This window comes from Bradyrhizobium sp. Ken01, assembly GCF_055807355.1.
The window spans coordinates 57,672-115,342 of record NZ_JBVVPC010000018.1 but is presented as its reverse complement, the minus strand read 5'-3'; the positions used below and the strand labels follow the sequence as shown (position 1 = coordinate 115,342).

Sequence of the window (57,671 nt, the reverse complement as noted above, 5' to 3'; positions counted from 1 at the left end):
TTGATCGGAGAAAATCACATACATCGCGCCCTTCGGACTTAACCAGACGTGCGCCCCTCCGACCGCGGCGGCCATGACCTTGTGATCTTCATCGAAACACGAACGCTCCAGATCGTCATTGGCCTTGCGGTTCCAATAGGGGGCGGCAAAGATAATGGTATCAAATTGTGCTCCAGGTTGTAGCGCAGCATAGGTGTCACTCTCGAGGGCTTCTGCTCGATCCCCATAGCCTAATCGCTCGATGTTTATCTTCGTCGAGAGAACCGCCTGCGGATTTATGTCGAGAGCGACTAGACGTCTTGCCCCGGCACGGAGTGCTGCAAGGCCCAGCACACCGGATCCGCACCCAAGATCGAGTACCGCCGCGCCGGGCTCGATGTGCCATTTCGAGATCAGTGCGTCCGGTGCGTGACTTAGGCGCGGTGACAAAACCCCGGGCAGGATGTGCAAAGACATGCCGCCGACTTCGACATCGTGCGGATCATTGTTCAAACGCAGTTCGGCCAACATTGCATCGACGTCTGTTGTTTGGCTGCGTACGGATGCGCCGAGTTGGGTGATCACTTCAACCTCCATGAGTGCTTAGCGCGCGGCGGCAGTAGTCCAGGGCAGCAACACGGTGGGGCCAGACGCGTGCGAAACCGGCAAGCCGTTCAACGTTAAGCTCGATGATCGGGCTGAGAAGGTTGATCCGCTCGGGCGCGGTGTTGTACCTCTCGGATATGGCCCAAGGAAGATATCGCTCATCTGGCCGCGCCCACTCGCTTGGTGTCGTAGCCCTCAATAGCAACGTCCATGCCAAGCGTTGGCCGGATTAATTTCGAGCGGGGTCTAGACATGCGGCCGCACGGCGGCTGAAATTGAAGTGCTGCAAACTCCTTGACGTGAATCATCGTGCCTCACGCGACAGAAGAGCGCAGTTTACGGGCTGTTCCAACCATACAATCGAGCGCACAAGTCGGCGGCCCCCGGGACGCTGATCACAAGCGCCCTACCGTGAGCTCGCCACACGGTCCGGCTGTCTGCTTAGCCTTCAGAAGGCCCCGAGCACTCGATCGGCATCATCTTCCGTAACATCGTCGTGCCGCTGATGTCTGGACGGCGACGATCAGGCGAGAGACGCGTTCTCATCCTGGTTGTCGCGCCATAAATGTACGCTTGAGAACAAAATGTCGGAATAGGACAAGGGCTGAGCCGTACGTGTGTTTGAAATGCGGAGCGCACCATATTGCGCGAGCGGCACGGCAATTCCCGGATAAGCAACAGGAGCTGCCGCGCCGCCGCCGGGGAGCGGCGCCATTCCTGAGCCCGCTTCGTTCCGAAAACTCGCAATTGGCTAGCCTCGGACGACGCTCCCGGTTGGTCATCGCCTTATTGCTCCTGTGGGAGGCGGCTCCAAGGCTGGGGCTCCGATCGGTTGCCGCGGATCGTCACGGCCGCCGGCTTGGTTGCCGATCGGGCTGCCCGAACTGGCATGCAATGGGCGACACATCTGATGCGAATCCGAGCAATCCCGCCCCGGGCACTGCAGGCGAGCAGGCGCTCGTCGAACGTCAACGAGGTTCCATGGTCGCGCTCTCCGCTCTGATGAGCATGTCCATCGGACCGGTCGGAATGGTCCCGCTAGGTGGCGTGCGAATTGAAGCATCGGTTAGATCGAGTAGATCGATGCTGCCCGCATTGTGCAACGTCGCGCAATGCGAATTCATTTTGTTTTGTCTCAATGCAGGGCGTCACGATGTGATGCGGCTTGTGCGTTCGGCAATCAATCGGTCGTCGAGGCCGGCAATTGGTGCGAGGATCGAACCGGATGCGGCGAACGTGCCGGTGCCGCTGTCCAGTCAATCGGCCAATCGCTGGAGGAGCAGACCGGCTCGGACCTCGGCTCGGCGGCAACTGAAATCGGTGGCCCGGAAATTGCCTAAGTAAGAGCAGTGCCTCTCCCGGCGTCGCCTGCGCGAGGGACTACCAGATGTCCCGAATGGAGTGGAATCGAGGAGGGTTGGCCATGCTGATGCTCATGGGCCGCTCGGACACCGCAACGAACGAAGCCGTGCATTTTGCCCATTCCATGCTGGAGGGCTCGGCGACGGCGTTTTACGAAGTCGACGAGGGCTACAACCTCCGGCGCTTTCTCCTGTCGCGCATTCCGGAGCCGTTTCATCTACAGTATCTCGACGGCATGAGTGCCTTCGACCCGCAGCATCCGAGTCATGCGGGTCACCTTGCGGTGGCGCGCCTGAGTAAGACGATGGCCGGCCAGCAAGCAGGCGAGACAGCACTCTACCGCTCGTTCATCCGCCGATGCGGCATCGTCGACATGCTCGATTTCTTCTTTCGGTGCGACGACCAGATTGTCGCCGGGATCAGCGTCGTATGGGACAGGGAGGCCAGGATCCCGGAGGGCGCCGTGACCATCGCCGAGAAGATGCACCAGTACCTCCAGTTCAACCTGGTCGGCCGCGCCGCCGCGTCCGAGGACGGGCAGCGCTACGCGCTGACCAGCCGCGAGATGGATGTGGTGCGGCTGTTGTGCTGCGGCCGCACCAATCGCGAGATCGGCGAGTGCCTTAAGATCGGCCAGGCGACCGTGAAGACGCACCTCATCCACATCTTTCAAAAGCTCGGCGTGGAGACGCGCTCCGCGGTGGTGGCGCTGATGGCGCGGCCGAATTAGCGGCCACGCCTGCCTTCATCAACCAGTCGCAAGGCCGTGGTCGATCGCGTGAGCGATCGTCCTGGCGTCCTCGGCCGTAATAATCAACGGCGGAGAGAGGATAATATTGCTGCCGGAGACGCGCACCATCACGCCGGCATCGTAGATGAAATCGGCGATCTTTCCGACGCGCTTCTTGTCGAGCGCCTTCTTGCTGCCGCGGTCGGCGACCAGCTCAAGCGCCGCCATCAAGCCCTTGCCACGCACGTCGCCAACGATCTCGCGCTTTTGCTTGAGAGCCGCGAGCGCCTCGTTGAGGATGGCGCCGGAGGCCTCGGCCCTGGTGTCGAGCTTAAGCCGCTTTGTTTCGGCAAGCGCGGCGATGGCGGCCGCGCAACCGACGGGATGGCCGGAATACGTGTAGCCATGGCCGATCGAGCCGAAGCTCGTCTCGTCGCTCTCGAACGCCTCGGCGATTTTATCGCCGATCATCGTGGCGCCCAGCGGGAAATAGCCCGATGTGACGGCCTTGGCGATTGTCATCATGCCCGGCTTGACGTTCCAGAGCCGCGCGCCGCACCATGCCCCGGTGCGGCCGAAGCCGGTGACGACCTCGTCCGAGATCAGGAGCATGCCGTAGCGGTCGCAGATCTCGCGCACGTCCCAAGAAACTCAAATGCGGCACGATGACGCCGCCGGCACCGAGCAGCGGCTCCATGATGAAGGCGGCGATGGTGCCGGCGCCCTGGAATTCGATCTCGTCGAAGAGCGCATTGGCGCGGAGCTGCGCGAGCTTCGCAGGGTCGGTCTCGTTGAAGGGATTGCGGTAAGTCCAGGGCGAGGGGATGTGATAGACGCCCGACAGCAGCGGCTCGTAGTTGCGGCGGAAATTGGCATTGCCGTTGACGGATGCGCCGCCGAAATGCGTGCCGTGATAACCCTTCTTCAGCGCCAGGAATTTGGTGCGGTCGCGCTGGCCCTTGATCTTCCAATATTGCCGTGCGAGCCGCAACGCGGTCTCGACGGAATCGGATCCACCCGAGGTGAAGAACGCGCGCACCATGCCCTCCGGCTTGAACCATTCGGTGAGCTCATAGGCGAGCTCGATCGCAGGTCCCGTCGAGACGCCGCGAAAGCCGGAATAATAGGGCAACTCCTTGAGCTGGTCGGCCATCGCCTTCTTAATCGGATCGCAGCTGTAACCGAGCGTCACATTCCAGAGCCCCCCGACCGCGTCCAGCACGGTCTTGCCTTCGATGTCGGTGACGTGGATGCCCTCGCCCTTCATGATGATCCGCGGCGGATGATCCTGCATGTCTTTGGGATGCGCCATCGGATGCCAGATCCGGCGGCATTGTTCTCGATGAGAAAGTTGATTTCGGGCATGGGTGGCTCCGCTGTCGAAAGGCAAGGCCGAGGATGTGGAGGGCCTGCCGGTAAGAGTTCTGGGGATGTCGAACATCGAACCAGACGGTCGAGAGCCCGCAGGCGATCGCACCCTTGATGTTGCGTTCCTGGTCGTCGACGAACACGCAGGCCTGCGGCGCGAGCTCGAGGGCACGCCGCGCGCGCGACGGACGAAGGTCTGCATATCCCACCAGTCCGCGCCGACGAGCTGCCGACCTCCCGGCTGCGAGTCCGCCAATACTCGCGCTCGGACAATTCTCGGCGAAGCCCGGGTGATTGATGTGGTCCTTGATCACGTGAAGCTCGATCGGCGGGCGGATCGCAGCAAGCATTTCCGTGACGAAGGCGCTGAGGCCTTCGGGATCGTACAGCGTCTCGCGGTCCTGATCCCATCACGGCGCCATAGGCGTGGGGTCTGGCTTCAGGATGCCGGCATGCGTGGCGTCGACGATTATCTCGAATGCCCGAGCAGCGGCCGCTTGCGCCGAAACTCCGCGCCTTAGAAGAGGTCGAGGCTGGTTGGAGAGAATGGCGACCTTTGCGGCCGGCTCCTCGCGCGATCCGGATGGCGCGCCCGGCTTCGGGGCGGATGATGAGCATCGGATCAGCGCTGGACGCGCCGAACGGAAGGACGAAAGCTACTGGCGCCCTCGCCTCCGCAAGCTTCGCGGCAACGGCGCGCGGCTTCCGTCGGCGATCGACGGCACCGGAGGTCGCGGACGCAAGCAGGCGATTATGCGCATGGAACGGACGATGGGCGAGTTCCGTCGGCACCGGCAGCCAGGCGGGAAAGTCCACCATGTCGATGGCGCCAGGCGCGACGATTTGCGGAATGCCGTTCCGGCCGGCATTCATCAGACGGTCCGAGCCGGAGTTTACCACCGAGCCCATCACCTGGTTGGCGACCTCCTGAAGGCTGAGGTCGAGCACCGCGGCAAATCCGCCTTGCGCTGCGATCGACTCCATCGCACGGCCGCCCATGCCGGTGGTGTGGAACACCACGACCTCGTAGCCGCGAGCCTCGAGCTGCGGCTTCAGCTCGACCATTTAGCTGAGGCAGCTCTTACCGAGCGAGGTCAGCGCTAAGATCGGGCCCTCGGGCCGCAGCCTGATGGCGCCGCGGGCCGCGCCGACGATCGCGCCGCAGGCCTGCGACAGCACCGCCGTGCAGGTGCCGTTGAGGCCGTAGAGGCCGCCGGCCCACAGGATCATCATCAGATCGGCGGCGATGCGCTCGGGGGGAATCAGATGAGAAAAGGCGATGGTCGACACGATCAGCTTTGGAAAGCCGAGCGGCAGGGCGAGCGCGACGTCGAGCGCGAGGTCGGTGCCCATGGTGCCGCCGATCGCGATCATGGCGTCGATCCGGCCCTGGTCGCAGTGTTGCCGCGTCAGCCGGGCGGCGCTGCGCGCCATCAACGTCATCGACGAATTCTCGTCGCCGCTCGCGATCACGGCGGCGATCGTCGTGTCGGCGGCGGCGGCCACCGCGTGCTTGTCGTGCGCTGCCTTGTAAGGGGGATCGCCGAGCACGCTGACGTCCATCAAGACGGTCTCGCCGCCGGCGTCCGCAATGCAGCGCTGCATGAACAGGAGCTCGTCCGACGTAGTGTCGCCGGTGCCGATCAGCAGGATGCGAGGGCGTGATCTGTTGGTCATGGAAGGCCGGTGTCGGCGAACGGACGCGCAACGGCCCATGTCCGAGCGCAGTGAATGTTGCCGCAACATTATGGATTTGCTGCGATGCATGATATCCACCTATCGGTGGATTGTGAGAAATGTCGCATCGAAGAAGGACCGTCGGCCTCATTCTGGTGTGAAAACAAATGTTTTGAATTCCTCGCAGATGCCAGCGCTTGCTTCAGCACCTCTCGAAATCATCGCCCACGCCGATATTTGAAACTCACAGAACGCGCGAGGACGCTTGAATTGCCGTGCTTGGAAGACTCTTTGCACATTCGCGCCTCAGACTCGCTGATCATTGAACTGCATAACTGCTTGCTTGCGAAGATCGAAGCGTGTCGTGTCGATAATTCGGCAACCTTGTCGCGAACACGACGGCAGGCTTTACAGAAAGCGGGAACACCGCCGAATTCCGACTGGCCTAAATCCTGCACAACCCTGATGGCCAACATGTCGCCGACCCACCGCTGAGCTACGAGCTGCTAGCGATGGAATGAGGATGTCCGGCACCGCGAATGCCTCAGGTCAGAACCTCATCCCTCCGTTGAAGCTTTCCTTCCATGTCTTTGTTCGTACACTTCGGGAGCGTTAATCGTGCAAATCCCAAAAGAAAATGAGGCGATCAAGCTAGTCTCCTCTGAGGACCGCGCAAGGGTCAGTGCCGTTCTTACGACGGCCTTCACAAGCTGCCCATTGTTGAGATGGCTTTATCCCGAGCCGGACCGCTACTTGCGGAATTTCGGCAAATTCCTCGAGTACTACTCTGGTGATCCCTATACGGATCGAAGCGGCGCGTGGTTCAACAACGGCGATAAAGGCGCGCTGCTCTGGCTAACCGACGAAGTGCACCGGGACGATGCGCGGTTGATCAAGTTTCTACTTGGTAGCGTTCCTGACTTCAGACGAGCCGAAACCGAAGACGTTTTCGATCAGTTCGGCAAATATCACCCCCAGAAAGCCTGTTGGTACTTTACGATGCTGGGTATCGATCCCATCCATCAGCGCTCCGGACTCGGGGAACGTCTTTATCGATACGGCCTCGGGATCTTGGACGAGGCGAAAGGACTCGCTTTCACTGAGGCCACCAGCTCCGAGTCGGCGAGATTGTATCAGCGCCTGGGGTGGGAAGTTCTCGGAGAGGTTCAGATCGGCAGTTCGCCATCGTTCTTCCCGATGGTGCGTTATCCGAAGTGACTGCGAACTAGGTGCGTACGGTTGGACCGGCGGTGGACCAGAATAGCTGACGCATGGTCCCCGGCGAGAATCAGAAGAGACATTCATGCGCGACTTAAACGCCGCAAAGCGACTTGATGATCTGTTCCAGTCAATGAAAAGGGCAAACGAATCATTCCTCGGCTATCCATTTGCTAAGGGCTTCAACTATGAACAGCTGTGGCGTTTCATGAAGTTGACGGGCAACAATCTTGGAGACCCTTTCGAGCCGGGAACTTACCGGGTCAATTCCCATGAGCTCGAATGCGAAGTCGTCAACTTCTTTGCTCGGCTTTTTCGGGCACCCTCGTGCGAGTTTTGGGGCTATATAACCAATGGAGGTACCGAGGGGAACATCTACGGACTGTATCTTGGCCGCGAGCTGTATCCAGGCGCTATCGTCTACTACTCGCGAGATACGCACTACAGTGTCAGCAAAGGCGTTCGACTGCTTGGGCTGGAGCATCGGGTCGTGGCCGCGCAGTCCAGTGGAGAAATCAGTTATGAAGATCTAGGAGAGCAGGCGGCACAATACCGATCTCGCCCTGCCATCGTCGTTGCGAACATCGGCACCACGATGAAGGAAGGCAAAGATGACATCTGTAAAATCCGCAGCGTCCTCCATCATGAGGGCATCACCCAGATCTATATCCACTCGGACGCGGCACTGTGCGGACCGTACGCGCCGTTCCTGGACTCGAAGCCGGCATTCGACTTTGAAGATGGAGCGGACTCGATCACACTCAGCGGACACAAGTTTCTGGGAGCGCCGATGCCGTGTGGGGTCGTAATCTCGCGGAAGCAACATGTCCAGCGTGTCATGGGACGGGTCGATTACATCGGCAGTTCGGATACAACCTTGAGCGGATCGCGCAATGCGTACACGCCGATTACTCTTTGGTATGCCATCCATACTCTGGGTGTCGAGGGAATTAGAGACACGTTCGGCCAATGTGAGCAGCTAGCGGGCTACGCAGCAGATAAGCTTCGTGCAATCGGGATCGCCGCGTGGCGTAATCCCCATGCGCTCACGGTCGTCTTTCCGCCAGTCGGAGAAGGCATCAAGAGCAAATGGCAAATTGCGACTGCAGATGTTAGCCACCTGGTCGTCACTCCTGGCACGACCAAGCGCCAAATCGACTCGCTAATTGAATCGATGTCGAGGGCCAGAACGTGAGATTCCAACTATCGAAATTCCGGCCTCAAAATGCCTTGGCACTCTCTGGCAATCGATGGGATGACGTACTCGGAATTGGCGGCCGGATGGCGCAGGCAAAGTCCTGCCACGCTGCCGTTGAGTGCGACGCATCAAAGCGCCAGCGACTGAGTCGAAAATGCCGCCGCATTCCGCTGCTTGCATTCGTCAACCACACTATCGGAGTTTCTCGCGCGCAGACAGCGTCTAGCCAGGCTGGCAGTGGGTAACGTGATGGCGAAGTCCTAAGCTAATCGTGACAATTCCTGAGCTGTTCGAGTGCTAGGCGATTGTGGCTCAGCAGTAACGCTCCATCCTCTTCATCGATCGAGCCACGGTACTCGAAGAGCGTCTAAACGCGCCATCTTACAGGAGAGGAATGCTGAATTGCGCAAGGTCGATCGAGCGGATCGCAAGCGCCCAAGTAACCAAAAGAATGAACGAGTGGACCGGCAGCTTCTGAACGACGCGGCCGGGGCCACGAAAGTGCCCATCGATCAGAGAATAGGCGCTACCATTCGTCGCGTTAGACGCGAGCAGGGGCTTACGCTTGCCAATGTTGCGTCGGCTGCCGATATCTCGTCTTCGATGCTCAGTCGTTTTGAGACCGGCAAATCGACCGCTAGCCTAGCGCAGCTCGAGCGCTTATGCGTGACATTCGGCGTCGACCTCGCGCTATTTCTAAATGCGATCGAGCAAGCGAAACGCGAGCCCGAGTTCATCAAGGCCTCTGCTCGAAAGGAGGTCATGCGCGCGGGTACTAAGTACGGGCACACCTTCCATTCACTTTCGCAAATCAAAGGATCTGGGAAGGACTTCGAATCTTTCCTCGTTAATGTGAATAGGAGCCAAAGATATCCGCGCTTTCGGCATCGCGGGACGGAGTTCATCTATATGCTGAATGGCACGGTTCAATATAGATACGAAGATGACCGCATACTCCTTCAACCCGGCGATGCATTAACAATTCCGGACAATGTCACTCATGGTCCGGAAAAGCTCTTCGATGATAACATTCAGTTCATCGCCATTATCATACATAAGTCGTAGAATAGGACGATCCGCGGCCTTTGTGAAAAACTAGCTTCTCTGGTCTTACCTCGGTCGGAAAGCCGAAATGACCTACGTTGAGAAGCCTCGAGTCAGCATGGTGTTTGTCGAGCATCGCCTCGACGAGCAGCTTCTTAAGCCTGGCATTCTCGTCGCCCAGCCCCTTCAGGCCGAGTTGCGGCTCAGCCTGCCCCTCACCGTGGGCGAGGACAACGACACTCCAAGAAGCCGAACCGGCTTTGGAGCGGCATCTCGTTTTCCAGCAATTCTGTCGCGTAGGTGTCCGTCTTCGTTTCGGTACGCTCAGCGCATCCTTTCGCACGACAGCCCATTTCTTGGCTGCGAGGATAGGTCGGCTGCAATCAAGCCGGCGCTGCCGAACTAAAGAAAATCACCGATGGTAACTCTCGGCCAGGTCTGTGTGCGCCGAGCGGCTTTAATCTTCGCCGACCAAGCGTCGATGAGACTGCCGAGGACCAATCGTCCGTTGCCACGAATATCTGGCCATTTCATCGTTGGAGTTCCCAGTGGCAGCGAGATCACCCCATGCGCCGCCGATAGCAGGGCGGCCGCTAGACGCTCCGTCAGCCCCGGCCTCGCCTCCACCCCCAATTCGGAAAGATACTCCGCGATCGAAGTCACAAAGAGCCCGTATCCCTTTCGTACGATCTCAGTTTCACCGAAATAAACCCCATCGGGAAAACGCCTGTCCTCGACCGTGCCGGCCATCGAATAGAGCGATCGAAAATGATCGGGGTTGTCGACCCAATAATCGATATAGCCCTCCATGACGCGCCGCAGCCGGGCCTCGCCGTTGGAATGGAGCGCGCGGACTTGTTCGAGCCGATCCGCCATTTCCTCGAGATTCCGCTCCTTCACTGCCAGCAGCAGCAGGATCTTGGTGGGAAAGTATTTGAGAACCGTGCCCTTCGAGTAACCGAGCGCATCGGCGATCTTCTGGATCGAAACGGTTTCGAGTGTGCCGCTCGCGAACTCCTTTTGCGCTGTCTCAAGGATTCGAGCCTGCAACGCCCGCTTGTCAGCTTCTTGGCGCGCGCGCTTCTGAAAGCGCCGCATCCCTTTAGAGTTTCCTGATCTCTCGGTCGACATCCCAATCTCCGCCCGGTGTGTCCTGCCGCTACATGGCTGGAATCACGAGTAATTAACGCCATTCAACTCGTAGCTTGCCAACTCCAGTGATAAATGACTGTAGTCAATTAACTTGAGGCGACCAAATGGAGGAAAGCAGTGGCAACGTCGGCACGCGAGTATGCCTGCAGCGATTTTGATCCGTTCGACTGGGACACTCGCATCGACCCCTATCCGGCCTACGCCGCGCTTCGTGCGAAGGCACCCGTCATCCGGCTAGAGAAGTACGGCATCTTCGCCGTGCCGCGTTTTGCCGAGATCAAGGCGGTCTTTGCCGACCAGGTGAACTTCAGCAATGCCGGTGGTGCCGGCATCGCAAATTATTTCAAGGAGAAGCCGTGGCGTGCGCCGAGCATTGTCCTTGAAGCTGACCCACCGCTACATACACGCACCCGAAAGGTGCTAGCGCGGATCATGTCACCTGGTGCAATGCGAGGCCTCGAGAATGGCTTCAAGGCCAAGGCCGCCGCGCTGGTCGATGAACTGGTCGAAAAGAGATCGTTCGACGCAATCCGCGATCTTGCCGAAATATTTCCGGTGACTGTATTTCCGGACGCCCTGGGCATCGACACTGAGGGCCGCGAAAATTTTCTGACCTACGGCGCAATGGTGTTTGCCGGCATGGGGCCGGAGAACGATTATTTTCGAAGTCTGATGGCCAAGGCACCTGAGGTTTTGCCTTGGGTTGCTGCAAAATGCCAACGGGACGCCTTGACTCCGGGCAGTTTTGGCGCGCAGGTCTACGAGGCTGCCGATAGCGGCGAAATTACCCATGACGAAGCACCTCTGCTCGTCCGGTCCTTTCTCTCGGCGGGACTGGATACGACAATCAGTGCAACAGGCATGGCCCTCTTTAGTTTGGCCCGTCATGCGGAGCAGTGGGCCATATTGGCTGCCAATCCTTCGCTGGCGCGCGCGGCGTTCGATGAGAGCCTGCGCTATGATTCCGCCGCACCTTACGTGTTCCGGACCACACCGCATGAAACCGAAATCGCTGGCGTGCCGATCGGCAAGCACGAGAAAGTGTTGCTCCTGATCGGTTCGGCAAATCGCGACGAAACGCGGTGGGAACGGCCTGAGCAGTTCGACATCACCCGGCGCGTTTCGGGACATATCGGCTTCGGCACCGGGATCCACGGCTGCGTGGGGCAGATGGTCGCGCGGCTCGAAGGCGAAGCCGTGCTGGCCGCCTTGGCGGCGAGCGTCGCATCAATCGAGATAACGGGCGAGCCGGTATACCGCGACAGCAGTGGATTGCGGGCACTCAGCTCGCTGCCGGTACGCGTTACGACGAAATAGCCTCAGGCCGGGCTCTTTGCAGCGCAAGGGCGCCACCACTGGCACGAGTCGCCGACCGGCGCGCCAGATGGCCGTTAGGGTCGGCGCGGGGAAATTGTGCGGCTTTGGCTTAAGATGCGCGCGCTCGCGGGCTTCGCGGCGACCGCCTTGTGCACCTCGAAGCGCGGCTTCACGAGGATGAGGTCGGGGCATTGCCTCTTCGCCGTCCCCGACCGTATGGCCGACCGAATGCCGAACTTGCGGTCTTCGTAGCATGCAGTCGCCACCACGCCGCAGGACGTGTGGCGTGCCGATGGATGCGATGCGTAAGCTTCCCGAAAAAGCAGGCCTGAGGCTTGCGCTCCGCGATTACCTCGACAAAATATGCTCGCCAGCCTGCTCATAGGATCGAAAAAGGCCCGAAGCTCGTTCGAGCTCCGGGCAAGTGGAGGGAGAAGCACCCGATAGGGCACCCTGCCGCCATTCGCTAGGTCCCTAGCTCGCTGGCGGCTGCGAATCACTGATTTGGCGGGAGCGCTGAGCCTATTCGATCAACGCATAGGCCTCGATCTCAACGAGCTGCCACTCGCGCAACATCGAGGTGACTTGAACAAGCGTTGAAGCCGGTCGAATCGCGTCGAAGATCTCAAGGTGAGCTCTTGCGACTTCGTCGGCGTCAGCAATATTGCGGACGTAGACAACAGTTCGGACAACATCACTAAGTTCCGCGCCTGCTGCCCCAAGTGCAAGCGAAATTATCTTGAACGCGCCTATCGCTTGGTCATAAGCGCAACGCGCTTCGAAGCCGGCCGGCGCACATGTGCCGGAGACGTGTATTTGGCCACGCTTCGCAACCGCTCGCGAATACCCAAAGATATTTTCATAAGCTCCGCCAGAGGATATGTTTTGCCTATTTCGTCGCGCTCTCGTATCAACTGTCATCTATACTCCTTCCGTGCAATGTCGTGGTGGCGGTAGTTAGTCGAGTCTGGCGGGCCCTCCCGTTCACAAGACCAGCAGTTTCAAACGCTGCAATCGGTGCTCTGTCTTACAGCCCTGTGGCATCGCGGACACGGTACCATGCTTCGAAACAAGGTACCGCCGGTCTTGCGAATGCGTGCAAAGCATGACTTGGAAACGTCAGCGCATCGAATGCCGACCGGCCTTCCGCCTTCCCGAGCATTTGAAGCGCAATCTTTCGTCCGAAATGGGTAGATCGCGAAACGCCCGTTCCGCAATATCCCATCGCGTAATGGATGCCATCGGGCGTGCGACCCAAGTGCGGGAGCTCATCGAACGTATACCCGATCAAGCCGCTCCAGGCGAACGACACCCTCACATCGCTCAACATCGGAAACGTGCGGAGGACATCGCGAGCCAGATGCGAATACCCGGCAAGAGCGGAATCTCTGGCGAAATGGTTTCCGCGTCCGCCCCAGATTAGCCGGTTCTCCCCCGGTGCTGGACGGAAATAGAAGAAGACGCGATGGGTGTTGCCGTAGACGCGCCTCTTTGGCATCAGCTGATCGAAGAGGTTCGCGGGTATTGTCTCGGTGGTCAGTTGCGCCGAGCGGATCGGGACAATCCGCTTACCAAAGAACGAGCCCACATTCTTGGTGTACCCATTTGTTGCAATGAGAACTTCTCTGGCCTGAGTCTCAAAGCCATCGAAGTGTAACGTATGTACGGTTCGCTGACTTGTGATCTCGCGTACGGCGGCTTGACCGTGAACCACAGCACCAGCCTGGATGACCCGGTCCAAAAGTCCCGCATGATACCTGCCTGGATGCAGGCTCGCATCGTCCGGTAGCAGCGATCCGCCATGGAAAAGATCTGAGCCGATCTCCTTATGCTGCTCAGATCGAGTGATCATACACGAGTCGACGCCGACGTACTGTCTCAAGTCTTCCATGTCGCGAGCCATCCTCTCGTAATGCTCTGGCCGCATCGCGCCTCGGAATCGCCCGCAACGGGCAAATGAGCAGTCGATCTTCTCTCGTTTGACAAGGGCTTCGATGCCGTCGAGCATCTCGATCCCTTCGCGAAGCAACTCGATCGCTTTCCGCTCGCCCTTCATCTGGACGAGGGTCTTCACCCGAAACTTCTGATTGCCGCTGCCGACTTGGCCGCCATTGCGCGTGCTTGCGCCAAAGCCGGGCACTCCAGCGTCAACGACCACGACGTGCCGTCCCGCACGAGCAAGGACCAAGGCGGCAGAAAGTCCGGTGAATCCCGCTCCGATGACAACAACGTCGGCTTTCTTCGGCGGCCTTGGCCAAGGGCCCATCATCGGGGGCGCTGCGTGCCACCAGAAAGGAGTGCCCGGCGTGGACCAGGACTTGGCGCAGCCTTCCGCAAGCTCCCACAGGCGAATGCCTATCTGCTCTTTTTCGGCGTCAGCCATTTCGATGGAGATCGACACGTCGTGTCCTAAGCGTGAGAGCAACTTGCATATAATAAAAATAACTTGCACAAAATGCAATATCAGAATACAACTTCTTCGTCGGGCATGGGCAATGCGCCAGACTTGGTGCAACATGGCGACGAGCCATTCAAAGGAGAAGTCAGAATGCATCTCCCGAACGCGTGGACTGGTGCATTGTCACCCGGATGTTTGGCGATGCCCAGGCAGTTGGACCTTGCCGGCGCGCACGCGTTTCTCAAGCAAGCGGGTGTCCGTTACGTTCTTGCGCAATTCGTCGATCTGCACGGAGTCGCCAAGAGCAAAGCCGTGCCGGTGCAGCATCTCGATGATGTTTTGACGGACGGAGCCGGATTTGCGGGCGGTGGCGCGTGGGGCCTTGGACTTCTTCCCCATGAAGCCGAATACATGGTGATCTGCGAGCTCGATACATTGACGGTGACGCCATGGGCGCCGGGATATGCGCGCATGATGGGCGTCGGCACCGTGAAGGGTGAGCCGCATCCGATCGACACGCGTAATGTTCTCAAGCAGCAAGTCGCCCGACTTGCTGAGCGCGGGTGGACGCTCAATACGGGACTGGAGCCCGAGTTCATTCTGCTGCGGCGGGAGCCGGATGGCAAGCTGTCGCCATTCGACGGGACTGACACGCTCGCCAAGCCCGCCTATGATTATCGCGGCCTCATGCGTGGCCGCAGCTTCCTGGAGCGCGTGACGGAATGCTTACAGGCCGTTGGAATCGACGTCTACCAGATCGATCATGAAGACGCCAACGGGCAGTATGAAATCAACTTCAAATACGCCGACGCCCTAAAGACGGCGGACCAGATCGTCTTCTTCAAGATGGCGGCCTCGGAAATCGCCCACGACCTGGGTGCGATCTGCTCCTTCATGCCCAAACCGCGCGCCAACTCTACGGGTAATGGCATGCATATCCACTGCTCGATCGCCGATGGAGACGGTCGGAATCTCTTTCACGATCAAGCAGACCCGAACGGAATGGGCTTAAGCAGGCTCGCCTACCATTTCCTGGGTGGTGTACTCGCGCATGCAAAGGCATTGACGGCGCTTCTGGCGCCGACCGTGAACTCCTACAAGCGTCTCGTTGTTGGTAGGACTTTGTCCGGTGCGACATGGGCTCCCGCCTTCATTGCCTACGGAGACAACAACCGCACCGCCATGGCACGAGTTCCCTATGGCAGACTTGAGATACGCACCGGCGACAGCAGTATGAATCCCTACCTTGCGACCGCAGCGCTCATAGCCGCGGGCCTCGATGGTGTCGAGCGCAAGCTCGAGCCAGGTGAGCCCAAAAACGTCAACTTCTATGGCCTGTCCCTCGAGGCCATCAAGGAAATGGGCGTGGAGCTGCTTCCTCAGACGCTCACCGAAGCGCTCGATGCGCTCGAAGCCGATCGGCTATTTGCCGGCACGCTCGGGGAGCCGGTGATCAAGGAGTTCGTCTCGCTAAAGAGATCGGAGTGGCTGGAGTACCACCGCCACATCTCCGATTGGGAAATCGACAGGTACCTCAACTTCTTCTGATCCTATCGTGTGCCGGAGATCAAAATGTGTGGAATTGCAGGCCTGTTCATCAAGGGCTCACGACTTCAGCCGCAGCTCGGGGAGTTGCTTGCCTCAATGACATCGACCCTCTGTAGCCGGGGCCCGGACTCTGCCGGTTTTGCGCTCTACACGGCAGAAGTGGCAGGCAAGACGAAGCTGACGCTCACTTCTGTGGCGGGAAGGTCGGACTTTGAAGCGTTGGGCGTGATGCTCTCACGGTCGACAGGTGTTCCGGCTTCGTTAGTAAGCCGCTACACCCATGCGGTTTTGACCGTGCCAACCAACCTGGTGCGACTGTGCCGCGATTGGCTCTCGGAGAACACTCAGGATGTTCGGATCTTGAGCGAGGGGGCCAACCTCGAGATCTACAAGGAAGTCGGCTACCCCGACGATGTCTCGCGGTCGTTCGATATTGCATCTTTTGCTGGCACGCACGGCATCGCCCATACGCGGATGGCGACTGAATCCGCTGTATCCACGACAGGCGCTCACCCATTTTCGACGGGGCGGGACCAGTGCCTCGTCCATAACGGGTCGCTCTCCAATCACGCATCACTTCGGCGTGAGCTTCAGCGCGATGGGATCGTGCCTCAGACGGAGAACGATACCGAGGTTGCGGCGGGTTACTTAACCCGTGAGTTGAAGCGGGGCAGAACGCTAGGAGAAGCTCTCAAATCAAGTCTGGACGATCTCGATGGCTTCTTCACCTTTGTGGTCGGGACCAAGAACGGTTTCGGCGTGCTCCGGGACCCGATCGCTTGCAAGCCCGCGGTGATGGCTGAGACGGATGATTACGTCGCGTTTGCATCCGAATATCGGAGCCTCACCGCGCTTCCGGCGATCAAAAACGCGCGGGTGTTCGAGCCCAAACCGGCCACACCTTATTTCTGGGAGCACTAGGTAAATGAAGCAAATCATCGGCGATTGGCCGCATAGCGATCTTGGCCAGCAGCGATCGCTGGGTCGTACGCGGGAGATCGATCTTTTGACAACGCCGCTACGCGATCTCAACGCAATGTTGCAGGCACTCAGCAGCGAAGTGAACACAGACGAGGCGTCTTGGCGGGTCCTAAACCCCGATGGCGCACACGCAATTGCTGTCGGCATCGACGCGCCAGTCGATGTCGAAATCGCCGGCCATGTCGGCTACTATTGTGGTGGCATGACCAAGTGGGCCAGCATCGTCATTGATGGAAATGCCGGCCAGGGCGTCGGTGAAAACATGATGTCCGGTCTGATACATGTGAAGGGTGATGCCAGCCAGTGTGCTGGCGCTACTGCACATGGTGGTCTCCTTTTGATCGATGGCAATGCAAGCGCTCGCTGCGGTATCTCCATGAAGGGGGTGGATATCGTCGTAAAGGGTGACATCGGGCACCTGTCGGGCTTCATGGGGCAGACCGGCCGCCTCGTCGCATTCGGCGATGCCGGCGAAGCCTTGGGCGATTCGATTTATGAAGCTCGGATCTATGTGCGCGGAAAAGTCGAGAGTCGCGGGGCCGATTGCATCGAAAAGGAGCTGGGGGACGAGCATCGCGCCGAGCTGTTCGCGCTCCTCAAGCAGGCCGGTGAGGCTCACAAGATCGACGTGTCGGAATTCCGGCGCTATGGGTCCGCTCGCAAGCTCTATAATTTCAACATCGACAATGCCGGGGCCTATTGATGAGTGCGATCGAGAAGATGTGGGGCTACATTCCACCGCGCCCGTCCGCCACTTTTGACGATCACGCGATCGCCGAAATCCGGCGCGCGGCCGCGACCGGCATCTACGATATTCGCGGCGGTGGCACCAAGCGCAACGTCCCGCATTTTGACGATCTTCTGTTCCTCGGCGCGTCGATGTCGCGCTATCCGCTGGAGGGCTATCGGGAACGCTGCGACACCAGCGTGGTCCTCGGGACCCGCTTTGCCAAGAAGCCCGTCAAACTCGCCATCCCCGTTACCATCGCAGGGATGAGCTTTGGCGCTCTGTCGGCCCAAGCCAAGGAGGCGCTCGGTCGGGGAGCAGGTCTGGCCGGGACATCGACCACCACCGGAGACGGAGGCATGACGCCGGAGGAGCGGGGTCAGTCCAAGACACTAGTCTACCAGTATCTGCCCTCCCGCTATGGAATGAACCCGGACGATCTGCGCAAAGCCGACGCAATCGAGATCGTCGTAGGGCAGGGGGCCAAGCCTGGAGGCGGCGGCATGCTGCTTGGACAGAAAATCTCTGATCGCGTCGCAAGAATGCGGTCTCTGCCTAAGGGGATAGACCAACGGTCTGCTTGCCGGCACCCGGATTGGACGGGGGCTGATGACCTGGAAATCAAGATCTTGGAGCTACGTGAGCTGACTGGGTGGGAAAAGCCGATCTACCTGAAAATCGGTGCAAGCCGCCCCTCTTATGACGTGGCTCTCGCTGTGAAAGCGGGGGCAGACGTCGTGGTGCTCGACGGCATGCAGGGCGGTACGGCAGCAACGCAAGATGTCTTCATCGAGAACGTCGGAATTCCGATCCTTTCGGCGATCCGGGGCGCAGTGCAGTCGCTGCAGGATCTCGGCATGCATCGAAAGGTGCAGTTGATCGTCTCAGGCGGAATTCGAAGCGGCGCCGATGTCGCCAAGGCTCTTGCACTGGGCGCGGATGCGGTCGCAATCGGCACCGCCGCGCTAATCGCGCTCGGCGACAACGATCCCCGGTACGACGACGAATACCGGGCGCTCGGGACGAGGGCAGGCTGTTACGATGACTGGCACGAAGGCAAGGATCCGGCGGGCATCACCACTCAAGATCCGACCCTCTCCTCACGGCTCGATCCGGTGCTCGCGGGGCGCAGGCTGGCGAACTACCTCAAGGTGATCACGCTGGAAGCGCAGACCATCGCGCGGGCGTGCGGCAAGAGCCGCCTGCATAATCTGGAGCCGGAGGATCTTGTTGCTTTGACCATCGAGGCTGCTGCAATGACGCGGCTTCCTTTGGCCGGGACAAATTGGATACCCGGCTCCTAATCAGGACTCAGTTTTCAAGCTGAGCTTGCGGTCTCCCAGACGTCGCGACCGTGAGCGTTCTTGGAAGGTGTTTGCGCAAGCAACAGCCCCTCGGACATGGTTCTAGCCGCGAGCTGAGCTCGCGAAACACAATCCATTTTCGCAAGGATGTGCTCGATGTGAGTCGACACCGTGCGCGGGGAGACAAACAACTGCTCTGCAATCTGCGGATTGGACGCGCCGGTCGCAACCAGATGCAAAACCTGGACCTCTCGGAACGAGAGATCGTAAGGCCAAGGAATTTGCTCCTCCGTCACCAGCACCATATTGCGCTGGCACGGTATGATGGAGACGCGGTGGCAACGGCCGGTATCATCGCTCCACAGGAAGCGCCGTGGCGTCCAAGGCCTCAGCCTGTCCAATAGCAATCGACGCAGGGCACCGTCTTCCCCGAGATGGGGACCGGGGCTGCGCGACAGCAGATCAAAAGCTGCACCGCTCGAAGATATGACCAGCGCGAAAGAGTCCGGCGCCACCCCCTCCGCAATGAGACGTGGCGTTCGGAGCCGGTCACATAGCTCGGCCAGAATGGGACGGAATCGCTGAGTGATCTCTCTGCGCTCATCGGTTGCGGCAACCGCGGCGGTCCAGTTCATATGGAAGGCCCCGACATAGCGTCCATCGGACAGCCGCAGGCACATGGTCGAGCCCTCGTGGAAGCCTGAGGGAATGAGAAATTCGCGAGCGGTCAGAGTATCGGGAAACCAAAGATTCCAGTCCTGCTCGCAGTCTCGCCACCTGAGAGAGCGCGGATCGTCTCGGTGTGCGATTGTGAATGCCGGATTGTTTTTCACGAAATCATCGTTGATGTGCTCGAGCAGCTTGTCGGAATAGCCGTCGCTCGCGAGCGTCTGATGCCGATGGGTCTGAGCTAGCGGATCCCAGGCGGTCAAGGTGAAAGCTGAGCACCGTACCAAGTCGCGAATAAGTCGGGTGGCTTCTATCGTCCTGTCCAAGAGTTGCGCACGTGGATCGGCCGATGCCTCGTCCCACGGAACAATCACCGAACCCTCTAAATGTGCACTCACTGCTTCCTCCTGAGATATTTCCGAAAGGAGCCAGTCGGTAGCGTTCGGTTTATTGCGATTTATTGAGCGGCTGTCCTGCCGCCGTTGGTTCTCGGAGGCTCCAAGGCGCTCGCTTGTTGATAAGTCTATGCCCAATTGGGCCTTTTGGCACCGGAAATTCGAACCTATCAGTCAAACAAGAGAGGCATTGGCCTTTCTAACTGGAGCATCAACTCGTCCCATGTACCGTTGAACAGTTGAAACCAATGCGAGGACCCGCGGAGTGCGTCAGCCGAAATTTCTCCGGGACTTCTCCTGCCGCGCGGCTCGGGAGAGATGTCCGACAAATCCGTCAACCGACGTATTGAAGCATCGCCTTCGACGTTGGAAGCTCCCAGCCTATGGCACGCGGTCTTTTGCGCCTCAGAGGCGGCATTCGAATAGCCGATTCGTTCGCATCGTTCGGATAGGAATGGCCCGCAAACAGCAAGATTCGTTTTTTGTTGCATTTGCATGAAGTAAAAATGACTTGCATGAAATGCAAACAAGGAATAGGTTTTGTCATCGGTAGGCGCAACCGGGGCCATCCGACGATCTCGATCGGCGCAGGAGGAGGACGTTAAAATGACTTCAAAGCTGACCAGGCGGACGGTGACGGCGGGAATCGGTGCCGGCTTGGCCATGCCGTGGATTGTGCGGTCACATGCCTTGGGCGGACAGCCCATTGTGATCGGAATTCCCGCTGCCCAAACCTCGGCCGCTGGCGTCGCCGACCACCTGGATTTCATTCAGGGGACGACCCTTGCGGTTGAAGAAATCAATGCAAACGGCGGCGTGCTCGGCCGCGAGCTCAAGATATTCACGGTCGACATTGATGTGCTCTCGCCAGAGAGCAGCAAGCAGGCGGTTGCTGCCTGCGTTGACGCGAAGGTGGACGCCATCTCCTTCGCATTTACGCTGGTGCCGGTGCCGGCGATGGATGCGTCAGTGAAGTACAAGTGTCCGTGGATCCACGGCAGCGCACAACGCGCAGGGAGCGAGGCCGTCAAGAACAATCCGCAAAAGTATAGCCATGTCTTCCAGACGCCCCCCTCGGAAGTCGACTATGGCTGGACCTATCCGATCTGGCTCGAGCATGAAGAAAAGAGGGGCGTCTGGAAGCCGAAGAACCGAAAGGTTCACATCGTCCAGGAGCAGGTCGCTTACTGCCAAACCATTTCCAAAGCGGCGCAGGAGGCCTTCACGAAGCGCGGCAATTTCGAAGTGGCACGGATCACTGACATTCAGTTTCCGGTCCAGGACTGGGCGCCCGTCATCCGCGAAATGAAAGAAGTGGGCGCTGCTGCAATCATGGTCGACCATTGGGTCGCGGCCGAATATGCAGCCTTCTGCAAGCAGTTCGTGGCCGATCCTGTGCCGGATTCTCTGGTCTACCTCCAGTATGGCCCGTCACAACCTGAGTTTCTGCAGCTAGCAGGCAACTCTGCCAACGGCTTCGTCTGGTCGACGACGATGGGCCTCTATGCAGATGAGTCGGGCCGCGAATTTGCGCGCAAGTACAAGAAGCGGTTCCCGGGGATTATGGGATTTGCCTATCCCAGCATCTCGTATGACCAGACCTACTACCTGAAGAAGGCTTGGGAAGCGGTCGGCGATCCCCGCAAGTTCAAGGAGGTCTGCGACTGGATCCGAGCCAATCCTCAGCGCGGGGTGAGCGGGTTCATGAACATGAACAACGCCTATCAGGAGAGCTTCCATTTCCCCAACAATGGCGGTGACACGCTCCAAGTGTCGGAGATCGATAAAGGCGTGTCTCAGTTGTACTTCCAGGTTCAGAACGTGGAGCACAAGCTGATCTTTCCGAACGAAGTTGCTGAATCGAAGCTTCAAAAAGCGCCGTGGTGGTCCTGATGTTGAAGACCGCGCACGAGAACCGATCGTGGGACAATAAGTCGTCTCAGCCGCTGTTCTCGTGCAGCGGTATTCATCTCGACCTCGGCGGACGGGAGATCCTTCGGGACATCAACATTCATGTAGGGCTCGGAGAGGTGCTTGGCGTCATCGGCCCGAACGGCGCCGGTAAGACCAGCCTCTTCGAGGTGTTGTCCGGCCGTCTGACGCCTAAAAGTGGCAAGGTGACCTTCAAGGGCCAGGATGTCACCGCTCTACCACTGCACAAAAGGGCGAGGCGCGGGATTGGACGAACTTATCAGACACCCGTGATTCCGGAGGAGTTGACGGTCGGCGAAACCTTTAAGGCGGCGCGACAGGCATTTCCGCCATATCTGACAAAATTTGACGCGGAATACGGCGCTGAGCTCGTCGGCTTGAAAGTCGATGAGGATGTTCCGACGGCTCAGCTGGAAACCCTGAACCGCCGAAAACTTCTGCTCGCCTGCCTTTTAATGCGCCGGCCCTCGCTCTTGTTGATGGATGAACCGGCAGCCGGTCTGATCAACTCGGAAGTAGAGGAGATCGATTTCCTTCTTCGCCTGCTCTCGAAGGAAATGAACATCTCTATCATCATCGTTGAACACCGAATTGAGCTTTTGGGAACGATTGCCGATCGCGTCATGGTGATGGATGCAGGCGAGGTGATCTCGGAAGGCTCCATGGCGAAGGTGCTCTCCGACCCAAAGGTCCACGCGGCTTATTTCGAAAACGTTGACGAGGCGACTTGACATGAACGTCATGCAGCAAGATCTCGGCCGAGCCGAACACTCGCAGGTTCGACGGCGTGAGGTGCTCAACGTGTCCGGTCTGTCGGCCGGATATGGCCCGATGAGGGTCATTCACGACCTCGACCTGATTGTCAGCTCTGGAGAGCGCATCGGCATTGTGGGTCTCAACGGTCATGGAAAGTCGACCTTGTTCTACGCGATCGCCGGGCTGACGGGCTGGCAACGGGGGTCGATAAAGCTGAACGGCGTCGAGGTCGGCCGCACGCGGAGCCAAGGCCCGGGACGCTACACGCACCAGATCGTGCGTGCAGGACTTGCCCTCATCCCGCAGGGCGACGAGATCTTTCACGGACTGACCGTTGAAGAACATCTTGACTCGGGGGCGTTCACCCCGCGCTCCTGGCGCGAGCGGAAAGAGCGCAAGGAGCGCATGCTTCAAATATTTCCACCTCTGAAGAAGCTGATGAACGTCCCGGTTGGTCGGTTGTCGGGTGGCGAGCGGCGCATGGTATCCATTGGCCGCGGCCTGATGGGAGAAGCCTCGCTCTTCCTTGTCGATGAGCCTTCACTTGGGCTTGCGCCAAAGATCGGAAAGAACGTGATCGACGCGCTGATGGCGCTCGATCTTGGTGGATCAGCGATGGTGATTGCGGAGCAGAACGTGTCCCTGCTGGAGGGGCGCGTTGATCGAATCATCGGAATGCATGTGGGCAAGCTGAAAGGCGAAGCGTCGGTTGGGCTGATGCTGCAAGACCACGGAAGGGCATGAGCCATGGATGTCTGGTTTGTCGTCAGCAACACGATCGTCTTGGCCTGCATTTATGGCACGCTTGCCATTGGTGTATCCATTACGTGGTCAAGCCTGGGGCTGCTAAATCTCGCATACGGACTCATCTTCGCTTTTGCGGGTTATGGAGCCTGGCTATTTGCCCAACACGTCTCGAGCTGGGGCCCCGCCGTTCTCGCAAGCGGTGTTCTGTCAGGGGCTCTGGGTGGTCTCTTTGTCTGCGCCCTGGCCTTCATTCCCATCCACGACAAGCCGAACTTCACGATCAGGGGACTGATTGCGACGCTGGCCATAAACCTGATCGGGACACAATCCCTTCTCTGGTGGTTTGGTCCGCGCTCCAAGAGCTTGCCGGAGATATTCGGGACCTGGAAGGTCTCTCTGTCCGGAATAACGTTAACGGCCGACAAGATCGGTAATGTCGTCACCTCGATCCTCATGCTTCTACTCGTGCTCAGGTGGATGCGATCGAGCCGACGCGGCCTTGAAATCCGGGCCATGATGATGAATCCCCACGCCGCCTCCATCGTCGGCATCGGCGTGCGACGCACATCGTTCTACGTCATGGCTATCACCGGCGGTTTGGCGGGCCTTGCGGCCGTTCTCTTATCCCAGACCTATTATATTTCGCCGTTCGGTGGTCTTACGCCGATGATCAAGGCGGTGAGCATCGCGCTGTGTGGCGGGCTTGGAAGTGTGCAGGGAGCAATGATTGCAGCGGTCGTGCTCGGCCTGAATGAAGCGCTCACGACAGTCTCCATAGGCGGCCGCTACATTCTGATCACGCAATTCCTGATGATTATCATAATCCTGCTGGTGCGCCCGAGGGGAATCGCGGGAATTTTGGACAGGGCAAGGGAGGCTTAAAGCATGACCCAGGGCAGCCAAGCTCAGAGGACGTGGCGAAACCCATTGTTCGTGTGGGACAGCGAGCAGGAAGCAGAACAGCTTCCGACCGCCTCCTTCGTCAGCCATCAGGAGATCTGGGACACGACGCGCACCGCCAGGACAAAGCTGTTTCCGGTGGGACGGCTGCGATACTACCACAAATGGGCCGGCCACAGCAAAAACCTGTGGCAGCGCCACCGCTACTGGCCGACCCGCCGCCGGGTGCTGCGCGTTCGCGGAGAGTATAACGAGAAGAGCCTTCGGCGAGAGAAGACGATCGTCGACAAGCGTCCCATCTGGTGGGTGATGGGACTGATCGCACTTGCGCTAATTCCCCTGGTCACACCGGCCAGTCTCGAAAACACGCTGCTCACGGCGGGCGTCACTTTCGGGATCTACGCTGCCATTAATCTATGCTGGATGCTGGTCATCGGGACCGCGAGCATCTTCTCGCTGGCAACCTATGCCATTGTTGGCACGGCAGCTTTCGTAACAGCATATACGTCAACCACGCTTGGGCTGCCGTGGTGGGCGATGCCGCCACTCGGCGCGATGGTGGGATTGATCTTCGGAGGCATCATTGCGCTGCCCGCGACCAGGCTTGACGGGTTCTACTATGCTCTGCTGACGCTTGGTCTCAATGAGCTCTGCCGCGTCTACTTCGTCACGTCCAAGCAATTCGGGTCAGCGACGGGCGGCCTCTATGGTGCCACCACCTACATACCCCAGGACTGGTCCTCGTCCGGACAGCTGCAGCTGGCCTATTATGCGTGCTTTGCGCTGATGTTGCTTGCGCTGCTCCTTTATCGCTTCATCAACGGACGGCGACTAGGGCGCATCTTGCGAATGGCGCCTGAGAAGCGGGAAGCTTTTGCCGAGGCTACCGGTGTTAACTACCGTCAGGCGCGCGTCCGGGTGTTTCTGGTCTCGTCGGTTGCGCTGGGCTTCATCGGCGGCTTCTATTCCACAACCTACGGCGGTGTGGCGTTCTCAATTTTCAGTTTTGATACAGTTTTGCTTGGACTTGCCATGCTCGTGATCGGCGGCATCGGGCGGTCTGAAGGCGCGGTGGTCGGCACACTGATCGTGGTCTTTTTCGATAAAGTCCTGATCACGCTCGGGCCGATGCGCCTGATCATCATCGGGCTGATTATGCTGTTCGTTGTGCTCTATCTTCGCAACGGTCTGTTCGGCATCAAGCAGCAGTTCCGTACCTGGAGAGACAAGAAGAAGAGTGAACGCCGCTCCACCCGCGCGGAAAAGGGCGGCGAGTTACTGCCTGAGGAAGCGACCGAAGCCGGCAGCGTGGATGACGTCTATCGTCGCCGCTATGACAAGATGCAGCGCGAATTCCTGAAGAAGCTCGTGACGCCTGAAGTCATTGATGAGCATCGACGCGCGCCACAGGGCCAACACAGCGCCGCGCTGGAACGGCTTCTGATTTACTTCCGGAACCAGCCGCAACCGGACAAATACGCGATCACCACGCTCCAATCGATCAAGGGCTACCGCATCGTCGCGCTCTCAGGTCACCGGGGTGTCGCTCCTCGCGTGGTCGAGGACAAGATCTACGGGTCGCCCGTCGAAGCCTATCACGGTGTGTTTCTACGCCGGGTCCAAGATCTTCTCGAATCCTAAGCCGCGAGTCGAGACGCGGAGCATAGATGTGAGTGGAGAGTCACTAGATGGCACAAGTTAAGCTCTTTGGCTATTCGGACAAGATTTCGGTGAAGCCGGGAGACGTCATCCAGTTTTATGTCAATGCCGACGGGACAGACGCTGCCGAAGCGCACTTGGTCCGCCTGATCCATGGCGATCAGCATCCCGCGGGCCCAGGATTCGTCGAAGAGGAGATTGACTGTTCTGTCAATGGAGCCTGGCGCGTCGAAAAGCAGTACACGCAAGTGGGCTCGTTTCTCGAAGTGGCCGACCGCGAGCGCCGGCTGGCTCTAGAGGGGAGCCTCACTGTCTTTGCGTTTATCCATCCCTTGTGGCCGCAGGTTGGCCTGAGACAGTGCCTTGTCGGCCGGTGGGACAACGACAAGAACTGTGGCTTTGGCCTCGGCATCAAGCAGAACGGGCTGTTGGAGTTCTGGGTAGGCCAGGGCGAGGAGGTCGATTACCTCGAAGCCGAGGTGCCGCTCCAAGCCAACATGTGGTACTTCGTCGCTGCGAGCCTCGATGCAAAGACCGGTCGCGCCACGCTTTATCAAGAGGGCGTGGTCAACCGCTATAATAGCGTGCTCGGCAAGGTCGCTCCACTTGACCTCAGCTCGCATGTCTCTGAAGTCTTCCGCTTCCGGCCCAAGCATTTGGCCGATACGCCATTCTTGATGGCGGGATCGCGGGATTGGCACGAGAAGCGGGGGCACTTCGTCTCGCAACTCTATTGCGGCAAAATCGACCGGCCTGGATTGTTTAATCGCGTGCTGGGTCGTGATGAGCTCGACCTCATCCGAAGCGGGTACATTCCGCCATCCGAAGGCATGGTGGCTTATTGGGACACGACCCACGGATATACCGATCGGGGCATTGGCGATCTCGTGACCGACGTCGGTGCGTTCAAGCTGCACGCCAAGGGCTACAATCGGCCAGTTCGTGCACAGACCGGGTGGAACTGGAGCGGACGGAACGACTGCTTCCGACTGGCACCGAATGAATACGGCGGCGTCGAATTCCACTCCGACGCGCTCATTGATTGCAATTGGAAGGCCACGAAGGCACTCAAGCTCCCGGAGGAGCTACGGAGTGGCGCCTACGCCATGCGCTTGCGCGCGGGTCCGGGTACCGGCTTGGGTGAGGAATACATCCCCTTCTTTGTTCGCCCGAAGGTGCCGACTGGCCGGATCGCCTTCCTGGTGCCAACAGCAAGTTATTTGGCCTACGCCAACGAGCATCTGAGCTTCGATGCACCGATCGTGCAGGGCATGACGGGCATGACCCCGATCCTGACCGAGATCGATATCGAAATGTACAAGAACCCGGAGTTCGGGCACGGCTGTTACGATTCATGGGCGGACGGCCAGGGTGTCTGCTACAGCTCTTATCGTCGACCAGTGGTCAACATGCGGCCCAAATACCGCATCTCAAGCATGGATATCACCTGGCAGTACCCTGCCGATCTATCAGTGATCGCCTGGCTTGAACACCACAACTACGATTATGACGTACTCACCGACGAAGATCTCGATCTGGAAGGGGTTGCGGCGCTCAAACCGTATCGCTGCGTCATCAGCGGGACGCATCCTGAATACTATTCCGAGCGGATGATGGATGCGACCGAGGACTACATTGAGGGAGGCGGACGATATATTTATCTTGGGGCGAACGGATACTACTGCAACGTTGCCATCCGCCAAGATGAGCCGTGGGTGCTCGAGTGCCGCAAGTTCGGAGACACCTGGAAGGCTTGGGAGGCGCGTCCTGGCGAGCACTACATGGCGACCACCGGGCAAAAAGGCGGTCCCTGGAAATGCCTCGGCAGGCCGCCACAGAAGATCATGGGCGTTGGCTTTGTATCGGAGGGGTTTGGCAGGAGCGAGCCGTTTTTCCGGATGCCGGACAGTTATGATCCGACACTGTCCTGGATCACTAAGGGGGTCGAGGGTGAGATCATTGGAGATTTCGGCCTTGCTTATAATGGAGCCGCCGGCGTCGAACTGGATCGTTACGACCTGACACTCGGAACGCCACCGAACGCGAAAGTGATCGCTTCATCCGGTGGCCATACCGACAACTACATTACGCATGTGCAGGTTCAATTGCATCAACATCCCGGGATCACCGGCAGCTACGATTACCGCGTGCGTGGGGACATCACCTACTTCGCCACTCCCAACCATGGCGCGGTCTTATCTTGCAGTTCGATTGCTTTTGGCCAGGCGCTGCCGGTAAATGGATTCGAGAACAATGTTTCTCGACTCCTGGCCAATGTCGTCGACGCCTTCGTCAAACCTGGGCCGCTGCCCGATGCAGCGCCGGCTGAAGCCGTGCCAAAGCCCGAGACTGTCGCTTCGTAAGTTGCGCGATACTGAAGGAGACCGATGATGCAGAATACGGCGCAAGTTGAGGACAGGGACGAAATCTTCAGGCGTATGTTCGAGACAAGGCAGCGGGATTTCCTGCGAACGCTCGTCACACCAGAGGTGATCGAGGAGCATCATCTCTCTCCCTTGGGACAGCACACCGAGCCTCTGGATCGGTTGCTCATCTATTTCAACCGCCGACCGCTGGCTGACAGGTACGCTATCGTGACTGTCCGGCCATTCGAGGCGTACCGGGTGGTGGTCCTTTCAGGAGTTCGAGGCGTGCCGCCGAAGGGACTGGATGAGAAAATCTACACGTCTCACACGGAAGCACTGCACGCAGTCTTCCTCCGGAACGTGCACGACTTGCTCGAGTCCTGAAATGGGCTTTCGCGTTCAGTCGATGCTCTGCCGCCGGACGGAAGCCGGAAAAAATTGGAGTTTGTAATGACAAGACCTAAGCTCTTCGGCTATTCGGACAAGCTGTCAGTCAAGCCGGGCGACGTTGTCCAGTTTTACGTCAACGGGGAAGGCACAGACCGAGCCGAAGCAAAGTTGGTGCGGCTGATCCATGGCGATCAACATCCTTCCGGGCCCGGGTTCGTGGAGGAAGAGATCGACTGCAGCACTGGCACGTGGCGGGTCGAAACGCAGCACACTCAGCTCGGCTCATTCCTCGAAGTGGCGGACGATTCGCATCGCTTGGCTGTGGAGGGTAGTCTGACGGCTTTTGCCTTCATTTGCCCGACGCGGCCACAGCTTGGGCGCCGCCAAGCTCTCATTGCGCGTTGGGACAACGAGGAAGGTTGCGGATTTTACCTCGGCATCTCCCCAAATGGCCGGCTTGAGTTCACGTTGGGACAAGGTGCCGAGGTTGATCGCCTCGAGGCCGACGTCCCTCTGCAGGCCAACTCGTGGTACTTCGTTGCAGCGGCTTTCGATGCCAACACGGGTCGGGCGAGCTTATTTCAGGAGGGCGTACTCAACCGGTATAATAGCCTCTTGAGTAGAGTGGCGCTCGTCGAGCACAGCGCCCATTCGTCTGCAATTCTTCTATCGCGACAGAAGAATCTCCCCGTGACTCCATTTCTGATCGGCGGCGCGCGTGATTGCCGGGAGGGCCGCGGCCAGTTCGTCTCGCAACTCTATTGTGGCAAGATCGATCGGCCGGGCCTGTTCGATCGCGCACTATCACGCGAGGACCTTGATCAGCTCAGATTTGGCCAAAAGCCGTCACCGCAAGGGCTGGTGGGTTATTGGGATACGGCGGCAGGTTACACCGAGGCAGGGATCGGTGATGTGGTCACCGACACCGGGCCCTTCCGCTTGCATGCCGTAGGACGAAATCGGCCAGTGCGGGGTCAGACGGGATGGAATTGGAGTGGCCGCAATGATTGCTTCCGCTTGGCGCCACAGGAATATGGCGGCATCGAATTCCACGCTGATGCCCTGACGGACTGCAATTGGAAAGTGACGAAGGCAGTCAGGCTGCCAGAGACTTTGAGAAGCGGTGCCTACGCCATCCGCCTGCGCGCAGGTGAGGAGGCCGAAATCGGTGAAGAATATATCCCGTTCTTCGTCCGTCCCAAGAAGCCGACCAGCCGGATAGCATTCCTGTTTCCGACGGCGAGCTATATTGCTTACGCGAATGAACGACAGAGCTTCGAGTCGCCGATCACTCAGCCGGTCACCGGCATGCCGGCCGTCTTGTCTGAGATCGACATTGAACTCGGCAAGCGCGACGATTTAAGCCTTTCGGCCTGCGATCACTGGGCTGACGGGCAGGGCGTCTGCTACAGCTCCTACCACCGTCCGATCGTCAACATGCGGCCGAAATACCGGTCGTCCAGCACCAATCTTGCCTGGCAGTTCCCGGCTGACCTCTCGGTCATAGCCTGGCTTGAGCACCAAGGCTATGACTACGATGTCCTGACCGACGAGGACCTTGAGCGCGAAGGTGTATCATCGTTGGAGCCGTACACCTGCATCATCAGTGGCACTCATCCGGAGTACTATTCCGAACGGATGCTCGATGCAACTGAAGACTACATCGCTGCTGGGGGACGATACATCTACCTCGGCGGCAATGGTTTCCATTGGAGCGTGGCGTTCCGCCCGGACGAGCCATGGGTGATGGAGTGCCGCAAATTTGGCCCGGCGTGGAAGACCTGGGATGCGCGTCCCGGCGAATACTACATGGCCACCAATGGTCAGAAGGGCGGCGCTTGGCGTGCTCAGGGGCGACCGGCGCAAAAGGTCGTGGGCGTTGGCTTCATCTCGGAAGGCTACGGAAAGAGCCAATTCTACCGAAAGATGCCCGATAGCTACCACCGCACTGTCTCTTGGCTGACGAAGGGGATCGAAGGGGAGATCATCGGAGATTTCGGTCTGGCCTATGGTGGCGCTGCAGGCGTGGCCCTTGATCGCTGCGATCCAAGCCTTGGGACGCCACCCCACGTAAAGCTCATCGCCTCCTCCGGCGGTCACACGGACAGTTATCTCGTCAACCCGGAGGTCATCCACTATGCATTCGAAGGATTATCGGGGTCTTACGACTACCGGGTTCGCGCCGATATGGCCTTCTTCATGGCCCCAAACCACGGCGCAGTGTTCTCGGCGGGCTCTGTTGCGTTTGGGCAGGCGCTCCCGGTCAACAATTTCGAGAACAACGTGTCCAGGCTTCTTGCTAATGCCGTCGACGCGTTCGTAAAGCCTGGAGCCCTACCTGGATCGTGGTGGATCAGCGAAGAGAAGCAGTGGCGATAAGGACTATTGCTAGATCCAAAAACGCTTTAGACGTCATATCCTGCAAAGGCTGCGGGAGGCGTCGAATTGAGCAAAGCCAAACAAGCGAATCAAAAGCGCCAGCGCAACGGCAAGAAGGAGCGCGCGCCTGAGCAGGTTGCTCCTCCCACCGAAACGGCCGTGGCAAAGCCGCCGATCGACGAGAGAATGGGGGCTGCCATGAAGCGTGCTCGGCTCGACCGCGGCCTTACGCTTAGCGATCTTGCGTCGGCAGCAAGCATCTCGGTCCCGATGCTCAGCCGGTTCGAAAATGGCCAGTCCACTGCCAGCCTCGAGCACCTTGAGCGGATCTGTGCGTCTCTGGGAACGGACCTGTCGACGTTGTTTAGAGAGGTGGAGCAAACGAGGGGCGAGGCCCAGCTGATCAAGGCCGCCGACCAGATGGAGGTTGTTCGCTCAGGCACCAAGCACGGGCATACCTACCGGCTCCTGTCCTATCACAAGGGGCCGCGCAAAATCTTCGAGCCTTTTCTTATCAACATGGACAAGCAGAGCGAGAGCTATCCCCGTTTTCAGCATCCTGGAACAGAATTCATCTACATGCTGAGCGGCCGGATGCAGTACCGGTTTGGCGACAGAACGTTTCTCGTGGAGCCAGGTGACGCGTTCACATTCTCCGGCGGCGTCCTTCATGGTCCGGAAAAGCTGCTTGACGATCGGATCGAGTTCATCACGATCATCATCTATGCGGAATAGGCGTTGATCGTCGGATCGACTTCGATGGATCGAGATACTTCATCGTGGAGTGAAGCCTGCTGAGAACGACCAACAACCTAAGGAAAGTTGATTGCTCCTTGCCATCCATCATAGATGGGTATGGCTTGGTGCGCTGAAGCATGCCTCTCCGAAGTGAGCACCGCGGGGCAACAAAGTTGTTCGCGAATAGCGGTCCCATCGCGGCTCCCGGCAAAATCGGTCGACTGACGTATTGAAACAAGGCCCTGCCGGACCGAAGCTGGGCAATGGCAGCACTTGATTTCGAGCTTTTCAGGAACGGCAGTCGGCGAGGACAGATCTGCAACAGCCCGCATCAATCGCTGTCGAGGTACAGCAAAAGGATACGTGACGAGCAGCTACGAGAAAGAGGAGGAGCAAACAATGCCCCAATACTCGGAGACTCTTCGAAATGGCGGAGGGGCGCGTTGCGCTCTGTGTGGTGGCAAGTTCGGTCTCATCCGCCACTACTCGTGGCGAACTCCTCTTTGTTCGAGAAAGTGCGTCGGTCTCTTCAGGGCGCGCCGCGAAGGCGACAGCAATTGGATCGGCCGGATTCAAATCGTCATCCCGCGGCTCTCAGAAATCGGGCCGCAAGCTTTGTGATGCTTTCGTCGCGGAGCGTGGCAGGTCGTGTTGCACTAAACGCAATTTGCTTGCATTTAACGCAAAGAGCCTCTAGTAAGCAGATCCGGCGCACGTGCCGCGGATCCGCGCGGCCAAAGAGCATTCATGTCAAAAGGGGGGACAATCATGAGCACGTCCGACGAGCTCTGCTATCTGACGGCAACGGACGCGCTCAGGGCGTTTAGACAAAAGAAGCTCTCGCCCGTTGAACTGATGACAGCTGTGATCGCCCGCACAGAGGAAGTAAACCCAAAGCTCAATGCGGTGACGTACAAATTCTACGACAGGGCCTTGGACGCGGCAAAACGGGCCGAAGCGAAGTATTCCAAGTCCGATGACAAAGAGATCGGCCTATTGGAAGGTATTCCGGTCGCGATCAAGGATTTTCATCCCATCGAGGGAGAAATCACGACCTTTGGATCCCGGCTACACAAGGACTTCCGGCCCACAAGTACGGCCCCGACAGTCGAGCGGCTCTTCAGCGCAGGAGCGCTGATGCACATCCGTACCACCACGCCGGAGCACGCGCACTCTTCTGTCACGAAGAGCCCGCTTTGGGGTATCACCCGCAACCCTTGGAATCCGGAATATACGCCAGGCGGATCCTCTGGCGGCGCCGGTGCCGCTGTTGCGACCGGTATGACGACGATTGCGGATGGGACAGATGGAGGAGGATCGATTCGCATCCCTGCTTCGGCGTGCGGCATTGTTGGTTACAAGCCGCCATTTGGCCGCAATCCTCTCGACCGCGAACATCCCTACGAAGGCCTGATCCACTACGGGCCGCTCACGCGCAGCGTCGCGGATGCCGCTCTCATGCAGAACGTCATGTCCGGGCCGCACAACGCGGACGCGTGTTCACTGCGGGAAAAGCTGATCCTTCCGGCGACCTATCCCAGCATCAAGGGATGGAAGATCGCATTTTCGATGGACCTGGGGTATTTCGAGGTCGACCACGAGGTCCAGAAAAACACGCTTGCAGCCGTCGAGGTGTTCAAGGAACTTGGATGTGAGGTGGAGCAGGTCGATACGGGCTGGAATTGGAGCGTTCTTGATGCCTGGATGACGCATTGGGAAGGCTTATTCGCAGGCGTCGCCGAAGCCGACCTGAATCGCTGGTATGAAATGGATCCGTTCTGTGCGGGCATTCTCAAGCGCGGACAGCAGATTAGTGCGGCCAAGTTCTGGAGGGCCAATCTGGTACGCGGCAAAATGTACGAATTTCTGGGACCGACCCTCGATAAGTACAACGTGCTGATCTCTCCAACTCTGGCAGTGCCGGCTCCGCCCGCGACCCAGGACAATGCCGATCCAAACTTCACGATTAACGGTAAGCCAATCTATGCCTATCTGGGTTGGCAGATGACATATCCGTTCAATTTGGTTTCGCAACATCCGGCGATCAGCGTGCCAAGCGGATTTGCCTCGACCGGAGTGCCAACCGGCCTTCAGATTATCGCCAAGACATACGACGATCTCTCGGTTTTCCAAGCGGCGGCAGCTTACGAAGATGCAAATCCCTGGAGAGCAAGGCGGCCGACTATCTAAGGGCCACCAAGGTCCAGATTTCGGTGCGGTTTAATCAATCAGCGGGTCCGAGCTTCGAGCCCTGGTGCGCCATGCGAGAACATCACCTTTGGTCTCAGGATGTGTGCCATTCCGATGGATGCGAAGCATAAGCGGGCCGAGAAAGCACGGATGATTCGAGACGCAAAATGTTTGGCTCGACGCCGAAACGATCGCGAACGGCCGTCGTGCGCGCATGATCCCAAACATATGAACGGCTTGCAAGAATGACAGTTGTCGCCGTCGACGCGCGGGCTTTTACAATGATCTATTGAGTCGTCTCCTCACCCGTTCGCGCTACTTCGTCGAGCGCATCGATCACAAGCACGCTCTTCGGAGCGGGACCTTCGTGAACAAACTGACTCGCTGGCTGACGTGGAACCTCATAGCTCTCGCTTAGAAAGTCCAGCAACTCCGACTTTCCAGCGCCAGGCTCGGCAAGAACGACAAAGAATGTAAAATTGCAGCATGGAGACGCTTTATAAGAAAAAGAAAAGTAGCCAGCTAGCGCGCAACGCGCGATTCGCTCAACAGCCTGATCAAGGAGTTCTCGGCCTTCGAAGCCTGAATTCATGAAAGAGCACGAGCAGAAGAGGATCAGGAGAAAGAACTGTAGACGGCCGCCGCCGGGTGACCCTCTCCTTGCATCGCAGCGTAGCTCAATGGATAGAGAACTGCTTTCGATCTGGGGTGATCTTAGCAACACTACCTAGAGGCCGGAGCGTGCGAGTTCAAGTCCCTTGCGCACTCCATGGGACGATGATGGCGTCAGCAATGCTTCGAGTAATCCCAAGAGACGTTGTCCCTCGTCGCCTGCGCCGCGCGATCTTGTCAGCGACCATGCCCTCCGCCCGCACCAGCCGCTCATGCAGGATCTCAAACATATCGAGGATGTCATCATTGGGTTCATTCTTGCCCTGCTCGCTGGCTTCGGCGAGAGCTCATCGAGGGACGCCTCCGTCATTGGCCTATTGAGTGGGATGGTGCGAACAACCAACGACTTCGCTTTGTTTGCTTCTCGTCTGCCTCGCCGCTGCCCGCACTCCCAATTGCAGTGACCGCAGCGCCGGCATGCCCTTGAAGATTTTTGCGAGCAAACGAGCGGTGGCCGAGGATCGTTCCGGATGGCCGTAGCAGAACGAAAGGAATTTGGCCTTGCCTACCTAAGAAGTGAATGTCACACTCTACCTGTAGTTTAGGTATTTGACCTTGCATTGAGAACGTTTGCCGTGGTTGGCGTCCGGCTGGGGCGGATTCGCCGTCCCTTCGATCTGACCTGAGTGTTAGGAGCATCCCTTGGCTTACGAATTGCCCACCAATTTGTATTCTTCCGAAGATCTGCTGCGCGGCTACGATCCAAATTCGAAGATGGGACTGGCGGAGGCGTGGGATTTTCGTGTCTTCCGACAATATGTCGCTGACGGCGCTGACAACCCGGCGACTTTGGATGTGCGGAGGAAGCAGGCCGACCACGATGCCAACATATCTGACGCGCTCAGACGCTTCCTGACGCAGGAGACGCCAAAGCTCGTCGGCATTATGGTTGGGCACGAGCTGTCGAGGGCGGAACCGGCCTATGCGACGCTAGCAAGGCTGGCGCGTCAACTGACCGAACAGGGCCTTATGATCGTTACGGGCGGCGGCCCTGGTGCGATGGAGGCTGCTCACGTCGGCGCGACCTTCGCAGGCGCTGACGATGCGGACTTCACAGCGGCGCTGTTCACCCTCGGGAAGGAGCCCTTGCTTCCTGTGCTGGATCAGCTCGTGACCAGCGACGGGGGGATCGCGCCGGGCCACGAGAAGCAATTCGACGACGCGAGGCGCTGGATCAACGCAGCCCTGGACGCAAGGAAGCGTGCACCGGCCAAGCCGAGCCTCAGCCTCGGCGTGCCCACCTGGCTCTACGGTCAGGAGCCGACCACGCCCTTTGCGACACACTACGCTAAGTTCTTCCTCAATAGCATCCGCGAGGAGACGCTGATCACCAACTCGCGCGCCGGCATCGTCTACGCGCGGGGCAGCGGCGGCACGATCCGCGAAATCTTCGAAGACGCCGAGCGAAACTGCTACGTCCCTGACGCAAAATCGTTCACGCCAATGATTTTCTTCGACGAGGATCGCTACTGGCAACGCGATGCCGAATACGATGCAAATGGTGATCCCATTCCCTCCAAGAAGGGCGTCAAGGTCGAAGATACCGTCCGCAACCTGTTCACCCTGGCGAGAGCTCGCAAGAAGGACGGCGTGGCCTGTCTGCTCAAGGTGAGATTCACGGTAGATGCGAAGGAGATCGGCGATGTGATGCGGCTCCACTCGGGCATAGCGCTGCAGAACTTGATGTTTGCGCTGGCCGACGAGCCTATGAAGGTGTCGACCAGCTTCCTGAGCAGAGCCTGACAGACAAACGGTCAAATGGCCATCGAGGAGAGGACACATCGCCATGCCGGTTGTGGTTTCGAACGCGGTCAATGGAATTCAGCTACGAGCAACTGCCTATCATGATTGCGACGACGTCCAGCTCTTTTGGCGCGTCTCCAGCGGTGGTGCTTCGGACGTAGCGATCCGGGGATGCCTGGGCTTCATGATTGAACGTCAGCGCCAGGTGGGCGGGAATTGGTCGCCCACGGAGATCCTGCGCAATCGCGTGGGCTTTACGGACCAGCCGACAACGGATGGCGCTGATGACGCAAATAGCTCAAGGCCGTCGAGTGTATGGCCTTTCCAAAGATACGAATGGACGGATCACGGCGCCAACAACGGCCAGACTGTCCGCTATCGCATCAACGTGGTGGGATCGTCCGCGGAAGGCATTGTCGGAGAAAGCACGCTGGTGTCCTTGGCGGATTCCGGCTGGACCGAAGCCATCGAGGTGAATGGCCAGGCCGGCAACGGCATAGAGGCGTATTTCAATCGCGGCTTCGTCATGTCTCAATTCGTCGCGCGCATCGCGCGTGAGAAGAACTGGAAGCCGCGCGACATCAAGGATCACATAGCCGACCTCGAAGAGCCTTTGAGGCGATTTCTCTCGGGTGAACTTCGGTTGGCGCTCCTGCGCTTGCTCGATGAAGTCATCGGGGATCCCAGGCTGGAGCTTTATCTGGCGATTTACGAGCTCTCAGATGAGGAACTGATCGCGCGGCTGAAGCTTTTGAAGCGTCGCGCGCACCTAGTCCTCTCGAATGGCTCCGACAAGGGGGGCGACGGCAACGCGGATGCCCGCGAGGAGCTGAAAGCGGCCGGCGTTGACGTCCACGACAGGATTCTCGGCTCGAAGGGCCTGGGTCACAACAAGTTCGCCGTCGTTGTGTCCACCAATGGCGACGTCGCAACGAAGGTTTGGACCGGAAGCACAAATTGGGCGCCGACCGGCCTCTGCACGCAGGCCAATAATGGGATCCTGTTTGTCGACCCAAAGATCGCCGGATTGTATTTCGAGCAGTGGGGCCGTCTTAAAGATGCTGGCAGCGACTTCACGCGGGATCTTCTGGGCGACAACGCCAAATCGCCGCGTCCGGCGAACGGGACAGACGTCTGGTTCACCCGGGTCCGAAGCAAGTCGAAGAAGAACGTCGGGAAGGGGATCGACATCGAAGCGCTCATTGAGCTCGTGACGGGCGCCAAGGACATAATCCTCTATGTGATGTTCCAGCCCGGTCCCGATCCACTCGCTGATATTGTCGCAAGGGCCTCAGAGATCTACGTCAGGGGTGTCGTCAGCACCGTCACGTCGGATGACCGCGAAAAATTCACGCTGAGAGGTGTCGATACCGAGCCCCATGAGTTTGAGACGGCTCTGGTGCAGCCCGAGGGCGTCGTGAAGTCCTTTTCGGACTGGATTGGGGAGGTGACGCGCAACCAGTTTCTGTTTCCCAACCAGAACCCGGGCGTCGGCCATGCGATTACGCACTCCAAAATGATCGTGATCGACCCTTTTTCAGACGACTGCAAGGTGGTCACCGGATCCCACAACTTTTCCGCCTCCGCCAGCGAGCAGAACGACGACAATTTTGTCGTGGTGCACGGCAATCGATCTCTGGCGGAGGCGTACAGTGTCGCCTGTCTTGCCACTTACGAGCACTATTCCTGGCGTGCCTACGTCAAGCGGCAGTTCGATCAGGGCAAGGTACCGTGGTCGCACTTATCGGACGATCCCGCGTGGCAGGGCCGCTATCTATCCGCTTCGCGCAAGAAGCACTTGGCAATATGGTGTCCACAGTAGCGTTCGATAAGGCACTGCCACGCTGAGTGGTACGATATCCTTCACTAGCGAATGGTTTCACGAATGGAATTGGATGCAAAACCGCCCGTCGAAGGCAGGAATTTCCGGTTCACGATCCTGGGTGGCGTCGGCGTAACCCGCATTACCGTCCGGCTGAGCGGGAAGGTGGTGCACGACAGCGATTGTCCCGACCCACCGTGTCACGAAGAAATGCGGATGCCGCAGGGCGTGGGCGGCGCGGAATTGGTCGTGATCGCCAAGGATTCGACCGGAAAGGTCCTGGAACGAAAATTCATTGTCGGCAAAACGGAAGGTCAGGCGGGCGGAGCCATGTCAGCCTGAGATCCTCTCCATGAGCGCGCTTCAAAAGTTTTTTCAAGAGCTGTCCAAGCTGCAGCCGACCACGTTGGCGGCTGTAACAGCCGTCGTAAGTGCGACCGCCGCCGTGATCGTTGGCGTCATTACCGGGGTGATCACCAAATTTGTCGTAGGTGCGCGCGACAGACAAGATAGAGAGGTCGAATGGCGTAAGCATGCGATCGAGCTCACCAAGCTCGACCTTGACCGCAAGCTCAAAACTCGAGCGCCGACAGACACACGGCCACTGAGGCCGAGCATCCTGGATTTCTTGGCCAACTATCGTGATCTGCAGGACCTCGATAAGGCCTCGCCGCGTGATCTTTATGCGACTATCCTGGCGATGCGGATCAAGAAGCAGAACACGACGACGCCCGAGCCGTCTCCCAAAGAGCCGCCCGCGGCTGCCGAGTACGAAGATTGACGGATCGTTCCCGCGGAAGTGTTTTTCGGACTAGGGCCAAACGTGGTTCACGATCTCGGCGAGACGGGCTCCCGCCTTGGCAAGTTGCTGTCGCTTGATAGCATCCGCCGACTGTAGGTACGCCGCTCGATCCGAGAAGGAGATCGTCCACTTCCTGGGACCTATCTTCGTGTAGGTCACATTCGCCATCGCCTGTTTCGCCACCGCGATCGTGTCCGTGGCCCAAATTGCTGACCAGTTCTCGATGCGGTCCGTATCGGCCGGAACGGCCTTTGCGACGTTCACCAAAGCCAGCGGGGCGGTGTTTCCCAGATCGGATGGGGTGTCGTCCCAGGAATGATGGAACGCGTCGTTTCCGGCGGTGATGCCTTTATCGTGGATCCAGTTGCCGCCCGCGGTTTCGGTCGACGGGTCGATCGTGTGCGTGACGTCCGGATCGACCAGGCTTCCGCTGGGATCGAGGTACGGCGCAGCGACATGAAGCGGCTGTGCCATGTCGCCCACGAGATGAGCGAGTATGAACAGAGCCTCTTTCTTGTCTTTGATGTCGAAGGGTGGCGGAGCCGGCCGGCCAAGCAGCACGGCGATCGCGGCGTTGGTAGCCGCGACCAGATCATGATCATTGGTACCCGCATAGTTTCGATCGAACTTGTCGCGCTGAACGGCCACGTCGTCGAAGTGGTACGTATTGTGACAGCCAAGATTGGCGGTCGCGCTCGCTCCTTCCGGATAGACGCAATCGATCCAGTTTCGGCCGGCGTAATCGACCATAGCGTTGCGGTCGTTCGCGAAGGGGGTGCATGGAGGTTCGTACTGAGGATCCACAACGTAGGCGAAGCTGCCATCGTTTTGCCTGTGCACGCTCTTCACGCAATCGAGCCATGGCCCGGCTTGCCGCAGGTCGACGCCCAGCAAGGTCTTCACCTGCTGCTTGGCGTTCGGGGTCAGTAGTTGGTCAGCAATGGACCCGACCAAGCGGTGTCCGTCGGGTCCCCAAGCGGACGCGGGCTTTGCCAAGAAGAGGCTCAAGAGCACAACGACGCTGGCGGCAATCTTAGCCATGACGAATCCTCGCGTGGGTAAAAGTTCAACACTTCATTCCATTCATGAGCCCACGGTCGCGGCGATCGCGATCGTGTTGGCGAGCGCCTCTGCCATCCGGCGGGCGCTCCAGTCACTGTGGTGGAGGCGGTCGGGATCGGTGGGATCGACCATCCGGTCAAAGGAGATCCGTTCTGCCTCATGCCACTGCTTCATCAATGCGAAGCGGTGGAACACGTTGACCGGGAAGCCGGCCCGGCTGGCTGCCGTCTCAATCAATGCCACCATTCGGTGTGCACGCTCCTCCATTGTCGGAGTGAGCACGGCCGGCACGTACTGAAGATCCATGAGCACGACGTCCATCAATTCATTTGCGAACATCGCGAGACCGCGTTGGATCGCGCCGGCGGTGGCGTCGAGATCCTGGTTCTTCCAAACCGCGTTGGTACCAACCTGCCAGACCACGACCGATGGTTGCTCGCCGAGTACGTCGCCCTGAATCCTTCGTAGCTCGTCCGGAGCTTCTTCACCGCCGACGCCGCGGTTGAGAACATCGAAATTCCTGCCCGGAAAGCCTGCCCGCAGTGCACGCTCAAGACGCTGCGGATAGGGCACGATGTCGCCTTCACCCGCCGTGGTCGACGAGCCGATCGCCACGATCTTGATTGCTCCGACGCCGGCCAAGCGTCCTGACAGCCACCGCATGTGGTGCTGAAAGCGCTTCGGTTGGGCCGGAATGGCGGTCTGATCGACTGCGGGCATGAGGTTCAGCTACGCGCTCGAGAGGTTCGATGGAATTTGGCGTCGAAATGTGACGGGGCGATTACGCTAGAGGCGACCGACATGGTTGGCTTTCTCCCATTTGAGCTCGATGTCGTCGGCGATACATTTCGGCGGCTGCGGGGCGCTTCGATCGAAGTAATGCCTGAAGTCCACGTGGACTCGCATGTTGTCGGGAATGTACGCCGCCATGCGGTCGAACAGCAGCACCGGACCGGCCTCGAACCGCCGATAGACCGATTTGTGCATTGGCGAGCTTGACGCACCGGTGTTTGGATCCACGGGAAGCTGACGCACCCCAGCCTTCAAGAATCCACCGGCCTGCTCGTTGTGTTGTTGGCCGGCAGGGTTCGGGGAAAGACGGAGGACGCCGCCGTCATGGTTGAGCCCGTCTGGAATCAGCGACGCGCCCGCGAGCATCCAGCTCAGAGCCACGTCGGAGAGCCTGGCTTCGTTCTCTAGATAGCCCCCGCCGATATCGGCATGTACGCCGGGAAACCACACTTGTTCAAAGAACAGATTGCCTTGGGCATCGCGCCGATCTTGTTTCTCCGCCGTCGGCGACCAGGGCACTCGCTTGAAATCCGCACGATTCTCGTCGATCGAGATCGCATGTTTGGCGTAGCCGACATTTGGGTTCAAAGTGGTGTCGTAGAATTTGTGCTTCGGTGGCGCCAGGTGAAGCGTCAGCAGACGCCAGGCTAAGCTGTAGCCCGGCAACGGCGGGGCTATCTTGAGATAATTCATCAGAAAGCCAATCAGCGCGGCCGCGACGCCGAGGTAGCTCAGGATCCGAGCGGCCCAGCCGGCCCAAGGGAAAAACGGCTCGAGCGCACGGTCTCCCCAATTCAGCCCCACCAGGACAGCGATGCCAAGAGCCACGAGCGCAGGGCCGAGATATTTGTGACCGAGAGCCGCAACCGTATCGAACACACCGATGAAGTAAGGAAACACGTTGGCCTGCTCGGCCTCGCCGACGGTCCGTGAACTCCCATGTTCGCGCCTGAATTTGGCTGCGATGAGATCGCGTGTCTCGAGCAGGAACTGGCGGTAGCCCTTGGTGTCCTTGCGGCGATAAGAGGGGCAGAACTGATACACGTCCTTGACGCCATGTTCGGCCAGCTTTCGCAGGCTTTTCGGATCGCGTCTCAGTGGAGAGCCGTCCGGCATATGTCGCGGGATGCCGCAATAGGTCAAAACGCCGGCGACGGAACGCACCGTGTAGGCACCGCGGCTGAACCCGATCAGATAGATGCGATCGTCGGGCTCATACAGGTTGATGATCGCGGCGTAGCAGTCAACGATGTTGCGGGTGATGCCGAGACCCGTTGCCATGCTGGCGAGGTTGTAGAGCCATCGGATCCAGCCAATCTTGAAATGACCGCCGTCGGATGCCGAGCCGAGACCAGGATCATAGAAGGCGACCTGCTCCGAAGGCTCGACCTTGGTGTCGGGACCGACACGGCAGGCTCGATAGAGCTTGTAGACGTTGGTTCGGGCTTCGTCGAAATTGATGCCGCCGGCCTGTCCGGTGCCGTCGGAGAAAATGAGAATATTTTTCGGCATTGCACACTATCCCCCAAAAAGTGCGCCCAACACCTCGATTATATCACAGATTGTGTAAGTTGAAGTGTGACCTGCCTTACTCTTGAGGACCAGGACGGTTGCCTCGCTACTTGCCGTTGACAAGCTTGACGCCGATCCTGTCAGCGAGAATGACGAGGTCTGCGTACACGGCGTCGATAGTCAGCAGGTCCAGCGGAGCGCCTACGGGCGATAAATTTGCCGCGGCGACGCGATCGCCGAAGATCACGATCGACAAAGCGCGGTCGTCCTGGCGAGACACCCAGCAAAGTCCCTCGGCATGGGGGCAAGCAGCGTGAATAGCTTCGGCCCATTTCCGAGTGTTCGGATACTCGTTCTTCTCGGTATCGATGAGCTGACTGCGTGGAATCCCGAGCCTTTTGAGTGCCGTCACGCTGAGATCGGCCAGTTTCAGGTCTCGTTTCGGCGTCACTTGCGAATAAACGTGGCCGGCCAGCTTTTGCTTGTCGAAGGTCTTTAGTCCAGCGACAAAAGGCACGTCATGAAAGACGGTTTCCATGGCCGCGCAATCGAAGGCCGTGCCGCCATAAAGAGTAGGGATGTTCGCGCCGCTTGAAGCTTTGATCGGACTGAACCGGGCATTGCCATTTGGGCCTGGATTGAATTGGCTGCTGCCATAGGCTTTTGGATGGATCCGATGAATGATCTGGCCTTTCGGCCAGGTCATCATGTTCACCAGATTGGCGAAGCCGGCGGGCGGAGCCGGTACGACCGATTGCGGGGATGGGGTAGGCGGGGCTGGCCGCGGCCTGGCGATCTTCGTCCGGGCAGCCGGGCGGCCAACACCGGACTTCTTCTTAGCCATGGAGCACGCCGGCTGCCTCGTCCTCGGCCGCTGCGACAACGCGATCAGGTTCGCTTATCAGCAAGTCCTGCGGCCGCTTGCCTCCAAGGAAGCTGTTGACCGACGCAAACCAATAGGCAAGTCCCCAATCGTCCTTGTTTCCGCGGAAGACCTCCAGCACTCGTGCAAGGTCTTTGGCGGGTCGATAATCCGTCGATGGACCGAAAGCGTAGCCCGGGAAATAGTCGACCCCGTGATGACGCACGGCGAAGATCTGCCGATCCTTTTTCCATTTGTTCGGTTGAGCGCTCGGATTGCTCGTACTAAACCCCGCCATCTCGGCAACCTCTGCTGCCGTCATCCATTCGCCGGTTTCCAGCACGCCCTTGCGGGCTTGGGCTGTCATCCGAGCCTCAATCAGCTTGTGCTGGGGCATCGGGACGTCGGGCACGATAGCCTCGATGATCGACAGGTATTTCGCCTCGTGGCGGCGCTCAATAATGCCGGGGATCAGCGCGGCGAGGCCGGCAACCGCATCGAGGAGCACGTGAGCAAGCGCTTTATTGCCATGCTGCAATGTCAAAGCAACAACTTGATCCACGGGCAAATGGGCAAGTTTTTTTCGGACTTCGTCGGGGGTCCCGGTAACGGTTCCGACACCTGAGATCTCAAGAGCTTTTTCTTTGGTTGTCATGGCTTGAATTCCGATGATATAGGTTATCTATATAGCTTAATAACCTAAATCATCAAGCCCTCTTGAGCCTATCTGCGGGACGCCAAACCCTTCTTTAGCCGATTGCGCTCATAAGCTCGGCAAGCCTTGGAGGAACAGGCTTCCGGCGGCTCGATTCAGGTCGCACGTGTCACGACCAGCTGCTGGGATTGTCTTGCACACTTTCATCGCGATCTGTCCCTGCCCGGTAACCGGTCAGCCCAATAAGCATTTGAACTCTCAGTCGTTTCAACGGAATTACGTCCGATACCAACAAAAGACGAGCAAGCTGACGCGCACTATTAGCTGGTGAAAATAAAATTGCAGGCTCCCCGGCAGCAGGCGCGCCCGATGCCGTTTCGGTCTCGGCAATCGCGCCGCTGACCGCGCGACGCTGATCCGCGATCTGTTGGAAGTGACGATGGCCTGCCAACGTTTGCCAATATGCCGCGCAACAACCTTCCGTCAGACCAGTCTCGGTGATTGGAGATTGTATGCCGACTGGGGTATCGGGCCGCTCGATCCAGCCGTTGCGGAGAAGAGCTCGGTCTTGGCGTATCTGGAAGGCCTGAAGCCGCGACCCAGCCGGCATTTCGAAGCCGATTTAAGAACTGGCGGTGATGCTGATCGAACACTTGGAATCGTCTCTAGAGAGCGCTGCTTTTCCCAGCTGGCAGTGTTGGCCGCATTATTGAGGAGTGGTTATCGGCAGCCGTGCGGCCGTGCTGGAAACCCGCGCCATGAACGGGTGCGAGTAAGGTCAACGCCTGATCTTTGAGAGATGGGCAGCCGAGCTCTGGCTTCGCCGCTCTTTCGCCTCGGTGCCTAGGCGCGCCACCGTCGTGATGATCGCCGCAAGCAGTACGATCCAAAAACAGACGCCGAAGACGATCAAAAGCAATTTGCGCATGTCGCTTCTCGGGCCGATGAGCGGAGCGGACGCGCCGAGTATGTTGGTGCGCGAGCTCCGCCATGGGTCCCGGACGGGGCAATGTCCGGTGCACACAGCCTAGCGTCCACGTTGGTAGCCGCAATCTAAGTCGCGAGTTAAGCTTGACGTCGTGGTCGCAGGTTAAATCCGGAACTGCTTTCGCAGACCCATTGAGAGAACACTTGGCAATGCTCGTACATCGCGCCATGAAGCGCAGGGGGAGGGCGAACCGTGCAAACAATCGGACGTCGGCTGCTGAGGCACGGCATGGCTCTATTTCTGCTGGGGCTGCTCACCGGCTTGCCGAGCAGCACTTCTCCAACATCAGGATGGCACTTGCGGCCCATCCTGAAGGCCTGATGAATGGCACCTTGCCTGTTGGCGCTGGGAGGTTGTTGGGCGCACGTTCGGCTCTCCGCCGCGCTCGAACGCGCCGCGCAGCGCTCTTGGGTGGGACATATGGCATTTGGGCGACGACGACGGTCGCGGCCGCGACGGGCGCAGCCGCACTTTCACCGATAACGGCCGCGGATCGAGGTGCGCCGGCCTGGCAAGAGATGCTGGTGACGACCGGCTTCGTGTCGGTCGGGATCCTTATGCTGATCAGCACCTGCCTTGTTCTTTGGGGCCTCCGTCGCTGAGGTGGGTAGAACGCGCAACCAAGATCTCGCGAACCATTGCCTCCCACCGCCCGGCGTTTGCCGCGATCGAATCGAGGAGGGCGGCCACATCGGCACGACCGAGGTCGCCACGATCAATGTGTGGTCCACAAATGCCAACTTTGCTCAGACTCGTCTGATGAGCACTGCCAAATCACGTGGCGTGAGAGGAGAGAGAATGCCCCTGCTCCGGCAAGTAAGACGATAGCTGGCGAACAGGAACGACGCTTTCAAGAAAACGCTGTGTACGCCGATCAAAATGCGCATAAAGACGCAGGTGATGGCGTTGCGGGGCTTCCAATTCTGGCGGCGCCTCGGTCGAAACCGATTCATCGTCTCCGCGAGCAGCCATGGAGAGAATGACTTCGGTTCGCAACACATTCGAAATTCCATTTCATTGACGATACGAGCAGTGCGCCGCATGATTTGCTCATCGCATCAACGCGGCGTGTGAAGCGCCGACGGAAAGATTTTCTCTCGACGCAGCTCCGCACGGAACATGCGCAACGCGAACCGTTGCGCAGGCGGTGGAGCCGTGCCAGCGCAGGAGCTACAGCCCGATGACTAACGAGACCAGGCGCGGCGGATCGACCCTCGACCGGCGTCACTTGCTTCGGGCGGGCCTTGCGGCAGCCTTTGCCGCGCCGCTCGGGGCTCTTGGCGCGCAGGCCTTCGCGCCGCGCGCCCCAGCGCCCGGCATCGATCTCTCGGAGTTTCCGCTGTGCCGGACGGCATCCGACGCCCCCGCGCTCACCGGCGCGCCGCGCAAGTTGAAGCTCTCGTGGAATGCCGGCGCGGTCTGCCTCGCGCCGCTGCCCGTCGCTATCGAGCATGGCTTCTTCCAGAAGCAGAATCTCGATGTCGAGCTCGTCAACTATTCCGGCTCGACCGATCAGCTGCTTGAGGCGATCGCGATCGCAAAGAGCGATGCCGGTCTCGGCATGGCGCTGCGCTGGCTGAAGCCGCTGGAGCAGGGCTTCGACGTCAAGATCGCCGCCGGCACCCATGGCGGCTGCATGCGCGTGCTAAGCCACGCCGATTCCAGCGTGAGCAAGCTCGCCGACCTCAAGGGCAAAATCGTCGCCGTCGGCGATCTCGCCGGTCCGGACAAGAACTTCTTCTCGATTCAGCTCGCCAAGCTCGGCATCGATCCGAACAAGGACGTCGACTGGCGCGCTTATCCCGGCAACCTGCTCAACGTCGCCGTGGAAAAGGGCGAGGTGCAGGCCTTCCTGTCATCCGACCCGCTGGCCTATCTCTGGCTGAAAGATACCCAGTACAAGGAGATCGCCTCCAACCTCGACGGTGATTATCGGGACAAGAGCTGTTGCATCGTGGGCTTGCGTGGCAGCCTCGTGCGCGAGGAGCCGCAAGTCGCACGCGCCATCACGCAGGCGCTGCTCGATGCCGCGAAGTTCACCTCGCAGAACCCGGCGGTGGCGGCGAAGTCGTTCCAGCCCTACGCGCCGAAGGCGGCGACGCTCGCCGATATCGAAGGCATGGTGCGCTACCACACCCATCATCATCATCCCACAGGCGAGGTGCTCAAACGCGAGCTCAAGGCCTATGCTGACGATTTGAAGAGCGTGCAGGTCTTCAAGCAGAGCACCGATACCGCCAAATTCGCGGAGCGCATTTATGTCGACGTATTCGCTGTCTGACGGGCTTGCCTCGGGCGCGCCGCGCCTCTCGCGTGCTCCGCTGCTCGCGTGGCTGCAGGAATCCGGTGTCGGCGTTCTCGCCAGCGTCGCCTGGATCGCCTTCGGGCTGTCCTGCCTGTTGTGGGAGGACGTCGGGGACTGGTCACGCACGCATTCGCTCGGTATTGCGGCCTTCATCGTTGCCGCACTCGCTCTGTTCGGAACTGTCAGCGCCGATTACCTGGGATCGGCCGGCCGCGGCTTGCGCCAGCGCGCGCCCTGGCTGGTCGCGCTCGGTGCTTTCCTGACCCTGTGGGAGCTCGCGACCGCCAAATTCGCCTGGCTGCCGCTGCCGTTCTTTCCGCCGCCCCAATCGATCGTCGAGATCTATACCGATGATCTGCCAAAGCTGCTCGACAGTGTCTTTGCCTCGGTCAAGCTCCAGCTCGGCGGTTATCTGATTGGCGCGGTTATCGGCTTCCTCACCGGCGTCTCGATCGGCTGGTCGCGCGCGGTGGGCTATTGGGTGCATCCGGTGCTGCGCTTCATCGGCCCGCTGCCGGCGACCGCCTGGCTGCCGATCGCCTTCTTCACGTTTCCGTCGAGCTGGAGCGCCTCGACCTTCCTGATCGCACTCGCAACCGGATTTCCGGTGACCGTGCTGACGTGGTCCGGCGTGGCAAGCGTCAGCAGCGCCTATTACGACGTCGCGCGCACCTTGGGCGCCAAGCCGTCCTTTCTGGTGCTGAAGGTCGCGATCCCCGCCGCGCTTCCGCACGTCTTTGTCGGCCTGTTCATGGGGCTCGGCTCGTCGTTCGCCGTGCTCGTCGTCGCCGAGATGATCGGCGTCAAGGCCGGGCTCGGCTGGTACCTGCAATGGGCGCAGGGCTGGGCCGCCTACGCCAACATGTATGCGGCGCTGATCGTGATGTCGCTGCTCTGCTCCGGCGCAATCACGCTGCTGTTCGCGATCCGCGATCGCCTGCTGGTCTGGCAGAAGGGGACGGTCAAATGGTAGAAGCAGCTGTCGCAGAAGCGGTGACGCATCCGCTCGCCGGCGCCGCGCTCGATATCGAGCAGGTCAGCCACGCCTTCGACATCGACGGTGCCGAGCTTCCGGTGCTCAGCGATGTCAGCATCGCCGTCGAGCCCGGCGAGTTCGTCGCGCTGCTCGGCCCTTCCGGCTGCGGCAAGTCGACCTTGCTGCGTCTCGTCGCAGGCCTCGACAAGCCGAAAGCAGGAACGTTGCGCGAGGACGAGAGCCGCATCAGGAACCCGCACCCTTCGCGCGTCGTCGTGTTCCAGGATCCGACGCTGTTTCCCTGGCGCTCGGTCTGGGACAATGTCGCCCTCGGGCTGGAAGCGCAGGGCATCCTGAAGCGGCAGCGCCACCGCGTCGATGCCGCGCTCGACCTGGTCGGGCTGTCGGATTTCCGCAATGCCTATCCGCACCAGCTTTCCGGCGGCATGGCGCAGCGCGTCGCGCTGGCGCGTGCGCTGGTCAACGGTCCCAAAATCCTGATCCTGGACGAGCCGCTCGGCAAGCTCGACTCGCTCACCCGCATCACCATGCAGGCCGAGCTGGTCTCGCTGTGGCAGCGCAAGGGTTTCACCACGCTGCTGGTGACGCATGATGCCGAGGAAGCGCTGGTGCTCGCCAACCGCGTCATCGTCTTCAGCGACCGTCCGGCGCGTGTCAAGGCCGACATCCGCGTCGACCGGCCCTATCCGCGCCATCGCGGCGATCCTTATCTCGCCGATCTACGCCGCCAGATCCTCGGCCTGCTGGGGTTGGATGCCACATGGTGACTTCTATAGCCAGAGGACGCACGGCCCACAGCGAGCCCGATTACATCGCACGCGCCGAAGCATTGGCCGAGCGCTTTGCTGCGTGTGCGGTCGAGCACGACCGCACCGCCAGCTTCCCGTTCGAGAATTTCCGCGAGCTGTCCGAAGCAGGCCTGCTGTCGCTGACCGTGCCCGCAGCCCACGGCGGCGCGGGCGCCGGCGCCAGATACAGCGCGCGCGTGATCGGTATCATAGGCAAGGCCGATCCGTCGACCGCGCTGGTGCTGTCGATGCATTACATCAATCATCCGGTGATGGGGCGGAGCCCGGCCTGGCCGTTACGGCTGGCGCGCAAGCTCGCGCGCGAGACGGTCGAGGGTGTTGCGCTCGTCAACGCGCTGCGGGTCGAGCCGGAGCTTGGCTCGCCGGTGCGCGGCGGCTTGCCGGCGACGATCGCCCGGCGCACCGAGACCGGCTGGCGCCTGACCGGCCACAAGATCTATTCGACGGGATCGCCGATCCTGAAATGGTACCTGGTCTGGGCGCGCACCGACGAGGCCGAGCCCCGGGTCGGACAATTCCTGGTGCCGGCGGGCCTGCCGGGCACGCGCATCGTCGAGACCTGGGACCATCACGGCCTGCGCGCCAGCGGCAGCCACGACGTCATCTTCGAGGACGTCGTGATCCCGCTCGATGCCGAGATCGATGTTCGCAAGCCTGCGGACTGGCGCGGGCCCGACGTGACGCAGGCGACCGTCCATACGATCCTGGTCGCCGCGATCTATGACGGTGTCGCCCGCGCCGCGCGCGACTGGCTGATTTCCTTCCTGAAGCAGCGCGTTCCGGCCAGCCTTGGCGCGCCGCTGGCAAGCTTGCCCCGCGCGCAAGAGATCCTCGGCGCCATCGAGGCCCGGCTCGCGGTCAATGCGCGGTTGATCTCATCCTTCGCGGGTGATTTCGACGAGGGTATCGAGCTCTCCGCCTCGGAGTCGAACGTCATCAAGCTGACCGTAACCAACAATGCCGTTGCCGCGGTCGAGGACGCGCTGTCGCTGACCGGCAATCACGGTCTCTCCCGCACCAATCCGCTGGAGCGGCATTATCGCGACGTCCTTTGTGGCCGCGTGCACACGCCGCAGGACGATTCCACGCGCGTCGGCCTCGGCCGTGCCGCATTGGGACTCTAGATTTCCGCCAAACAATCAGGGAGACGATCATGTCGGTCGAGTTCATCGGCTTTATCGCCAACAGCAATGCTTCCGAGACCATCGTGCGCCAGGGGCCGGTGCTCGATCCCGCCTATATCGAGACGGTCGCGAAGGCGCACGAGCTCGCCGGTTTCGACCGCGCGCTGCTGGCGTTCCATTCGACCACGCCGGATGCACTCCAGGTTGCCCAGCACGTGCTGACCATCACCAAGAAGCTCAAGGTGATGATTGCACAGCGGCCGGGCTTCACCGCGCCGACGCTGCTGGCGCGTCAACTTGCGACGCTTGACCAGCTCTATGGCGGCCGCGTCTCGCTGCACGTCATCACCGGGGGCAATGCGATCGAGCTCAGACAGGACGGCAACACGCTCGACGACAAGGACGAGCGTTACGTCCGTACCAGCGAATTCCTCGATGTGGTGCGGCTGGAATGGACCAGCGACAAGCCGTTCAACTACAGCGGCAAGTACTACAACGTGGAGAATGGCTTTTCGCAAGTGAAGCCGCTCCAGACGGGTGGCATCTACACCTTCGTCGGCGGCGGCTCGGATTCCGCGATCGAGGTTGCGGGCAAGCATGCCGACACGTTTGCGCTGTGGGGTGAGTCCTACGCGCAGGTGCGCGACGTCACTGCGCGGGTACGCGCGGCGGCTGCCAAGCATGGCAGGCCGACGCCACGCTTCAGCCTGTCCGTGCGACCGATCCTTGCCGATACCGAGGAGCAGGCGTGGAGAAAGGCAGAGACGATTCTGGAGCGCGCTACCGCGCTTCAGGACCAGACCGGCTATCGCCGGCCCAATCACGCGACCGATGGCGCCAAACGATTGTTGGCGCTCGCCGACCAGGGCAGCCGGATCGACAAGCGGCTCTGGACCGAAATCGCAAAGCTCACCGGCGCCAACAGCAACACCACCGCGTTGGTCGGCACGCCTGAGCAGGTCGCCGAGGTCTTCGCCGACTATTATGATCTCGGCGTCAGCCACTTCCTGATCCGCGGCTTCGATCCGCTTCCCGATGCCATCGAATATGGCCGCGAGTTGATCCCGCTGACGCGCGAGCTCATCGCCAAGCGCCAGGTGACCCATGGCGAGGCGGCGGAATGATCCGTCTCGTGCTGGCCGGCGCGCTGCTGCTCGGTTCGCTTGAACTTACGGCAGCGCAAACCACGCTTCGGGTCGGCGACCAGAAGGGCAATTCGCAGGCCGTCATGGAGGCGGCAGGCGCGCTGAAGGACGTTCCCTACAAGATCGAGTGGAAGGAGTTTCCGGCGGCCGCGCCCCTGCTGGAGGCGTTGAGCGCCGGCGCGATCGAGACTGGGGTCGTTGGCGATGCGCCTTTCACCTTCGCCGCCGCCTCCGGCGCGCCGGTGAAGGCGATCGCCGCGATACGCCAGACCCGCGAAGGCCTTGCGATCCTGGTGCCCGAGAATTCGCCGATCAAGAGCTTCGCCGATCTGCGCGGCAAGAAAATCGCAACCGGCCGCGGCTCGATCGGCCATCAGCTGATCCTGGCCGCACTGGAGAAGAACGGCTGGGGTGCGAGCGACGTGCAGATTGCATTCCTGGCGCCATCGGACGCCAAGATCGCCTACACCCAAGGCTCGGTCGATGCCTGGTCAACGTGGGAGCCCTATGTCAGCCAGGAGGAGGTGCTGTTCAGATCGCGCCGCATCATCACCTCGGAAGGCCTGACGCCGGGCCTGAGTTTTCAGGTGGCGCGGCCCGACGCCATCCGCGACAAGCGCGCGGAGCTGACCGACTTCATCCGCCGCCTCACTGCTGCGCGGGCTTGGTCGCTGAACAATGTGAATAGCTACGCCGAGACCTGGGGCAAGCTGATGAACATCCCGACCGCCGTGCCGCAGAATTGGCTTTCGCGCGCAAAGATCCAGATCGCGCCGATCGACGACAGCGTCGTCGCCGACGAGCAGAACACCATCGATCTCTATTTTCGCTGGGGTCTGATCAAGCAAAAGCTCGATGCTGCCGAGGTCGTGGATCGCTCGTTCGCTGACGCGATTGTGAAAGCGGGGTTGTAACCACCATCTCGTGTCTTGGACGCGGTGCAGCATGCGCCGCGGGCCAGCTCCGATCGATTCACCTTTATGCTTCGATCGAATACTCCGCCAGAATGGATCGTCGGCCATTCTCACCCAGCCAGTTTTGCCGACAGCCTGACTCCTACATGGCCTATCACTCGCCGAGCACGCACTGTGCACATTGCAAGCCATGATAAGCGGGGCTGATGATAGGAAGTTCTTTTCTTCTCCTACTCGAAACGGTTGTTGCGTTCCTTATCCTCGTGCCGCTCGCTCAATCGCTCAGCGTCAATAATTTTCTGGAGTCGCTCGTTTGCGGCTTGGACGACAGAAGCCAGCCCTGGCGTCATCACGCCTGGCAAAGCACTGAGGAGCGTTTGTCGCTTCTCTAACACGGTAGCAAGCGATCCGCTCCACATTGAGGGGTAAAGGCGCTGCACGATTTCGTTCATAACCAGAGTGGGATCGGGTGCTTTCTTTAGTAGCTCACCAATAAGGGGCCGCCACTCGGTCGCGGCGTTTTCATCGTTGCCGCTGAAAAGGATTGCCACGGAAGCCATGAGTGGATAGCGCAACGCAGGTGCGCGATCACACCACTTTAGGATGGCCTCGTCCGTAACACCGTCAAAAATATTCTGATGATAGCGGGAGAGGTTTTGAAAGAACCTCACGCTGCGCTTGATCCTGGCGGGAGGGCCAGAGAAGAGCTCGTCAAGCACTTCCGTCGAATGCACCCGCAACAACCCGTTCACTAGATCATCGTTGTCGTGGGCGCGGACATCGTGCCTTGATGCAGCATCAATCAGCTTACGGCTTAGCCGCCGGGCCGCGGAAGCACCTTCCGGTCCGCTAAGCGTTCCTCGCACCACCATGCCTAACTCGTGATCTTCCCGGTGGGCTCGCCCATTTGTGCGCTGGAATTCGAAATGGTCGAGGATTCGCCGGCCAGCCTCGCGAACCTCGGATGCGGGCGGGCGCTTGGCCTCTGCGTCAGAATGAAGGCGCATGGCAATGATTTCCAGCGCGACGGGGATGCCACCAGGATCCCGAGATATGGCAAGCAACAAATCCCGAAACTCGGGTCCAGGAATTTTTTCGCATGCGCGACCGTAGGCCAAGTTGTTGAATGCTTCGATCGGCGCCAAGCCGAGGTCGAGGGATTTATGCAAACGTCCAAGGGCAGGCCCATCGATCGTTGCTGAGGCCTGCAGCAGAGGAAAAGATTTGCCGAGTGTTGTACTGGATAGCGCTGCGTCAAGGACGACATCCCCGAGTGCCTGGTCGCGCTTCAATAGGCCCTGCAAGACCCCGCCGACCAAGGTCAGGCGCGCGTCCTTCATGGCTCCATACTGCTTGACGATCTCATCCCACACCGCTCGCGGGTCTTCCGCCGCCTCGGCAAGAGCCTCGCCAAACATGCGTGCCTTATCGTTGCCATTCATGAGCTCAGGCAAAAGGGCACGAAACGCGTTCTCATCCACGGCAACATCATGCGCCAGTTCCCTGATGGCCGCAGTCGCGCGCGCCGCTCGTACTTCATAGCTCTCTTGTGGCTTGCGCGGACTGGCGACCGAACCTGGAGCGCCAGACTCTTCGTCCTCCTCCTCATCCGCGAAATCTTCGAGATCGAGTGCCCCTCCGCGTTGCCCGCAAACGAGGCCTCGCACGCGGTTAATAAGGTCCTTCGGGCGAAGATACTCCTCCAGTTCCGTAAGCCGCTTCCGCAGGCCGGGTGGCATGGCACTGCCATCCAGCCGCCGCGCCTCGCGCGCCGCGACCCATCCATCGCGCCAGAACGTTGCGCCGGCAATGTCACGAGCGAGTTGGTCGAGCTGCTCAGCTTGGCCCGAGCGACTCCAAAGATCGCGGAACTCTTGGGAAATTGCCTTCTTCACAGCTGGCGCAATGGGACTATTCGAGAGAGCCACGCCGCGCGCCAACTTCAACGTCGCATCGAACCACGCTCGCACCTCGCCGCCATTAGCGGGATGATAACCGTGATCACGCGAGCGCGCGCCGAAATCAAAGTCATAGCTCGACATGAAGTGATCGGTTTTTAACATCGCTTCGATAGCATTGAGACCAACCGCACGCTCTTTCTCATCGTCAGATGACAATAGCCTTTCCGCGGCGTTTATCCGCATATCGATTGGTGCGTGGGTCCCGGACAGAACGATATAAAATAATGACGCGACGACTCGATTGGCGTCGCTGTCCTTTTCGCTGTCGGGAGTAAGTGCCGCGAAGGCTGTCAAAACAGCAATTGCGAGCTCGTAGAACGCGGGCTCATAGGCCAGCGACCGCAGTAGACGTACAAAGTGCTTGCAGCGATTAAGCGTCTCCAGGTCGTCCAACGCAACCGTGCGCTCGATCGCCGTTAGAACAGCCTCCGGAGCAACAGGAGCGATGTTAGCAAAGATCGCGCGACCGAGCTCGTTAAGATCGCCAACGTCGCGGAGAAGTCCGCCCGGCGCCAACCAGCCCTCCACAATCGCCTTGGCCTGCTTGCTATCATCGAGATACCCAAGACGGCGTGAAAACGAGCGCAACAAGCGTTCGGACGCATTATCCACCAGCAAGGACGCCACGCGGGCGGGTGGGATGTTCTGAAGCGCCATTTTGGCCAGGCGGTTCGCAATGGCGTGCGGCAGAACTGCGCGCCAGTGCGCACGCGCCTGAACGAGATCGCGGCGCTGCAGCTCCGCAACGCCCTGGTAGACCTCGTTCGCTGTTTTGCCGATGAGGTGTCCGAGGATGGGAAGCTCGGCATTTTCGCCGTCAAGAGTGTCACCCTCGAAGGAATAAACGAGCGAGCACGCTTGCGCGATTAATAGCAGCGAGGGGTCGGCATCGTGACGTTGTTGAAAAAGCCGCTTGAACAGCTCTTCATCACTTAACTCAGAGACGCGCTCCGTTTTTTCGATACGTGATGCAAGTGCAAGCGCGACCCGGGCGTTGCCATCGGAAAACACAGCAATCGTGCGCCCATCGACCTGAGAGAGGTCTGGATAACGCCGTATGACCAGCTTTTCAATTAGCTCGATCGACGACGTATCGAGGCGGAATACATCGGTGCCCTCAGGCTGGTCGTCACGAATATCGTATTCGATTGTGATGACGCTTACGGCCGATCCGTGTGCTCGGGCAACATCTGAAAGCGTTCGGTGCAACTCCGGAGGGCAATTGTCGATCACGAGGATCGCGCGGGTCTCATTGGCATTCAGGTCCGATGCCAGGCCGACTGGCGGCGGATTGGGCTGGTCCGCGACATTCGTGTAAATCGCATAGGAAGGATCGAGAGCGGCATCTCCCACCGATGGATCGAACAATGCTTCTGCCAAGCGGGTCTTGCCCACCCCTGATAGGCCGGCCAGCCGAACCACGCGCCCTGGTTTAGACAACACCTCGCGGATCTTGTTGATGCCATCGATCGCCGATATGCCATCGCCTTCGTCTTTGTCCCCGGTTCGAATACGCGCGTGCTCGTCGAAGAGGTAACTGCTCTCAGCACCTTCGGGTGCAAGCGACCATGAGCCGAAGGCCTTCCATCCGGGCACGGCCTTGCCGATTTTTTCTCGCACCCATGGGATAACGCCCGCGTGCTCGCGGACCCACGTTGCCATGCGGTGACGGTCGTAGAAATCAAGGACGAGCTTTCCGTCCGCCGTGGTGCCGGTCAGGGCCTCTGCCATCGCAGCGCGGCGGTCCTTCAATGCCGTGTCAGCCACGGAGCCCTTTGAACTGACAATGATGTACGCGCCGTCCAGATCGCCCAGTTCGATAATCGAGGGGCGCAGGGTCTGCGCCGGCTTAGGCTTCATCTCATCGAGGATATCTCCCCGAGGCATATCTTGGGACTTCACCTGGAAGGCCGTTTGCGGCTTAGGAATGAAGCCGTGGATCGGTGACCCGCCCGGCGCGGCAACGCGGACATCAAGACCGCCGTCCTTCGCAGTTTGATTACCGCCATAAGTCACGGCGGAGACCGAAAGACCTTGTCTGCGCATCTCGGCTTCACTGAGCCGGCCGACCAGTGTGCGAAGGTCTGTGTCGGTTAAATCCGCAATATCGTCGCCTGTGATTTCAAACATGGCTCAAAGCGAGTTTCTGTACGATGTGGGTTTCTTACAGGTAGTGCCTAAATGGGAGCGGCTTCGAGGTTACATCCGGAATCGCCGTGAGAATCTCGCCGATGTCGTCCGCGAAGCGCAGTGTCACGGGCAACCCGTCATTGAAGATGCACGTGTTGAAGTTGACCTTGGTGAGAGCTAGGATGTCAGCAATCACTTGCTCGAGCTTGGTGTCGCCGAACACGATCTTGACCTTGAGGGGCGTCGGCACTTCGCGCCCAGGGTAGGTCAGAAGGTGCGGCACGTAGCCCGCAGACCAGACGAAAGCATTGCGCTGGTCGATCTTCAGGGCGAGGCCACGCATCACGGCTTTGCGGCCCTCGCGGAAGAGTTTGAGGTCATTCGGCCGGAGGATCTGGATTCCGGTGACGGACGTGCCTTCCGGCGCCCCCTTGCGGAAGCCCCTGACCTCGTCGCGGTTGAAGCGGGTCCGGCCGTGGATAAAGACCTCGCGCGGCGGCTGCCGGTTGTGAAGGTTCTTGTAGGCTTCGACGCAACGGCGAACGATGTCCTCGGCTTTATCCTCTGACAGGTGGTATTCGCCGTACTTGTCGGAAGCCCATTGGCCGACGGCGCCCTTGAATACGATGCCTTCGCCGGTGTGAAGGAACATCTGCGCGCCGCAGCAAGCCTCCTTGGCTTCGAGCGGATTGTTGGTGCGCTTGAAGACGAGGCCGATGTAGCACACGCCGTCGCGAATGTCGGCAAGGGTCCACGGCTTCTCGCCCGCCTTGTAATAGATGCCGGTCGTGAGATTCCAGGCGACCGTGGCGTCGTCCTGCATCTTGCGGGAACGCTCGCCCTTGCTGTTGAGGTATTCGTGTGGGGCGATGGTGCTTTGGCGTACAAGCTGGGTGATGGCCTCGCAGCCGAGCAGCTTCGCCTTCAGCTGGTTGTGGAAATGATTTTCGAACAAGTGCTTCTCCGCGGCCACATTGACCTCATCGAAGAAGTCGGGCTCTTCCCAGAGTTCGATGGCTTTTGAGTGCGAGAGCGCCACTTTCGGTGCGATACCTTCAGCCTTGCTGATGGTCGAGCGCGGCCGGCACAGCTTCCACACTTCCTCGGTCACTATCACGAACCAGAGGGCGACCTTGGGATCCTCCTCTTCGACCCAGCGGATGATCGGCTTGGAGAACAGCTCCACGGTGTCATAGACGCGCTGATGCGGATCGTTCAGCTTGACCGTGAAATTCAGTTCGCAGGGATCGACCTCGATCTTGACCCGGGGGGCCTCGTCCCACGCGGTGCGGAATACCGCCTCGAACCCAGGATACGTGATTGAACTGCCGATTTTGGGATCAGCCGGAACAGCGTGCTTGAGTTTTGCCGCCCACGCCTCGAACTGGCGGATGCCGTCCGGCGTGCCGATGACGCCGTAATGGATGCCGTGAAGCTTCTTCGGGGGCCCGAACATCATCAGACCGTCCTTGGGGTCTTCGAGCAACTGTTCGAAGCCGAAGCGGAGCCGCGGCTCCGCGAACGTAAGGAGGCGCCGCACAGGCTGGGACTTATGGGGTTTCGTCATCGTCGTCCTCCGGCGAGGTATCCTCGACCAGTTCGATCTCACGCGTTTCGTCGAGGCCGTCATCGGCATCTTCGAAATA

Annotated in this window: 44 protein-coding genes and 4 pseudogenes (2 of these 48 cut by a window edge); 30 read left to right on the top strand and 18 right to left on the bottom strand. The window is 59.6% G+C overall.

The genetic code is table 11. The features are described 5' to 3' along the window. Window positions 1–564: the 5' portion of a methyltransferase gene (locus AC0L3S_RS18960; RefSeq protein ID WP_259219220.1), read on the bottom strand. 126 nt of this gene lie to the left of the window's left edge; only the first 564 of its 690 coding nucleotides appear in the window; its start codon is at window positions 562–564; its stop codon lies off the left edge, out of view. Window positions 565–2,008: 1,444 nt separating this feature from the next. Between AC0L3S_RS18960 and AC0L3S_RS18955 the strand changes: the two genes are divergently transcribed. Beyond that, window positions 2,009–2,677 (top strand): helix-turn-helix transcriptional regulator, encoded by a 669-nt coding sequence (locus AC0L3S_RS18955; protein ID WP_259219221.1) that lies wholly within the window; start codon window positions 2,009–2,011, stop codon window positions 2,675–2,677. A gap of 18 nt (window positions 2,678–2,695) precedes the next feature. Here the strand turns inward: AC0L3S_RS18955 and AC0L3S_RS18950 are convergent. The 3 pseudogenes from AC0L3S_RS18950 to AC0L3S_RS18940 form a co-directional block, all read right to left on the bottom strand. Continuing rightward, window positions 2,696–4,042 (bottom strand): annotated as a pseudogene (locus AC0L3S_RS18950) (aminotransferase class III-fold pyridoxal phosphate-dependent enzyme). Window positions 4,043–4,170: 128 nt separating this feature from the next. After that, window positions 4,171–4,395: pseudogene (locus tag AC0L3S_RS18945) on the bottom strand (hypothetical protein); the annotation flags it as partial. Between the two features lie 286 nt (window positions 4,396–4,681). Further along, window positions 4,682–5,722: pseudogene (locus AC0L3S_RS18940) on the bottom strand (Tm-1-like ATP-binding domain-containing protein); the annotation flags it as partial. A gap of 618 nt (window positions 5,723–6,340) precedes the next feature. Here AC0L3S_RS18940 and AC0L3S_RS18935 point away from each other — a divergent pair. The 4 genes from AC0L3S_RS18935 to AC0L3S_RS18920 all read left to right on the top strand — a co-directional run bounded on the left by AC0L3S_RS18935 (window position 6,341) and on the right by AC0L3S_RS18920 (window position 9,588). Beyond that, window positions 6,341–6,940, top strand: a complete 600-nt coding sequence (locus AC0L3S_RS18935) for a GNAT family N-acetyltransferase (RefSeq protein WP_259219223.1) — start codon at window positions 6,341–6,343, stop codon at window positions 6,938–6,940. 85 nt (window positions 6,941–7,025) lie between these two features. Beyond that, window positions 7,026–8,135 carry a histidine decarboxylase gene (locus AC0L3S_RS18930; protein WP_259219225.1) on the top strand — a complete coding sequence of 370 codons (1,110 nt, stop codon included), beginning with the start codon at window positions 7,026–7,028 and terminating at the stop codon, window positions 8,133–8,135. A gap of 405 nt (window positions 8,136–8,540) precedes the next feature. Continuing rightward, window positions 8,541–9,203: a helix-turn-helix domain-containing protein gene (locus AC0L3S_RS18925; protein WP_456652750.1), complete on the top strand. Its 663-nt coding sequence runs from the start codon at window positions 8,541–8,543 to the stop codon at window positions 9,201–9,203. Window positions 9,204–9,270: 67 nt separating this feature from the next. Next, window positions 9,271–9,588 carry a hypothetical protein gene (locus tag AC0L3S_RS18920; protein WP_259219227.1) on the top strand — a complete coding sequence of 106 codons (318 nt, stop codon included), beginning with the start codon at window positions 9,271–9,273 and terminating at the stop codon, window positions 9,586–9,588. Here the strand turns inward: AC0L3S_RS18920 and AC0L3S_RS18915 are convergent. After that, window positions 9,585–10,313: a TetR/AcrR family transcriptional regulator gene (locus AC0L3S_RS18915; RefSeq protein WP_259219228.1), complete on the bottom strand. Its 729-nt coding sequence runs from the start codon at window positions 10,311–10,313 to the stop codon at window positions 9,585–9,587. The two genes, AC0L3S_RS18920 and AC0L3S_RS18915, sit on opposite strands and share 4 nt — an antisense overlap. Before the next feature lie 138 nt (window positions 10,314–10,451). Here AC0L3S_RS18915 and AC0L3S_RS18910 point away from each other — a divergent pair, with 138 nt between their 5' ends. Then, on the top strand, window positions 10,452–11,651 hold the full coding sequence (locus tag AC0L3S_RS18910; RefSeq protein ID WP_259219229.1) for a cytochrome P450: 1,200 nt from the start codon (window positions 10,452–10,454) through the stop codon (window positions 11,649–11,651). A 137-nt stretch (window positions 11,652–11,788) separates the two neighbouring features. Here AC0L3S_RS18910 and AC0L3S_RS18905 read toward each other — a convergent pair. From AC0L3S_RS18905 to AC0L3S_RS18895, 3 genes and pseudogenes are all read right to left on the bottom strand, one after another. Next, a pseudogene (locus tag AC0L3S_RS18905) lies at window positions 11,789–11,950 on the bottom strand (Y-family DNA polymerase); the annotation flags it as partial. Window positions 11,951–12,173: 223 nt separating this feature from the next. Further along, window positions 12,174–12,572, bottom strand: coding sequence for a Rid family hydrolase (locus AC0L3S_RS18900; protein WP_259219230.1), 399 nt, complete (start codon window positions 12,570–12,572; stop codon window positions 12,174–12,176). A gap of 106 nt (window positions 12,573–12,678) precedes the next feature. Continuing rightward, window positions 12,679–14,205 (bottom strand): NAD(P)/FAD-dependent oxidoreductase, encoded by a 1,527-nt coding sequence (locus AC0L3S_RS18895; protein ID WP_259219231.1) that lies wholly within the window; start codon window positions 14,203–14,205, stop codon window positions 12,679–12,681. Window positions 14,206–14,250: 45 nt separating this feature from the next. Here AC0L3S_RS18895 and glnT point away from each other — a divergent pair, with 45 nt between their 5' ends. The 4 genes from glnT (at window position 14,251) to AC0L3S_RS18875 (ending at window position 18,609) form a co-directional block, all read left to right on the top strand. Then, a complete protein-coding gene (glnT, locus tag AC0L3S_RS18890; RefSeq protein ID WP_259219232.1) occupies window positions 14,251–15,597 on the top strand; it encodes a type III glutamate--ammonia ligase in 1,347 nt (448 codons plus the stop codon). A gap of 24 nt (window positions 15,598–15,621) precedes the next feature. Further along, window positions 15,622–16,518, top strand: a complete 897-nt coding sequence (locus tag AC0L3S_RS18885) for a class II glutamine amidotransferase (protein WP_259219233.1) — start codon at window positions 15,622–15,624, stop codon at window positions 16,516–16,518. A gap of 115 nt (window positions 16,519–16,633) precedes the next feature. Continuing rightward, on the top strand, window positions 16,634–17,281 hold the full coding sequence (locus AC0L3S_RS18880; RefSeq protein WP_259219371.1) for a GltB/FmdC/FwdC-like GXGXG domain-containing protein: 648 nt from the start codon (window positions 16,634–16,636) through the stop codon (window positions 17,279–17,281). Next, entirely contained in the window at window positions 17,281–18,609 is a 1,329-nt protein-coding gene (locus AC0L3S_RS18875) for an FMN-binding glutamate synthase family protein (RefSeq protein ID WP_259219234.1), read from the top strand. The genes AC0L3S_RS18880 and AC0L3S_RS18875 overlap by 1 nt, the downstream gene beginning before the upstream one ends. Before the next feature lie 14 nt (window positions 18,610–18,623). Here the strand turns inward: AC0L3S_RS18875 and AC0L3S_RS18870 are convergent, their stop codons facing one another. Beyond that, entirely contained in the window at window positions 18,624–19,676 is a 1,053-nt protein-coding gene (locus AC0L3S_RS18870) for a helix-turn-helix transcriptional regulator (protein ID WP_259219235.1), read from the bottom strand. A gap of 603 nt (window positions 19,677–20,279) precedes the next feature. Here AC0L3S_RS18870 and AC0L3S_RS18865 point away from each other — a divergent pair. From AC0L3S_RS18865 to AC0L3S_RS18800, 14 genes are all read left to right on the top strand, one after another. Next, window positions 20,280–21,566 carry an ABC transporter substrate-binding protein gene (locus tag AC0L3S_RS18865; RefSeq protein WP_259219236.1) on the top strand — a complete coding sequence of 429 codons (1,287 nt, stop codon included), beginning with the start codon at window positions 20,280–20,282 and terminating at the stop codon, window positions 21,564–21,566. Continuing rightward, on the top strand, window positions 21,566–22,336 hold the full coding sequence (locus AC0L3S_RS18860) for an ABC transporter ATP-binding protein (RefSeq protein WP_259219237.1): 771 nt from the start codon (window positions 21,566–21,568) through the stop codon (window positions 22,334–22,336). Before AC0L3S_RS18865 ends, AC0L3S_RS18860 begins: the two co-directional genes overlap by 1 nt. A 1-nt stretch (window position 22,337) precedes the next feature. Further along, the gene (locus tag AC0L3S_RS18855) at window positions 22,338–23,105 is read left to right on the top strand and encodes an ABC transporter ATP-binding protein (protein ID WP_259219238.1); all 768 of its coding nucleotides are present in this window, start codon (window positions 22,338–22,340) and stop codon (window positions 23,103–23,105) included. Window positions 23,106–23,108: 3 nt separating this feature from the next. Then, on the top strand, window positions 23,109–23,990 hold the full coding sequence (locus tag AC0L3S_RS18850; RefSeq protein ID WP_259219239.1) for a branched-chain amino acid ABC transporter permease: 882 nt from the start codon (window positions 23,109–23,111) through the stop codon (window positions 23,988–23,990). A gap of 3 nt (window positions 23,991–23,993) precedes the next feature. After that, complete coding sequence (locus AC0L3S_RS18845; RefSeq protein ID WP_259219240.1) at window positions 23,994–25,649, top strand: branched-chain amino acid ABC transporter permease; 1,656 nt, start codon at window positions 23,994–23,996, stop codon at window positions 25,647–25,649. Between the two features lie 47 nt (window positions 25,650–25,696). Then, on the top strand, window positions 25,697–28,030 hold the full coding sequence (locus AC0L3S_RS18840) for a LamG domain-containing protein (RefSeq protein WP_259219241.1): 2,334 nt from the start codon (window positions 25,697–25,699) through the stop codon (window positions 28,028–28,030). A 24-nt stretch (window positions 28,031–28,054) separates the two neighbouring features. After that, window positions 28,055–28,417, top strand: a complete 363-nt coding sequence (locus AC0L3S_RS18835) for a N,N-dimethylformamidase alpha subunit family protein (protein ID WP_259219242.1) — start codon at window positions 28,055–28,057, stop codon at window positions 28,415–28,417. Window positions 28,418–28,483: 66 nt separating this feature from the next. Next, window positions 28,484–30,802: a LamG domain-containing protein gene (locus AC0L3S_RS18830; RefSeq protein ID WP_259219243.1), complete on the top strand. Its 2,319-nt coding sequence runs from the start codon at window positions 28,484–28,486 to the stop codon at window positions 30,800–30,802. A 66-nt stretch (window positions 30,803–30,868) separates the two neighbouring features. Next, window positions 30,869–31,537, top strand: coding sequence for a helix-turn-helix domain-containing protein (locus tag AC0L3S_RS18825; protein WP_259219244.1), 669 nt, complete (start codon window positions 30,869–30,871; stop codon window positions 31,535–31,537). 771 nt (window positions 31,538–32,308) lie between these two features. Beyond that, window positions 32,309–33,730 carry an amidase gene (locus AC0L3S_RS18820; RefSeq protein ID WP_259219245.1) on the top strand — a complete coding sequence of 474 codons (1,422 nt, stop codon included), beginning with the start codon at window positions 32,309–32,311 and terminating at the stop codon, window positions 33,728–33,730. Window positions 33,731–35,044: 1,314 nt separating this feature from the next. Further along, window positions 35,045–36,145, top strand: a complete 1,101-nt coding sequence (locus AC0L3S_RS18815; protein WP_259219246.1) for a hypothetical protein — start codon at window positions 35,045–35,047, stop codon at window positions 36,143–36,145. 43 nt (window positions 36,146–36,188) lie between these two features. Then, the gene (locus AC0L3S_RS18810; protein ID WP_259219247.1) at window positions 36,189–37,967 is read left to right on the top strand and encodes a phospholipase D-like domain-containing protein; all 1,779 of its coding nucleotides are present in this window, start codon (window positions 36,189–36,191) and stop codon (window positions 37,965–37,967) included. A 63-nt stretch (window positions 37,968–38,030) separates the two neighbouring features. Further along, entirely contained in the window at window positions 38,031–38,309 is a 279-nt protein-coding gene (locus AC0L3S_RS18805; RefSeq protein ID WP_259219248.1) for a hypothetical protein, read from the top strand. A 10-nt stretch (window positions 38,310–38,319) separates the two neighbouring features. Further along, window positions 38,320–38,748, top strand: a complete 429-nt coding sequence (locus AC0L3S_RS18800) for a hypothetical protein (protein ID WP_259219249.1) — start codon at window positions 38,320–38,322, stop codon at window positions 38,746–38,748. 30 nt (window positions 38,749–38,778) lie between these two features. Here the strand turns inward: AC0L3S_RS18800 and AC0L3S_RS18795 are convergent, their stop codons facing one another. From AC0L3S_RS18795 to AC0L3S_RS18770, 6 genes are all read right to left on the bottom strand, one after another. Then, complete coding sequence (locus AC0L3S_RS18795; RefSeq protein ID WP_259219250.1) at window positions 38,779–39,810, bottom strand: S1/P1 nuclease; 1,032 nt, start codon at window positions 39,808–39,810, stop codon at window positions 38,779–38,781. A gap of 42 nt (window positions 39,811–39,852) precedes the next feature. Next, complete coding sequence (locus AC0L3S_RS18790) at window positions 39,853–40,551, bottom strand: SGNH/GDSL hydrolase family protein (protein ID WP_259219251.1); 699 nt, start codon at window positions 40,549–40,551, stop codon at window positions 39,853–39,855. A 66-nt stretch (window positions 40,552–40,617) separates the two neighbouring features. Next, window positions 40,618–42,135 (bottom strand): DUF2235 domain-containing protein, encoded by a 1,518-nt coding sequence (locus AC0L3S_RS18785; RefSeq protein ID WP_259219252.1) that lies wholly within the window; start codon window positions 42,133–42,135, stop codon window positions 40,618–40,620. A gap of 106 nt (window positions 42,136–42,241) precedes the next feature. After that, complete coding sequence (locus AC0L3S_RS18780; protein WP_259219253.1) at window positions 42,242–42,979, bottom strand: RES family NAD+ phosphorylase; 738 nt, start codon at window positions 42,977–42,979, stop codon at window positions 42,242–42,244. Continuing rightward, window positions 42,972–43,652 (bottom strand): hypothetical protein, encoded by a 681-nt coding sequence (locus AC0L3S_RS18775; protein WP_259219254.1) that lies wholly within the window; start codon window positions 43,650–43,652, stop codon window positions 42,972–42,974. Before AC0L3S_RS18775 ends, AC0L3S_RS18780 begins: the two co-directional genes overlap by 8 nt. Before the next feature lie 778 nt (window positions 43,653–44,430). Beyond that, window positions 44,431–44,580, bottom strand: a complete 150-nt coding sequence (locus tag AC0L3S_RS18770; RefSeq protein WP_259219255.1) for a hypothetical protein — start codon at window positions 44,578–44,580, stop codon at window positions 44,431–44,433. Window positions 44,581–45,820: 1,240 nt separating this feature from the next. Between AC0L3S_RS18770 and AC0L3S_RS18765 the strand changes: the two genes are divergently transcribed. Genes AC0L3S_RS18765 through AC0L3S_RS18740 form a run of 6 tightly spaced genes read left to right on the top strand, consistent with a single transcriptional unit; the run spans window position 45,821 to window position 51,934 of the window. Further along, entirely contained in the window at window positions 45,821–46,921 is a 1,101-nt protein-coding gene (locus tag AC0L3S_RS18765; RefSeq protein WP_259219256.1) for an ABC transporter substrate-binding protein, read from the top strand. Beyond that, complete coding sequence (locus tag AC0L3S_RS18760; protein WP_259219257.1) at window positions 46,899–47,918, top strand: ABC transporter permease; 1,020 nt, start codon at window positions 46,899–46,901, stop codon at window positions 47,916–47,918. Before AC0L3S_RS18765 ends, AC0L3S_RS18760 begins: the two co-directional genes overlap by 23 nt. Next, entirely contained in the window at window positions 47,912–48,709 is a 798-nt protein-coding gene (locus AC0L3S_RS18755; protein ID WP_259219259.1) for an ABC transporter ATP-binding protein, read from the top strand. Before AC0L3S_RS18760 ends, AC0L3S_RS18755 begins: the two co-directional genes overlap by 7 nt. After that, on the top strand, window positions 48,703–49,875 hold the full coding sequence (locus tag AC0L3S_RS18750) for an acyl-CoA dehydrogenase family protein (protein WP_259219260.1): 1,173 nt from the start codon (window positions 48,703–48,705) through the stop codon (window positions 49,873–49,875). The genes AC0L3S_RS18755 and AC0L3S_RS18750 overlap by 7 nt, the downstream gene beginning before the upstream one ends. Window positions 49,876–49,904: 29 nt before the next feature. Next, on the top strand, window positions 49,905–50,999 hold the full coding sequence (locus AC0L3S_RS18745; RefSeq protein ID WP_259219261.1) for an LLM class flavin-dependent oxidoreductase: 1,095 nt from the start codon (window positions 49,905–49,907) through the stop codon (window positions 50,997–50,999). Further along, a complete protein-coding gene (locus AC0L3S_RS18740; protein WP_259219264.1) occupies window positions 50,996–51,934 on the top strand; it encodes an ABC transporter substrate-binding protein in 939 nt (312 codons plus the stop codon). Before AC0L3S_RS18745 ends, AC0L3S_RS18740 begins: the two co-directional genes overlap by 4 nt. Before the next feature lie 230 nt (window positions 51,935–52,164). Here the strand turns inward: AC0L3S_RS18740 and AC0L3S_RS18735 are convergent, their stop codons facing one another. The 3 genes in view from AC0L3S_RS18735 to AC0L3S_RS18725 are tightly spaced (at most 34 nt apart) and all read right to left on the bottom strand, a layout consistent with a single transcriptional unit that may run on beyond the window. Continuing rightward, window positions 52,165–56,025, bottom strand: a complete 3,861-nt coding sequence (locus AC0L3S_RS18735; RefSeq protein WP_259219265.1) for a hypothetical protein — start codon at window positions 56,023–56,025, stop codon at window positions 52,165–52,167. 34 nt (window positions 56,026–56,059) lie between these two features. Continuing rightward, window positions 56,060–57,592 (bottom strand): argonaute/piwi family protein, encoded by a 1,533-nt coding sequence (locus AC0L3S_RS18730; RefSeq protein WP_259219267.1) that lies wholly within the window; start codon window positions 57,590–57,592, stop codon window positions 56,060–56,062. Further along, on the bottom strand, window positions 57,576–57,671 hold the 3' portion of the coding sequence (locus AC0L3S_RS18725) for a toll/interleukin-1 receptor domain-containing protein (RefSeq protein WP_259219268.1). It continues 1,365 nt past the right edge of the window; the window shows 96 of its 1,461 coding nt (coding positions 1,366–1,461); its start codon lies off the right edge, out of view — the gene reads right to left on this strand; its stop codon occupies window positions 57,576–57,578. The genes AC0L3S_RS18730 and AC0L3S_RS18725 overlap by 17 nt, the downstream gene beginning before the upstream one ends.

Excerpts from the sequence above, each read along its gene's own strand:
- AC0L3S_RS18955 (WP_259219221.1), top strand. The coding sequence starts at position 2,009 with ATGCTGATGCTCATGGGCCGCTCGGACACCGCAACGAACGAAGCCGTG.
- AC0L3S_RS18930 (WP_259219225.1), top strand. The coding sequence starts at position 7,026 with ATGCGCGACTTAAACGCCGCAAAGCGACTTGATGATCTGTTCCAGTCA.
- AC0L3S_RS18920 (WP_259219227.1), top strand. The coding sequence starts at position 9,271 with ATGACCTACGTTGAGAAGCCTCGAGTCAGCATGGTGTTTGTCGAGCAT.
- AC0L3S_RS18915 (WP_259219228.1), bottom strand. The coding sequence starts at position 10,313 with ATGTCGACCGAGAGATCAGGAAACTCTAAAGGGATGCGGCGCTTTCAG.
- AC0L3S_RS18900 (WP_259219230.1), bottom strand. The coding sequence starts at position 12,572 with ATGACAGTTGATACGAGAGCGCGACGAAATAGGCAAAACATATCCTCT.
- AC0L3S_RS18895 (WP_259219231.1), bottom strand. The coding sequence starts at position 14,205 with ATGCATTCTGACTTCTCCTTTGAATGGCTCGTCGCCATGTTGCACCAA.
- glnT (WP_259219232.1), top strand. The coding sequence starts at position 14,251 with ATGCCCAGGCAGTTGGACCTTGCCGGCGCGCACGCGTTTCTCAAGCAA.
- AC0L3S_RS18885 (WP_259219233.1), top strand. The coding sequence starts at position 15,622 with ATGTGTGGAATTGCAGGCCTGTTCATCAAGGGCTCACGACTTCAGCCG.
- AC0L3S_RS18880 (WP_259219371.1), top strand. The coding sequence starts at position 16,634 with ATGTTGCAGGCACTCAGCAGCGAAGTGAACACAGACGAGGCGTCTTGG.
- AC0L3S_RS18875 (WP_259219234.1), top strand. The coding sequence starts at position 17,281 with ATGAGTGCGATCGAGAAGATGTGGGGCTACATTCCACCGCGCCCGTCC.
- AC0L3S_RS18865 (WP_259219236.1), top strand. The coding sequence starts at position 20,280 with ATGACTTCAAAGCTGACCAGGCGGACGGTGACGGCGGGAATCGGTGCC.
- AC0L3S_RS18860 (WP_259219237.1), top strand. The coding sequence starts at position 21,566 with ATGTTGAAGACCGCGCACGAGAACCGATCGTGGGACAATAAGTCGTCT.
- AC0L3S_RS18855 (WP_259219238.1), top strand. The coding sequence starts at position 22,338 with ATGAACGTCATGCAGCAAGATCTCGGCCGAGCCGAACACTCGCAGGTT.
- AC0L3S_RS18850 (WP_259219239.1), top strand. The coding sequence starts at position 23,109 with ATGGATGTCTGGTTTGTCGTCAGCAACACGATCGTCTTGGCCTGCATT.
- AC0L3S_RS18845 (WP_259219240.1), top strand. The coding sequence starts at position 23,994 with ATGACCCAGGGCAGCCAAGCTCAGAGGACGTGGCGAAACCCATTGTTC.
- AC0L3S_RS18840 (WP_259219241.1), top strand. The coding sequence starts at position 25,697 with ATGGCACAAGTTAAGCTCTTTGGCTATTCGGACAAGATTTCGGTGAAG.
- AC0L3S_RS18835 (WP_259219242.1), top strand. The coding sequence starts at position 28,055 with ATGATGCAGAATACGGCGCAAGTTGAGGACAGGGACGAAATCTTCAGG.
- AC0L3S_RS18830 (WP_259219243.1), top strand. The coding sequence starts at position 28,484 with ATGACAAGACCTAAGCTCTTCGGCTATTCGGACAAGCTGTCAGTCAAG.
- AC0L3S_RS18820 (WP_259219245.1), top strand. The coding sequence starts at position 32,309 with ATGAGCACGTCCGACGAGCTCTGCTATCTGACGGCAACGGACGCGCTC.
- AC0L3S_RS18810 (WP_259219247.1), top strand. The coding sequence starts at position 36,189 with ATGCCGGTTGTGGTTTCGAACGCGGTCAATGGAATTCAGCTACGAGCA.
- AC0L3S_RS18805 (WP_259219248.1), top strand. The coding sequence starts at position 38,031 with ATGGAATTGGATGCAAAACCGCCCGTCGAAGGCAGGAATTTCCGGTTC.
- AC0L3S_RS18800 (WP_259219249.1), top strand. The coding sequence starts at position 38,320 with ATGAGCGCGCTTCAAAAGTTTTTTCAAGAGCTGTCCAAGCTGCAGCCG.
- AC0L3S_RS18795 (WP_259219250.1), bottom strand. The coding sequence starts at position 39,810 with ATGGCTAAGATTGCCGCCAGCGTCGTTGTGCTCTTGAGCCTCTTCTTG.
- AC0L3S_RS18790 (WP_259219251.1), bottom strand. The coding sequence starts at position 40,551 with ATGCCCGCAGTCGATCAGACCGCCATTCCGGCCCAACCGAAGCGCTTT.
- AC0L3S_RS18785 (WP_259219252.1), bottom strand. The coding sequence starts at position 42,135 with ATGCCGAAAAATATTCTCATTTTCTCCGACGGCACCGGACAGGCCGGC.
- AC0L3S_RS18780 (WP_259219253.1), bottom strand. The coding sequence starts at position 42,979 with ATGGCTAAGAAGAAGTCCGGTGTTGGCCGCCCGGCTGCCCGGACGAAG.
- AC0L3S_RS18775 (WP_259219254.1), bottom strand. The coding sequence starts at position 43,652 with ATGACAACCAAAGAAAAAGCTCTTGAGATCTCAGGTGTCGGAACCGTT.
- AC0L3S_RS18770 (WP_259219255.1), bottom strand. The coding sequence starts at position 44,580 with ATGCGCAAATTGCTTTTGATCGTCTTCGGCGTCTGTTTTTGGATCGTA.
- AC0L3S_RS18765 (WP_259219256.1), top strand. The coding sequence starts at position 45,821 with ATGACTAACGAGACCAGGCGCGGCGGATCGACCCTCGACCGGCGTCAC.
- AC0L3S_RS18760 (WP_259219257.1), top strand. The coding sequence starts at position 46,899 with ATGTCGACGTATTCGCTGTCTGACGGGCTTGCCTCGGGCGCGCCGCGC.
- AC0L3S_RS18755 (WP_259219259.1), top strand. The coding sequence starts at position 47,912 with ATGGTAGAAGCAGCTGTCGCAGAAGCGGTGACGCATCCGCTCGCCGGC.
- AC0L3S_RS18750 (WP_259219260.1), top strand. The coding sequence starts at position 48,703 with ATGGTGACTTCTATAGCCAGAGGACGCACGGCCCACAGCGAGCCCGAT.
- AC0L3S_RS18745 (WP_259219261.1), top strand. The coding sequence starts at position 49,905 with ATGTCGGTCGAGTTCATCGGCTTTATCGCCAACAGCAATGCTTCCGAG.
- AC0L3S_RS18740 (WP_259219264.1), top strand. The coding sequence starts at position 50,996 with ATGATCCGTCTCGTGCTGGCCGGCGCGCTGCTGCTCGGTTCGCTTGAA.
- AC0L3S_RS18735 (WP_259219265.1), bottom strand. The coding sequence starts at position 56,025 with ATGTTTGAAATCACAGGCGACGATATTGCGGATTTAACCGACACAGAC.
- AC0L3S_RS18730 (WP_259219267.1), bottom strand. The coding sequence starts at position 57,592 with ATGACGAAACCCCATAAGTCCCAGCCTGTGCGGCGCCTCCTTACGTTC.